The 55,239-nt window shown below is 63.3% G+C and carries 56 protein-coding genes and 1 pseudogene (2 of these 57 cut by a window edge); 21 read left to right on the top strand and 36 right to left on the bottom strand.

From position 1 onward, the window contains the following. Window positions 1-1,053: the 3' portion of a formimidoylglutamate deiminase gene (locus tag AC1DVW_RS04720; RefSeq protein WP_477321477.1), read on the top strand. The gene continues 300 nt to the left of window position 1, outside the view; only the last 1,053 of its 1,353 coding nucleotides appear in the window; its start codon lies beyond the left edge, outside the window; it ends in the stop codon at window positions 1,051-1,053. Continuing rightward, window positions 1,050-1,790: a histidine utilization repressor gene (hutC, locus tag AC1DVW_RS04715; protein WP_477273483.1), complete on the top strand. Its 741-nt coding sequence runs from the start codon at window positions 1,050-1,052 to the stop codon at window positions 1,788-1,790. The genes AC1DVW_RS04720 and hutC overlap by 4 nt, the downstream gene beginning before the upstream one ends. Before the next feature lie 195 nt (window positions 1,791-1,985). Here the strand turns inward: hutC and AC1DVW_RS04710 are convergent, their stop codons facing one another. After that, complete coding sequence (locus tag AC1DVW_RS04710; RefSeq protein WP_354459415.1) at window positions 1,986-2,330, bottom strand: RidA family protein; 345 nt, start codon at window positions 2,328-2,330, stop codon at window positions 1,986-1,988. 222 nt (window positions 2,331-2,552) lie between these two features. Here AC1DVW_RS04710 and aztA point away from each other — a divergent pair, with 222 nt between their 5' ends. The 4 genes from aztA to AC1DVW_RS04690 all read left to right on the top strand — a co-directional run bounded on the left by aztA (window position 2,553) and on the right by AC1DVW_RS04690 (window position 5,688). Beyond that, the gene (gene aztA / locus AC1DVW_RS04705; RefSeq protein WP_477242738.1) at window positions 2,553-3,383 is read left to right on the top strand and encodes a zinc ABC transporter ATP-binding protein AztA; all 831 of its coding nucleotides are present in this window, start codon (window positions 2,553-2,555) and stop codon (window positions 3,381-3,383) included. Beyond that, on the top strand, window positions 3,383-4,258 hold the full coding sequence (gene aztB, locus AC1DVW_RS04700; RefSeq protein ID WP_477242737.1) for a zinc ABC transporter permease AztB: 876 nt from the start codon (window positions 3,383-3,385) through the stop codon (window positions 4,256-4,258). Before aztA ends, aztB begins: the two co-directional genes overlap by 1 nt. Window positions 4,259-4,287: 29 nt before the next feature. Continuing rightward, a complete protein-coding gene (gene aztC, locus AC1DVW_RS04695) occupies window positions 4,288-5,229 on the top strand; it encodes a zinc ABC transporter substrate-binding protein AztC (protein WP_477321475.1) in 942 nt (313 codons plus the stop codon). A 120-nt stretch (window positions 5,230-5,349) separates the two neighbouring features. After that, a complete protein-coding gene (locus AC1DVW_RS04690) occupies window positions 5,350-5,688 on the top strand; it encodes a protein tyrosine phosphatase family protein (RefSeq protein WP_477321473.1) in 339 nt (112 codons plus the stop codon). A gap of 155 nt (window positions 5,689-5,843) precedes the next feature. On the opposite strand, the gene AC1DVW_RS04685 is transcribed toward AC1DVW_RS04690, so the two are convergent. Continuing rightward, the gene (locus AC1DVW_RS04685; RefSeq protein ID WP_477321471.1) at window positions 5,844-6,311 is read right to left on the bottom strand and encodes an Lrp/AsnC family transcriptional regulator; all 468 of its coding nucleotides are present in this window, start codon (window positions 6,309-6,311) and stop codon (window positions 5,844-5,846) included. Between the two features lie 139 nt (window positions 6,312-6,450). Here AC1DVW_RS04685 and hppD point away from each other — a divergent pair, with 139 nt between their 5' ends. After that, entirely contained in the window at window positions 6,451-7,566 is a 1,116-nt protein-coding gene (hppD, locus tag AC1DVW_RS04680; RefSeq protein ID WP_477321469.1) for a 4-hydroxyphenylpyruvate dioxygenase, read from the top strand. A 198-nt stretch (window positions 7,567-7,764) separates the two neighbouring features. Here the strand turns inward: hppD and AC1DVW_RS04675 are convergent, their stop codons facing one another. From AC1DVW_RS04675 to hmgA, 5 genes are all read right to left on the bottom strand, one after another. Next, window positions 7,765-8,316: a DinB family protein gene (locus tag AC1DVW_RS04675; RefSeq protein WP_477321467.1), complete on the bottom strand. Its 552-nt coding sequence runs from the start codon at window positions 8,314-8,316 to the stop codon at window positions 7,765-7,767. A gap of 4 nt (window positions 8,317-8,320) precedes the next feature. Further along, window positions 8,321-8,614 (bottom strand): hypothetical protein, encoded by a 294-nt coding sequence (locus tag AC1DVW_RS04670; RefSeq protein WP_477321466.1) that lies wholly within the window; start codon window positions 8,612-8,614, stop codon window positions 8,321-8,323. A gap of 5 nt (window positions 8,615-8,619) precedes the next feature. Next, complete coding sequence (locus AC1DVW_RS04665; RefSeq protein WP_477321464.1) at window positions 8,620-9,633, bottom strand: fumarylacetoacetate hydrolase family protein; 1,014 nt, start codon at window positions 9,631-9,633, stop codon at window positions 8,620-8,622. 91 nt (window positions 9,634-9,724) lie between these two features. Continuing rightward, window positions 9,725-10,594 carry an MBL fold metallo-hydrolase gene (locus AC1DVW_RS04660; protein WP_477321462.1) on the bottom strand — a complete coding sequence of 290 codons (870 nt, stop codon included), beginning with the start codon at window positions 10,592-10,594 and terminating at the stop codon, window positions 9,725-9,727. Continuing rightward, window positions 10,591-11,904: a homogentisate 1,2-dioxygenase gene (gene hmgA / locus AC1DVW_RS04655; protein WP_477321460.1), complete on the bottom strand. Its 1,314-nt coding sequence runs from the start codon at window positions 11,902-11,904 to the stop codon at window positions 10,591-10,593. Before hmgA ends, AC1DVW_RS04660 begins: the two co-directional genes overlap by 4 nt. A gap of 109 nt (window positions 11,905-12,013) precedes the next feature. Between hmgA and AC1DVW_RS04650 the strand changes: the two genes are divergently transcribed. Further along, entirely contained in the window at window positions 12,014-12,481 is a 468-nt protein-coding gene (locus AC1DVW_RS04650) for a MarR family winged helix-turn-helix transcriptional regulator (RefSeq protein WP_477321458.1), read from the top strand. A gap of 223 nt (window positions 12,482-12,704) precedes the next feature. Here AC1DVW_RS04650 and AC1DVW_RS04645 read toward each other — a convergent pair whose 3' ends face one another. The 3 genes from AC1DVW_RS04645 to AC1DVW_RS04635 form a co-directional block, all read right to left on the bottom strand. After that, complete coding sequence (locus AC1DVW_RS04645) at window positions 12,705-14,018, bottom strand: ABC transporter substrate-binding protein (protein ID WP_477321456.1); 1,314 nt, start codon at window positions 14,016-14,018, stop codon at window positions 12,705-12,707. A 323-nt stretch (window positions 14,019-14,341) separates the two neighbouring features. Continuing rightward, complete coding sequence (gene tdh / locus AC1DVW_RS04640) at window positions 14,342-15,376, bottom strand: L-threonine 3-dehydrogenase (protein WP_477273503.1); 1,035 nt, start codon at window positions 15,374-15,376, stop codon at window positions 14,342-14,344. Between the two features lie 52 nt (window positions 15,377-15,428). Next, on the bottom strand, window positions 15,429-16,616 hold the full coding sequence (locus AC1DVW_RS04635) for a glycine C-acetyltransferase (protein WP_477321454.1): 1,188 nt from the start codon (window positions 16,614-16,616) through the stop codon (window positions 15,429-15,431). Window positions 16,617-16,926: 310 nt separating this feature from the next. On the opposite strand from AC1DVW_RS04635, the gene AC1DVW_RS04630 reads away from it, so the two are divergent. After that, the gene (locus AC1DVW_RS04630; RefSeq protein ID WP_477321452.1) at window positions 16,927-19,002 is read left to right on the top strand and encodes a putative bifunctional diguanylate cyclase/phosphodiesterase; all 2,076 of its coding nucleotides are present in this window, start codon (window positions 16,927-16,929) and stop codon (window positions 19,000-19,002) included. A gap of 34 nt (window positions 19,003-19,036) precedes the next feature. Here the strand turns inward: AC1DVW_RS04630 and AC1DVW_RS04625 are convergent, their stop codons facing one another. Continuing rightward, the gene (locus tag AC1DVW_RS04625; protein WP_477242723.1) at window positions 19,037-19,465 is read right to left on the bottom strand and encodes a MarR family winged helix-turn-helix transcriptional regulator; all 429 of its coding nucleotides are present in this window, start codon (window positions 19,463-19,465) and stop codon (window positions 19,037-19,039) included. A 116-nt stretch (window positions 19,466-19,581) separates the two neighbouring features. On the opposite strand from AC1DVW_RS04625, the gene AC1DVW_RS04620 reads away from it, so the two are divergent. Further along, the gene (locus AC1DVW_RS04620) at window positions 19,582-19,989 is read left to right on the top strand and encodes a hypothetical protein (RefSeq protein WP_477321450.1); all 408 of its coding nucleotides are present in this window, start codon (window positions 19,582-19,584) and stop codon (window positions 19,987-19,989) included. A gap of 179 nt (window positions 19,990-20,168) precedes the next feature. On the opposite strand, the gene AC1DVW_RS04615 is transcribed toward AC1DVW_RS04620, so the two are convergent. Continuing rightward, window positions 20,169-20,906 (bottom strand): hypothetical protein, encoded by a 738-nt coding sequence (locus tag AC1DVW_RS04615; protein WP_477321448.1) that lies wholly within the window; start codon window positions 20,904-20,906, stop codon window positions 20,169-20,171. Window positions 20,907-21,078: 172 nt separating this feature from the next. Further along, window positions 21,079-23,124, bottom strand: coding sequence for an oxidoreductase (locus AC1DVW_RS04610; RefSeq protein ID WP_477321447.1), 2,046 nt, complete (start codon window positions 23,122-23,124; stop codon window positions 21,079-21,081). A 137-nt stretch (window positions 23,125-23,261) separates the two neighbouring features. On the opposite strand from AC1DVW_RS04610, the gene queF reads away from it, so the two are divergent. Beyond that, window positions 23,262-23,723: a preQ(1) synthase gene (gene queF / locus AC1DVW_RS04605; RefSeq protein WP_477321445.1), complete on the top strand. Its 462-nt coding sequence runs from the start codon at window positions 23,262-23,264 to the stop codon at window positions 23,721-23,723. A gap of 175 nt (window positions 23,724-23,898) precedes the next feature. Here the strand turns inward: queF and AC1DVW_RS04600 are convergent, their stop codons facing one another. The 5 genes and pseudogenes from AC1DVW_RS04600 to AC1DVW_RS04580 form a co-directional block, all read right to left on the bottom strand. Further along, window positions 23,899-24,456: a hypothetical protein gene (locus tag AC1DVW_RS04600; protein WP_477242718.1), complete on the bottom strand. Its 558-nt coding sequence runs from the start codon at window positions 24,454-24,456 to the stop codon at window positions 23,899-23,901. 4 nt (window positions 24,457-24,460) lie between these two features. Then, complete coding sequence (locus AC1DVW_RS04595) at window positions 24,461-24,940, bottom strand: DUF3828 domain-containing protein (RefSeq protein ID WP_477242717.1); 480 nt, start codon at window positions 24,938-24,940, stop codon at window positions 24,461-24,463. Between the two features lie 91 nt (window positions 24,941-25,031). Continuing rightward, complete coding sequence (locus AC1DVW_RS04590; RefSeq protein WP_477321443.1) at window positions 25,032-27,014, bottom strand: oxidoreductase; 1,983 nt, start codon at window positions 27,012-27,014, stop codon at window positions 25,032-25,034. Between the two features lie 87 nt (window positions 27,015-27,101). After that, window positions 27,102-28,750 (bottom strand): annotated as a pseudogene (locus AC1DVW_RS04585) (ABC transporter substrate-binding protein). 44 nt (window positions 28,751-28,794) lie between these two features. Beyond that, window positions 28,795-30,345 carry a trimethylamine methyltransferase family protein gene (locus tag AC1DVW_RS04580; protein WP_477321441.1) on the bottom strand — a complete coding sequence of 517 codons (1,551 nt, stop codon included), beginning with the start codon at window positions 30,343-30,345 and terminating at the stop codon, window positions 28,795-28,797. Window positions 30,346-30,437: 92 nt separating this feature from the next. Here AC1DVW_RS04580 and AC1DVW_RS04575 point away from each other — a divergent pair, with 92 nt between their 5' ends. The 3 genes from AC1DVW_RS04575 (at window position 30,438) to AC1DVW_RS04565 (ending at window position 33,621) form a co-directional block, all read left to right on the top strand. After that, window positions 30,438-31,340, top strand: a complete 903-nt coding sequence (locus AC1DVW_RS04575) for a LysR substrate-binding domain-containing protein (RefSeq protein ID WP_477321439.1) — start codon at window positions 30,438-30,440, stop codon at window positions 31,338-31,340. A gap of 87 nt (window positions 31,341-31,427) precedes the next feature. Continuing rightward, entirely contained in the window at window positions 31,428-33,302 is a 1,875-nt protein-coding gene (gene mutL / locus AC1DVW_RS04570) for a DNA mismatch repair endonuclease MutL (RefSeq protein WP_477321437.1), read from the top strand. Next, the gene (locus AC1DVW_RS04565; protein ID WP_477273520.1) at window positions 33,268-33,621 is read left to right on the top strand and encodes a DUF1905 domain-containing protein; all 354 of its coding nucleotides are present in this window, start codon (window positions 33,268-33,270) and stop codon (window positions 33,619-33,621) included. The genes mutL and AC1DVW_RS04565 overlap by 35 nt, the downstream gene beginning before the upstream one ends. An 89-nt stretch (window positions 33,622-33,710) precedes the next feature. Here the strand turns inward: AC1DVW_RS04565 and AC1DVW_RS04560 are convergent, their stop codons facing one another. Continuing rightward, the gene (locus AC1DVW_RS04560; RefSeq protein WP_477321435.1) at window positions 33,711-34,604 is read right to left on the bottom strand and encodes a DMT family transporter; all 894 of its coding nucleotides are present in this window, start codon (window positions 34,602-34,604) and stop codon (window positions 33,711-33,713) included. A gap of 91 nt (window positions 34,605-34,695) precedes the next feature. Between AC1DVW_RS04560 and AC1DVW_RS04555 the strand changes: the two genes are divergently transcribed. Further along, window positions 34,696-35,622, top strand: coding sequence for a LysR substrate-binding domain-containing protein (locus AC1DVW_RS04555; protein WP_477321433.1), 927 nt, complete (start codon window positions 34,696-34,698; stop codon window positions 35,620-35,622). A gap of 292 nt (window positions 35,623-35,914) precedes the next feature. On the opposite strand, the gene AC1DVW_RS04550 is transcribed toward AC1DVW_RS04555, so the two are convergent. Further along, complete coding sequence (locus AC1DVW_RS04550) at window positions 35,915-36,205, bottom strand: hypothetical protein (protein ID WP_477321431.1); 291 nt, start codon at window positions 36,203-36,205, stop codon at window positions 35,915-35,917. Between the two features lie 115 nt (window positions 36,206-36,320). On the opposite strand from AC1DVW_RS04550, the gene AC1DVW_RS04545 reads away from it, so the two are divergent. Further along, a complete protein-coding gene (locus AC1DVW_RS04545; protein ID WP_477242707.1) occupies window positions 36,321-36,554 on the top strand; it encodes a DUF2093 domain-containing protein in 234 nt (77 codons plus the stop codon). Window positions 36,555-36,577: 23 nt separating this feature from the next. Here AC1DVW_RS04545 and AC1DVW_RS04540 read toward each other — a convergent pair whose 3' ends face one another. The 7 genes from AC1DVW_RS04540 to AC1DVW_RS04510 form a co-directional block, all read right to left on the bottom strand. Then, the gene (locus AC1DVW_RS04540; protein WP_477242706.1) at window positions 36,578-37,102 is read right to left on the bottom strand and encodes a hypothetical protein; all 525 of its coding nucleotides are present in this window, start codon (window positions 37,100-37,102) and stop codon (window positions 36,578-36,580) included. Between the two features lie 55 nt (window positions 37,103-37,157). Next, window positions 37,158-38,183: a tetraacyldisaccharide 4'-kinase gene (lpxK, locus tag AC1DVW_RS04535; protein WP_477242705.1), complete on the bottom strand. Its 1,026-nt coding sequence runs from the start codon at window positions 38,181-38,183 to the stop codon at window positions 37,158-37,160. A 1-nt stretch (window position 38,184) separates the two neighbouring features. After that, a complete protein-coding gene (gene waaA, locus AC1DVW_RS04530) occupies window positions 38,185-39,501 on the bottom strand; it encodes a lipid IV(A) 3-deoxy-D-manno-octulosonic acid transferase (protein WP_477242704.1) in 1,317 nt (438 codons plus the stop codon). Further along, entirely contained in the window at window positions 39,498-40,289 is a 792-nt protein-coding gene (locus tag AC1DVW_RS04525) for a lysophospholipid acyltransferase family protein (RefSeq protein WP_477242703.1), read from the bottom strand. The genes waaA and AC1DVW_RS04525 overlap by 4 nt, the downstream gene beginning before the upstream one ends. 5 nt (window positions 40,290-40,294) lie before the next feature. Further along, window positions 40,295-40,540 (bottom strand): DUF4170 domain-containing protein, encoded by a 246-nt coding sequence (locus tag AC1DVW_RS04520; RefSeq protein WP_477242702.1) that lies wholly within the window; start codon window positions 40,538-40,540, stop codon window positions 40,295-40,297. Window positions 40,541-40,608: 68 nt separating this feature from the next. Further along, complete coding sequence (locus AC1DVW_RS04515; RefSeq protein ID WP_477321429.1) at window positions 40,609-41,415, bottom strand: 3'(2'),5'-bisphosphate nucleotidase CysQ; 807 nt, start codon at window positions 41,413-41,415, stop codon at window positions 40,609-40,611. Continuing rightward, window positions 41,402-42,745: a TldD/PmbA family protein gene (locus tag AC1DVW_RS04510; RefSeq protein ID WP_477273531.1), complete on the bottom strand. Its 1,344-nt coding sequence runs from the start codon at window positions 42,743-42,745 to the stop codon at window positions 41,402-41,404. The genes AC1DVW_RS04515 and AC1DVW_RS04510 overlap by 14 nt, the downstream gene beginning before the upstream one ends. A 131-nt stretch (window positions 42,746-42,876) precedes the next feature. On the opposite strand from AC1DVW_RS04510, the gene AC1DVW_RS04505 reads away from it, so the two are divergent. Further along, window positions 42,877-43,293, top strand: a complete 417-nt coding sequence (locus tag AC1DVW_RS04505; RefSeq protein WP_477273533.1) for a VOC family protein — start codon at window positions 42,877-42,879, stop codon at window positions 43,291-43,293. A gap of 1 nt (window position 43,294) precedes the next feature. On the opposite strand, the gene epmA is transcribed toward AC1DVW_RS04505, so the two are convergent. Further along, window positions 43,295-44,341 carry an EF-P lysine aminoacylase EpmA gene (gene epmA / locus AC1DVW_RS04500; protein ID WP_477273535.1) on the bottom strand — a complete coding sequence of 349 codons (1,047 nt, stop codon included), beginning with the start codon at window positions 44,339-44,341 and terminating at the stop codon, window positions 43,295-43,297. Window positions 44,342-44,464: 123 nt separating this feature from the next. Between epmA and efp the strand changes: the two genes are divergently transcribed. After that, window positions 44,465-45,034, top strand: coding sequence for an elongation factor P (gene efp / locus AC1DVW_RS04495; protein WP_027038615.1), 570 nt, complete (start codon window positions 44,465-44,467; stop codon window positions 45,032-45,034). Window positions 45,035-45,070: 36 nt separating this feature from the next. On the opposite strand, the gene AC1DVW_RS04490 is transcribed toward efp, so the two are convergent. Continuing rightward, a complete protein-coding gene (locus AC1DVW_RS04490) occupies window positions 45,071-45,991 on the bottom strand; it encodes a LysR family transcriptional regulator (RefSeq protein ID WP_477242697.1) in 921 nt (306 codons plus the stop codon). 117 nt (window positions 45,992-46,108) lie between these two features. Between AC1DVW_RS04490 and AC1DVW_RS04485 the strand changes: the two genes are divergently transcribed. The 3 genes from AC1DVW_RS04485 to AC1DVW_RS04475 are packed head-to-tail and all read left to right on the top strand — an operon-like array spanning window position 46,109 to window position 48,105. Then, window positions 46,109-46,768: a DsbA family protein gene (locus AC1DVW_RS04485; RefSeq protein ID WP_477273537.1), complete on the top strand. Its 660-nt coding sequence runs from the start codon at window positions 46,109-46,111 to the stop codon at window positions 46,766-46,768. 40 nt (window positions 46,769-46,808) lie between these two features. Further along, a complete protein-coding gene (locus AC1DVW_RS04480) occupies window positions 46,809-47,705 on the top strand; it encodes an MBL fold metallo-hydrolase (RefSeq protein WP_477273539.1) in 897 nt (298 codons plus the stop codon). A 1-nt stretch (window position 47,706) separates the two neighbouring features. Next, window positions 47,707-48,105, top strand: coding sequence for a nuclear transport factor 2 family protein (locus AC1DVW_RS04475; protein ID WP_477321427.1), 399 nt, complete (start codon window positions 47,707-47,709; stop codon window positions 48,103-48,105). A gap of 93 nt (window positions 48,106-48,198) precedes the next feature. Here AC1DVW_RS04475 and AC1DVW_RS04470 read toward each other — a convergent pair whose 3' ends face one another. The 7 genes from AC1DVW_RS04470 to AC1DVW_RS04440 form a co-directional block, all read right to left on the bottom strand. Then, complete coding sequence (locus AC1DVW_RS04470; RefSeq protein WP_477321425.1) at window positions 48,199-48,921, bottom strand: ABC transporter ATP-binding protein; 723 nt, start codon at window positions 48,919-48,921, stop codon at window positions 48,199-48,201. Further along, window positions 48,914-50,692 carry a branched-chain amino acid ABC transporter ATP-binding protein/permease gene (locus AC1DVW_RS04465; RefSeq protein WP_477242692.1) on the bottom strand — a complete coding sequence of 593 codons (1,779 nt, stop codon included), beginning with the start codon at window positions 50,690-50,692 and terminating at the stop codon, window positions 48,914-48,916. Before AC1DVW_RS04465 ends, AC1DVW_RS04470 begins: the two co-directional genes overlap by 8 nt. Beyond that, window positions 50,679-51,512: a branched-chain amino acid ABC transporter permease gene (locus AC1DVW_RS04460; protein WP_477242691.1), complete on the bottom strand. Its 834-nt coding sequence runs from the start codon at window positions 51,510-51,512 to the stop codon at window positions 50,679-50,681. Before AC1DVW_RS04460 ends, AC1DVW_RS04465 begins: the two co-directional genes overlap by 14 nt. Window positions 51,513-51,577: 65 nt before the next feature. After that, window positions 51,578-52,729, bottom strand: a complete 1,152-nt coding sequence (locus AC1DVW_RS04455; RefSeq protein ID WP_477321423.1) for a substrate-binding protein — start codon at window positions 52,727-52,729, stop codon at window positions 51,578-51,580. 53 nt (window positions 52,730-52,782) lie between these two features. After that, window positions 52,783-53,628, bottom strand: a complete 846-nt coding sequence (locus AC1DVW_RS04450; RefSeq protein WP_477321421.1) for a nitrilase family protein — start codon at window positions 53,626-53,628, stop codon at window positions 52,783-52,785. Between the two features lie 235 nt (window positions 53,629-53,863). Next, window positions 53,864-54,508 carry an ANTAR domain-containing response regulator gene (locus AC1DVW_RS04445; RefSeq protein ID WP_477321419.1) on the bottom strand — a complete coding sequence of 215 codons (645 nt, stop codon included), beginning with the start codon at window positions 54,506-54,508 and terminating at the stop codon, window positions 53,864-53,866. Continuing rightward, window positions 54,508-55,239, bottom strand: partial view of a transporter substrate-binding domain-containing protein gene (locus AC1DVW_RS04440; protein ID WP_477321418.1) — the 3' portion only. It continues 402 nt past the right edge of the window; the window shows 732 of its 1,134 coding nt (coding positions 403-1,134); its start codon lies beyond the right edge, outside the window; its stop codon occupies window positions 54,508-54,510. The genes AC1DVW_RS04445 and AC1DVW_RS04440 overlap by 1 nt, the downstream gene beginning before the upstream one ends.

Below are 55,239 nucleotides of genomic sequence, written 5' to 3'. Positions count from 1 at the left end.
GCCCAGCTTTATGTTGAGATGCTGGAGGCCGGGTTCTCGCGCGTCGGCGAGTTTCATTATCTCCACCACGACCGAGATGGAAAACCCTATGCCAATATCGCCGAGATGGCCGAACGCATCGCGGCTGCCGCTTCCGAAACCGGCATCGGCCTGACGCTGCTGCCGGTGTTCTATGCGCATTCGTCCTTCGGCGGTGCCGCCCCCAACGAAGGCCAACGGCGATTCATCAACGATGTGGGCAGGTTCGCGCGGCTTGTTGCGAAAGCCCGCGAATCGGTCCGCGCGTTGAATCACGCCGTGGTTGGCGTTGCTCCGCATAGTCTGCGTGCCGCGACGCCGGAGGAACTCACTGCAGTCGCCGCGATAACGCCCGATGGGCCGATCCATATCCACGTCGCCGAACAGGTCAAAGAAGTCGAGGATTGCCTGGCCTGGTCCGGGTCGCGGCCGGTCGAATGGCTGCTCGCCAATGCCAAGCTCGACCACCGTTGGTGCCTGATCCACGCCACCCACATGACCGAGGCGGAAACGATCGGCATGGCCAAAAGCGGCGCCATCGCCGGCCTCTGCCCGATCACCGAGGCCAATCTTGGCGACGGCACGTTTGCCGCACCTTTGTTCACGCAGCACGGCGGCCGCTTCGGCATCGGCTCCGATTCCAACGTGCTGATCGGCCTGCCCGACGAGTTGCGGCAGCTCGAATACTCGCAGCGCCTGGCGCACCGCGCCCGTAACGTGCTGGCCGTCGCCGGTGGCTCGACTGGGCGTGCTCTGTTTGATGCGGCACTCGATGGCGGTAGTGCAGCGCTTGGCGCCGGTCCGTCACGCATCGCTGCCGGTGCTCCGGCTGATTTCGTGTCGCTGGACGGCAACCACCCCTCGCTGACCGGCAAGAGCGACGATGCCGTGCTGGACGCCTGGATCTTCGCCAATGGCAGCAAGGTCGATTGCGTCTGGGTGCATGGCCAGAAACTGGTCAGCGGTGGCAGGCACGCGAGGCGCGATGCCATTGCCGCGCGCTTTCGCCAGGTAATGACGGTACTTGCGGCATGAGCATGATCGCGGCATTGGATGCGGAGGGTGGCGGCTCGCTCCACCAGCGCATCCTGTCCGACATCAGCGAAAAAATCCTGTCCGGCGCCTGGGCGCCCGGCCACCGCATCCCGTTCGAGCATGAGCTGACGGCGGAATATAATTGCTCGCGCATGACGGTGAACAAGGCGCTGTCGCAGCTAGCCAAGGCCGGGCTGATCGAGCGGCGGCGGCGCTCCGGCAGTTTCGTGCGCCGGCCGCAGTCGCAAGCGGCGGTGCTGGAAATCCACGACATCAGGATCGAGGTTGAGGCGCTCGGCCTGCCCTACCGCTATGAGCGGGTGGCGCGGCTGAAACGGCGCAGCAGCACCGACGATCGCAGCTTGCTGGAACTCAGCGCCGCAGGACCGGTTCTGGCGCTGGAATGCCGGCATTTCGCCGGCAAGCGGCCGTTCGCCCATGAACAGCGGCTGATCAATCTAGCGGCGGTGCCTGAAGCAGCTGACGAGGAGTTTCTCGGCACCGCGCCGGGTCCATGGCTGATCGGCCGCGTGCCGTGGAGTGCCGCCGAGCACCGCATTCGCGCCATCGCCGCCGACAAGCACATTGCTGCGGCGCTCGATATCGAAACCGGCGCGCCATGCCTGGTGGTCGAGCGCAGGACATGGAGCGCCGAGCACCCGGTGACGCATGTGCGCTTTATTTATCCGGCGGAGAGCCACACGTTGGTGGCAAGGTTTACGCCGTCGCAGGGGTGATTGATCTCCCCCCTTGTGGGGGAGATGTCCGGCAGGACAGAGGGGGGCGCCGTAGAGCGCGACTCTTGATTTTGCCTGCCTTGGAATTCTCCGAGACGGCACCGGTTAAGCTGCAAGGCTGGAGGGACAGCGCCCCCCTCTGCCCTGCCGGGCATCTCCCCCACGAGGGGGGAGATTGGCAGCTTCAACTTTGCCTCAAATCGCCGCCGTAATAATAATCTCAACCGTGTATTCCGGGCCGGCAAGCTTGGCTTCGCCTGTGGCGCGGGCGGGCGTGTTGCCTTGCGGCACCCACTTGTCCCATTCCTTGTTCATCTCGGCGAAGGTGCCCATGTCGGCCAGCCAGATGATCGCCTGCAGGATCTTGGTCTTGTCGGTGCCGGCCTTGGCCAGCAATTCGTCGATGGAAGCCAGGATCGACTTGGTCTGCTCGCCAACGCTTGCGCCGGGCGTGCCGACCTGACCGGCGAGATAGACGGTGTTGCCGTGAATGACGATCTGGCTCATGCGCGGGCCAACATCGATGCGACGAATGCTCATGGGATGTTTCCTTCCTTTGTGGTTGCGCCTCTTTAGAGTCGTGACCGGCTTCGGGCAAGGTCGCCGGTGCGAATCCTTTTGAGCCAAGGCGTTCAAAAAGGCACACGGCAAGTTGACCGGGACGCCGCAATTCCGCCGGATTGGCTTGTTGACTAATGTAATAACATCACATATCCAATCGGCCGCTGCCCGCTGCCGCCCGTATCGCCCACGGATCGCTGAATGACAACAAACTGCCTGACCTTCCGCGACCTGACGCTTGGCTATGGCAGCCACCCGGCGATCCATCATCTCGACGGCACCATACGCAAGGGCTCATTGACCGCCGTGGTCGGTGCCAATGGTTCGGGCAAGTCAACTTTGATGAAAGGTATCGTCGGCGTATTGAAGCCGATGGCGGGTGCTGTGACGCGGGCCCCCGGCGTGCGTGCCGCCTATCTGCCGCAGCAGTCGGAACTCGACCGCTCCTTCCCTGCCCGCGTCGTCGATCTGGTCTCGCTTGGCCTGTGGCCAAAGCGAGGCATGCTCGGCCGTTACACCAATGAAGATCGCGAGTCCGTCAGCCAGGCGCTGATGGCTGTCGGCCTCGGCGGTTTTGAGAAGCGGCCGATCGACACGCTGTCGGGCGGCCAGCTGCAACGCACGCTGTTTGCCCGCGTGCTGTTGCAGGACGCCGACCTGATCCTGCTCGACGAACCGTTCAACGCCGTCGACAGCAAGACGGTCGGTGACCTGATCGCGCTGATCAAGCGCTGGCACGGCGAGGAACGCACCATCATGGTCGTCGTCCACGACCTCGATCTGGTGCGGCAGAATTTCCCCGAAACGCTGCTTTTGGCGCGCCAGCCGATCGCCTGGGGCGAGACGAAGGAGACGCTGCGGCCGGAAAACCTGTTGCGCGCCCGCCGCTTCCACGAGGCCTGGGAAGAAAACGCGCCGTGGTGCGAGCCGGACGGCCACGATCACGCGCATGACCACAGCGGCCACGACCATGCTCATGGGCACGACCATGATCATGACCATCATCACGGCCCAGGACCGAGGGCGGCCTGATGGACTTTTTCTACGGCCTCTTCATCGCGCCCTTCGCCGATTTCGGCTTCATGCAACGGGCGCTGTTCGGCTCGCTGATGCTGTCGCTCGGCGCCTGCCCGGTCGGTGTGTTCCTGATGCTGCGGCGCATGAGCCTGTCGGGTGACGCCATGGCCCACGCCATCCTGCCCGGCGCTGCCGCCGGCTTCCTGCTGTACGGCCTGGAAATCCTGCCGATGACCATTGGCGGCCTGATCGCCGGCATCATCGTCGCGCTCGGCGCCGGCGCTGTATCGCGCTTCACCATCCAGCGCGAGGACGCCTCGATGGCGGCCTTTTATCTGATTTCGCTGGCCATCGGCGTGCTGATGGTGTCGATCAGAGGCTCCAGCGTCGATCTCATGCATGTGCTGTTCGGCACCGTTCTGGCGCTCAACAATGAAGCGCTGACGCTGATCGGCGGTATCGTGTTGCTGACGCTGGTCAGCCTCGCCATTTTCTGGCGGGCTCTGGTCGCCGAATGCCTCGACCCGCTGTTCCTGCGCTCAGTCAGCCGGCTCGGCAGCCCAGTGCATTTCATCTTCCTCGGCCTCGTCGTGCTCAACCTCGTCGGCGGTTTTCAGGCGCTCGGCACGCTTCTGTCGGTCGGGTTGATGATGCTGCCGGCCGCCGCCGCCCGCTTCTGGACGACACGTGTCGAGCCGATGTGCGTGCTGGCGGTGCTGATCGGCTTTGCCTCATGCATTGCCGGGCTGCTGCTGTCCTATCACGCCTCGCTGCCGTCCGGCCCGGCCATCATCCTGTCGGCGGGCGTCGTCTACTTCGCTTCGATCCTGTTCGGCACGCGCGGCATTCTGCGCGCCCGCATCGTCCACCACCGTCACAGAACGGCCTGATCCCCCGCCCCTAACAAGGAGACCTCTAAATGCTGAAATCGATCCGCGCCGCTTTGACGATGAGCGTTATAACATTATCCGCCTTTGGCGCTTCGTCGGCCTCCGCCGCGCCCCTGAAAGTGGTCGCCAGCTTCACCGTCATTGCCGATTTCGCCAAGAACGTTGGCGGCGACCGCATCGCTGTCACCACCATCGTCGGGCCGGATGGCGACGCCCATGTTTACGAGCCGAGCCCGGCTGACGCGGTGGCGATGGCGGGAGCGGATCTGGTGCTGGTCAATGGCCTGCATTTCGAGGGCTTTTTGCAGCGCCTGGTCGATGCCAGCGCCACCAAGGCGTCGATCGTCACCTTGACCAAGGGCGTGACGCCGATCGATTTCAAACCCGAATTCGCCGATGCCGATGCGGCCGAAGGAGCCGGCACCGGCGGTGGCAAGACAGTCACCGATCCGCATGCCTTCCAGTCCATCGCCAATGCCAAGATCTACGTGAAGAACATCGCCGACGCCTTCTGCGCCGCCGATTCGGCGGGCTGCGTCAGCTACCAGACCAATGCCGCCGCCTACACGAAGAAGCTCGATGCGGTCGAAGGCGAAGTGAAGGGGGCGATCGCCTCCATCCCTGAGGAAAAGCGCGTCGTCATCACCTCGCATGACGCTTTTGGCTATTTCGAACACGCATACGGCCTCACCTTCCTCGCCCCGCAAGGCGTGTCGACCGACTCCGAGCCTTCGGCCGCCGATGTCGCCAAGCTGGTCAACCAGGTCAAGCAGGACAAGGCCGCGGCGATCTTCGTCGAGAACATCACCAACCCGCGGCTGATCGAGCAGATCGCCAGCGAAACCGGCATCAAGGTGGGCGGCACGCTCTATTCGGATGCGCTGTCGCAGCCCGATGGCCCGGCCGCGACCTATATCGACATGATGCACAACAACATCGCCCAGATCAAAGGCGCGATCCTTGGCAGTTGATTGCCTGGCCATTTCCATTCGGTCGGGCTGAGACAGCCCGGCCGGATTCTACCTGACGGCAGTTGCCGATCCCATCGGGGAGTGGCAAGACTCCCTGCAAATCAGATTGCGAGGACTGCTATGGAATATCGTGAGATCAGCGAGGACTATTCGGTCTCGGGCCAGATCCAGCCCGAAGACGTCGCCGCCATCAAGGAAGCCGGTTTCAAGAGCGTGATCTGCAATCGGCCGGATAACGAGCAGCCAGGCCAGCCTTCGGCCGACACGCTCAAGGCCGCGGTCGAAGCCGCCGGTCTCGCCTTCCGCTACATCCCCGTCATCAGCGGCCAGATCACGGCTGAGAATGTCGAGGATCAGGCCGAAGCGCTCGAGGCACTCGATGGGCCGGTCTTCGCCTACTGCCGCTCCGGCGCGCGCTGCACCAACCTTTATGGGCTGATCCAACAGTCGAAGGGCTGAAAATTATCTGGCGCAAGGTGTGCTGAGATTCAGGTCAGGCCGAGTCGAAAATGGCTGATACCGAGAACCGGAGCGGAGCGTACTCAAGTACGTGAGCACCGGAAGCGCAGGTATCAGGCATTTGCAGACCGGCTTCACCTGAATATCAACACACCTTAGATCGGCAGCGAGCCGGTTTCCTTCAGCGTCTCCAGCACGATCGCCGTCTTCACATGCTGCACGGATTCGTGCGGCAAGAGCACGCCGTTGACGAATTCCGACAGCGACTTCAGGTCGGGTGTCACGACCTTCAGGATGTAGTCCATCTCGCCGGTCAGCGCGTGTGCCTCCTGCACTTCCGGCAGCCGCGCCAGCAATTCGCCGAAGCGGCGCGCATTGTCCCGGTTGTGGGTGGCCAATGTCACCGAGATGACGTTGACCAGCGAAAAGCCGAGTTTGTCGCGGTCGAGCACGGCACGGTAGCCCTTGATATAGCCGTCCTCCTCCAGCCGCTGGCGGCGGCGTGAGCATTGCGACGCCGAGAGGTTCACCCGCTCCGACAGGTCATTGTTGGTCAGCCGCGCGTCGCCCTGCAGAAGCGCCATTATCTTGCGGTCGAACTGGTCTATGCGCGTCTCATCCATGATATTTACCCTATTAGTGCATGATTTGCGCATGATCTGATCATTTCAAGCGTTTGAATGCAAGCATCGTGCGGCCGATCCGCGCTATGATTGCGCAAATGTGGCCCGATGCGGCCGCCGCCAGCTTTGGAGCACTGCCATGGGTCCCTTCCCGCACGACGCACCGCCCGCAAAGATCAGCGCCGCCAACCCGGCCGGCACTGACGGTTTTGAATTCGTCGAGTTCGCGCATCCGGAGCCGGAAAAGCTCGCCGAACTGTTCACCCGCATGGGCTATGTCGCGGTGGCCAAGCACCGCAGCAAGGCCATCACCATCTGGCGTCAGGGCGACATCAACTATGTCGTCAATGCCGAGCCGGGCTCGCATGCGATGAAGTTCGTCGACAAGCATGGGCCTTGCGCGGCCTCGATGGCCTGGCGGGTGGTCAATGCCAAGCATGCCTTCGACCATGCCGTTGCCAAGGGCGCCACGCCGTATGAAGGCGCCGACAAGGCGCTGGATGTACCGGCCATTGTCGGCATTGGCGGCTCGCTACTCTATTTCGTCGAAACCTATGGCAAGAAGGGTTCGGCCTATGATGCCGAGTTCGACTGGCTGGGCGCGCGCGACCCGCGGCCGCAAGGCGTCGGCTTCTATTATCTCGACCACCTCACCCACAATGTCTATCGCGGCCAGATGGACAAATGGTGGGCGTTCTACCGCGAGCTGTTCGGCTTCAAGCAGATCCATTTCTTCGACATTGACGGCAAGATCACCGGCCTGGTCAGCCGGGCGATTACCTCGCCCTGCGGCAAGATCCGCATTCCGCTGAACGAATCCAAGGACGAGACCAGCCAGATCGCCGAGTATCTGAAGAAGTACAATGGCGAAGGCATCCAGCACATCGCCGTCGGCACCGACGAGATTTATGCGGCCACCGACAAGCTGGCCGACAACGGGCTGAAGTTCATGCCCGGTCCGCCGGAGACCTATTACGACATGTCGTATGACCGCGTGAACGGCCATGACGAGCCGATCGAGCGGATGAAGAAGCACGGCATCCTGATCGACGGCGAAGGCGTGGTCGATGGCGGCATGACCAAGATCCTGCTGCAGATCTTCTCCAAAACCGTGATCGGGCCGATTTTCTTCGAATTCATCCAGCGCAAGGGCGACGAAGGCTTTGGCGAAGGCAATTTCCGCGCGCTGTTCGAATCGATCGAACAGGACCAGATCAAGCGTGGTGTGATCAAGGTAGACGGCAAAGCGGCCTAGCGCTCAGATTACCAACGTCGAGCTGCCCCTCACCTGCCTGCCGGCATCCTCTCCCCGTAAACGGGGCGAGGGACGCTGTTGCGACTGCTTTCGCCAAGTGCCACCGTCGGAGAAGATGGCGCCGGCGGCGCTGCCAGCCTCTTTCTCCCCGTTTACGGGGAGAAATGCCCGGCAGGGCAATGAGGGGCGGCGCCGACATTAGGAATTGGTCGATCGCAAACCTAGCCGCTTGATCTCTTCCTTCCTCAACTTCAAATCATAATCGAGCAAAAACTCGTCTAGCTGTGGCGGCGCGACTGACGTGCCCGAGAGCATCGCGTGCACTTGGCCGCGATGATGGATGTCGTGCAGGAAGACGTGAGCGAGGATGTCGCCGATGCGCTCGGGGATCATGCCGTCCTCGCGCCGGTCGGTGAAAACGCGACGGTCGAGATCGTCCGCGGACAGGCGGTCACAGAAAGCGATCAGCCGCCGGTCGGCCACGACCTGAGCGGCAAACAGCGCTTCTAGCTCATCGAACGACACGAAATCGTCATAAGCGGCCGCCCCCACACCACCCTCCTCGAGGAAATCGAGATAGAGATGATCGACCGCGAGGATGTGGTTGAGCGTTGCCTTGAGCGACGGAAAAAAGCTGGTGCGTTCGGCTTCGAATTCCCCGGGCTTGAGCTGCAGCACGGCGCGGTAGAGCCGGTCGTTCGACCAGAGATTGTTGCCGGCCATGCGGCGCAGATGGTCGAGCAGGTTCATGATTTCATCCGGCCGAACGGACCAGATACAAGCCTGCCCACATGATCACGAATCCGGCGAGAACGATCAGCAAAAGCCGGTTCATGCGCTGGCGCAGCGCCTGTGTTTCCTCATCCCGCGCCACATTCGTGTTGGTGACCGTGTGGAACATCATCGCCTTGCGTGGAAAACCGCTGCGATTGGTCAGGTCAGGCGAGCGCGCCTCGATGCGGTAGCTCAGCCGGATCGCCTGGATGAAGACCGCCAGTATGGCAAGTGCCCACACACCGCACAGAAGATAGAACGTCTCGCCCACCATTTCGCTTACCCCTCGTATTTCTCGACCTTCTGCTCGATAGCGCCGAAGATCGAGTTTCCGCTTCTGCTCTTCATCTCGATACGCACTGTGTCGCCAAAGCGCAGGAACGGCGTTTTTGGTTCGCCTGCTTCTATGGTCTCGATCATGCGCAATTCGGCGATGCAGGAATAGCCGGCGCCGCCCGCCGAGGCCGGTCTACCCGGCCCGCCATCGAGCTTGTTGGAGACGGTGCCGGACCCGATGATGGTGCCGGCAACCAGCGGCCGCGTCCGGGCGGCATGGGCTATCAGCGCCGGGAAATCGAAGGTCATGTCGACGCCGGCATTGGCGCGACCGAACGGCTTGCCGTTGAGATCGGCGAGCAGCGGCAGGTTGACCTTGCCGCCATCCCAGGCGTCGCCGAGTTCATCCGGCGTCACCGCGACCGGCGAAAAGGCCGAGGACGGCTTTGACTGGAAGAAGCCGAACCCTTTCGCCAGTTCCGGACCGGTGAGCGCGCGCAGCGTGACGTCGTTGACCAGCATGACCAGCCGGATCGAGGCCCTTGCCTCGTCAAGGCTCGCGCCCATCCGCACGTCGTCGACAATGACGGCGACCTCTCCCTCCATGTCGATGCCGAAGGCCTCGTCGGCCATACGGATCGGGTCGCGTGGCGCGATGAAGCTGTCCGAGCCACCTTGATAGATCAGCGGGTCGGTCCAGAAGCTTGCAGGCATCTCGACGCCGCGCGCTTTTCGCACCAGCTCAACATGGTTCACATAGGCCGAGCCATCGGCCCATTGATAGGCGCGCGGCAGCGGCGAATGGGCGTCATGCTCGTGAAAGCGTGCCGAGGGCACCGCATTGTTCTCCAGCGATTCCGCGATTGTCGCGAGGTGCGGCGAAATCCTGCGCCAGTCATCGAGCGCTGCCTGCATCGTGCGCACCAGGAATGAGGCGTCGGTGAAGCGTGTCAGGTCGCGTGAGACGACGACGAGTTTTCCGTCGCGCGTCCCGTCCTTCAATGTGGCAAGCTTCATGCGGTTTCCTCTCCTCGTGCAGCTTTGGCGCTGCTTTGGCTTTTTGTCTTACGCATGATCTTTTCCGAAAACCGGCTTCCACTTTTCGGGATCATGCTAGCTCCACAACAAGGCCGTCGCGGGCGATCGTCAAGTCGCCGGCCCATGTTTTCCTGACAGCGGTGGTCCAATCGACCTCGCCGATCTCGGCATCGTCCGCCGGAATGAGGTGATTGAGCACCAGACTCTTCACGCCGGCATCGCTGGCGATGCGCCCTGCCTGCTCGGCAAAACTGTGGCTGGCAAGCAGATGCTCTCGCAATCGCGCGCCATTGCCGGTTTTGGCGACCAGCCGCTCGATGCCCTGCTCCAGCATGGCTTCATGGACGAGGATGTCGGCGCCCTTGGCGAAATCGGCGAGTGGCGGGAAGAACGCGGTGTCGGCCGAGAACACAACGCTTTTGCCTGCATGGTCGAAGCGCAGAGCAAAACAGTCGGTGACCGGCGGATGGTCGACGCACAGTGCCGAAACCTTCAGGCCGCCCTGCTCTACAATCAGGCCTTCGCCGAATTCGACGACCGAAACCATGTCCCTGATATCAGGCCGGCCTTCGTCGGCGATGCGGATGTCGATGTCGAACGCCATGGATTGCTTGAAGTGCTGCCAGTAGAGCCGGGTGCCGGGTGGCCCGAACACCGTCACCGGCGTCGCCAGCCCCGCCGTCCAGGCGGTGTGGATCAAGGCCCCAAGTTCCAGCATATGGTCGGAATGCAGATGGGTGATGAAGATCAGGTCGAGCGCCTTCAGGCTGATACCGGCATCGGCCAGCCCGCGCGTCACGCCAAGTCCGCAATCGACCACGATGCTGCGGCCGCCGAATTCCAGCAGCGATGAACTCGGCCACGGCCCACCCGGCCGGATCGCCGGGCCGCCCTTCGAGCCGAGAAGCACCAGCCGATCGCGCCCCAGATCAGCGCTCAAGACCAGTCGCCCTCGGGCGTGCCATTGAAACGCTTCTTCAGATCGGCCCAGCAGTCGATGTAATTGTCCTGCCGGGTTTCCAGTTCGGCGCCATAGCGGGTCAGCATCTGCGGGTAGCGGGTCTCGAACATGAAGGCCATGGTGTTGTCGAGCTTGACCGGTTTCAGGTCGACTTTCGAGGCCTTTTCGAAGCCTGAGGCATCAGGTCCGTGGGCCAGCATCAGATTGTGCAGGCTGATGCCGCCGGGAACGAAGCCTTCCTCCTTGGCATCGTACTGGCCTTGGATCAGGCCCATGAACTCGCTCATGATGTTGCGGTGGTACCAGGGTGGCCGGAACGTGTCCTCGGCCACCAGCCAGCGCGGCGGGAAGATGACGAAGTCGATGTTGGCGGTGCCCTCCTCGCCGCTCGGCGCGGTCAGCACGGTGAAGATCGACGGATCGGGATGGTCGAACAGCAGCGCACCGACCGGCGAAAAGGTCGCCAGATCATATTTGTAAGGGGCATAGTTGCCGTGCCAGGCCACGACGTCGAGCGGCGAATGGCCGATCTCGGTGACATGGAAATTGCCGCACCATTTCACCGTCAGCCGGCACGGCGTTTCCTTCTCCTCGAACCAGGCGCAAGGGGTCTTGAAATCGCGTGGGTTGGCCAGGCAATTGGCGCCGATCGGGCCGCGATCCGGCATGGTAAGCTTGGCGCCATAATTCTCACAGACATAGCCGCGCACTTCGGCATCGACGAGTTCGACCTTGAAGACCAGACCACGCGGCAGCACGGCGATCTCGCCGGGCCTCAGCTCGATGACACCCATTTCGGTGACAAAGCGCAAAGCGCCGACCTGCGGCACGATCAGCAACTCGCCATCGGCGTTGAAGAAATGGTCGTCGACCATCGAGCGGTTGGCGACATAGACATGCGCCGCCATGCCGCTCTGCCCGAGCACGTCGCCGGCGGTGGTGATCGAGCGCAGGCCGGCGATGAAATCGGTCGGCTCCTTCGGCATCGGCACCGGGTTCCAGCGGTACTGGCCGAGCGCCAACTCGTGGTCGCCGACATTTGGGGCGGTTTTCCACAGTGGATAGTTGGCTGCCTTGAAGCGGCCGGTGTGCTTCACGCTTGGCCGGATGCGGTAAAGCCAGGAGCGCTCATTGGTGCCGCGCGGCGCGGTGAAGGGCGAGCCGGAAAGCTGTTCGGCATAGAGGCCATAGGCCGGCCGCTGCGGCGAGTTTCGCCCCTGCGGCAGCGAACCCGGCAGCGTTTCGGTTTCGAAATCGTTGCCGAAGCCCGGCATGTAGGAATAGGCCATCGCTTCCTCCCTTGCGCATCCGCGAAGATGTGAGGCATCGCCGTGGATTGACCAAACTGGTTTCGTTTGTAACCATCGAAAATGTAACCATCAATGGCGACTTTGAAAAATGGCAACCAAGGATGAAGCTTCTGACGAGCCTGAAGTTCTCGATCTGGAGAACTTCCTGCCCTACAGGCTCTATCGGCTTGCTGACGCCGTCAGTCGCGAATTCTCCAGGATTTACAAGGACAGCCATGGCCTGACCCGGCCCGAATGGCGAACCCTTTCCGGGTTGGGACAGCGCGGCACCATGACCGCGACGGCTCTCGGCGAGCAGTCGGCCATGCACAAGACCAAGGTCTCGCGCGCCGTCGCCGAGCTCGAACGGCGGCGCTGGCTGACCAGAACGCCCGACGAAGAGGACAGACGCGTCGAACATCTGACGCTGACCAAAGCCGGCCTTGCCGCTTATCGCGAAATGGTGCCGCTGGCGAAGGCGTACGAGCGGGAGTTGCTGGCAAAGCTGAGCGCCAGTGAGCGAGCCGCGATCACGGGCGGGCTGGCAGCGCTCGAAACAAATCTCAGCAAGACCTAGGAGGAGCTCTGCGGCAACGGTTGCGTCTATTTCAACGCCTCGCGGCTATGTGCGTTCTCCCTGACATGAGGCCGCCGGGGCCAGCCCATTTCTGCTGAGTGTCTGCGCGGGCGACGAGGACTTCACCGGTTCCTCCTTTTTTTGACGAATACGACATGATCGAAATGCCTTGCCGCCCAGCGCCGAATAGCTGTCGCCAATTGGGGCTGTCTGTGGGCGGTTCCTATTTGCAGCCGTGCTGCTTGATTGTGGCCATCCAATCAGCGGCAAGTCCGTCCAGAGCCTGCTTTGCCGATACCTCGCCACCGAGCACATAAGACGCGATGCGCCGATTCATCTGCTCGAGCAGAGTCGTGTAGTAGGGAAGTGCCCAAAAATCCTTCACCGCAAACATGCTCTGGTAGAAGGCTTCATTATAAGGGGAAGCGTTGCGAAACTTCTCGGACCGCATGATTGTGGCATCGGGAGTGAGGCCTCCGAGGTCAGCCCATTTCTGCTGAGTGTCTGCGCGGATGACCCAGCCGAGGAACTTCATCGATTCCTCCTTTTTGGACGAATACGACACGATCGAAATGCCTTGACCGCCCAGAGCCGAATAGCTGTCGCCAGTTGGGCCGGCCGGGTTTCTGAAGAAGCCGATGTGGTCGGCGTGGGAATTGACCGACGGATTGACCAGTGAAGGGAAGAAGGCGAAGTAGTTCATGCTCATCGCTGCCAGCCCCACGGTGATCGCCAGATTGTCCTGCAGGGTGTCAGCTAGCGTCCAGTTTGGCGGAGTCACCCGGTAGAGCCGCCCGTACACTTGCAGTGCCTCGACCGCGAGCGGTGAGTTGATGATCCCTTCGACAGCGCAGGTGGCGCGGTTGCCGATGTCGCCACCGTAGCTATAGAGCACCGTAGTATAGCCCATAGCCAAGGAATCGCCGATCACGCTCGTGTAGATGGCAATGCCATATTGAGGCGGATCGGCGTTGGGGCGATAAAAGAATTCGGCAATGTCTTGCAGCTCCTTCCATGTCTTGGGGGCGGCAAGCTCGTAGTGATATTTCGCGCGAAAGGCCTGTTTCGCTGAAGGTTCGTCAAACCAGTCCTTGCGGTAGGCCCAACCAATCGCGTCGGCCTCCAACGGCACGGCCCAGTAGTGACCGCTGCCCTTCGGATACTCCGAAAGGTTGGTCATCATCGCATTCGCCATTATCTCGTTGAGTTTGTAATCCCGGACAAAATCGCTGAGCTCGAAGTAGTGTCCTTGCGTTGTCGCCAAACCGAGCCACTGCGAGTCGCCCACCACCATGTCGTAGTTATCGCTTTTGTCGATAAAGCTGGCGAAGGCCTTGGTCTGGAAGTTTGACCATGCCACGGTTTTGACTGTGACCTTTACACCCGTTTCCTTCTCGTATTCGTTCGCGAGTTCCTGCAGGCAGTTGGCCGGGTCCCAATCTGCCCACAAGATCGTGAGCTCGGTGGCCGAAGCCGGCATGCCCGCGACCAACAGTCCCGTGCAGACGGTTAACCCGATCAAATTGTGCGCGAACATCGTCTTCCTCCGGCGTCTCGCAGCGCAGCGCTTACGCCGTTTGACGACCGCTTAAGAAAGCCTGGCAGGCCGTTGGTGTCCATCCGTTCGCGTCGTGACCAGAGAGCGCCAAACGCTACCATGCCTGTTCTCTCGCGTCGCTATGTTCGTCGGGCATAGCCGCGAACCTGCCCCAAAAGGACCCAAGATTTCAGGTTGTGACGGCGCGCGCCCCCTTTCGCTTAGCGCGTCGTCCGATCGACATGTTGGCGCGCCATTCGCCGCTCACGGAAACTATGAGCGCAAACCCGACGGACCGGCAGGTGCAGACCCGGAGCCGCCGCCTACCAATCCATCACCACCTTGCCCGAACTGCCGCTACGCATCGCGTCAAAACCCGTCTGGAAATCGTCAATGCCGATGCGGTGGGTGATCAGTCCAGTCACGTCGAGCGGCCCCTGCACCAGGGCGATCATCTTGTACCAGGTCTCGAACATCTCTCGCCCGTAAATGCCCTTCAGATGCAGCATCTTGAAGATGACCTTGTTCCAGTCGATCTCGAAGCCGGTCGGCGCGATGCCCAGAATGGCGATCTTGCCGCCATTGTTCATGGTGTCGATCATATCGCGGAAGGCGGGGGCGGCGCCCGACATCTCCAGGCCGACGTCAAACCCCTCGGTCATGCCGAGCGCCGGCATCACGTCGCGCAACCTTTCTTTGGAGGCGTCGACGACATGCTGGACGCCGAGCTTCCTGGCCAGCGCCAGCCGCACCGGGTTGATGTCGGTGATGACCACCTTTCTAGCGCCGACGCATTGCGCCACCAGCGCACCCATGATGCCGATCGGCCCGGCGCCGGTGACCAGCACGTCCTCGCCGACCAGATCAAAGGACAGAGCGGTGTGGACGGCGTTGCCCAGGGGATCGAAGATCGCGGCGATCTCGTCCGGCACATTGTCGGGGATCGGCACGACATTGTGCTGCGGGATCGCTAGATACTCGCCAAAAGCGCCGGGACGGTTGACGCCGACGCCGAGCGTGTTGCGGCACAGATGCCCCCTGCCTGCCCGACAATTGCGGCAATGGCCGCAGACGATGTGGCCTTCGCCCGAAACGCGCTGGCCGACCTTGTATTCGGTCACCGCGGCGCCGAAATCGGCGACCGTGCCGACAAACTCGTGACCGGTGACCATCGGTACCGGCACTGTCTTTTGCGCCCACTGGTCCCAATTGTAGATGTGGACGTCGGTGCCGCAGATCGCAGTCTTCTTGATCTTGATCAGCACGTCGTTGGGGCCGATCTCCGGCACCGGCACCTCTTCCATCCAGATGCCCGGTTCGGCCTTGGCCTTGACCAGCGCCTTCATCATGTTCGACATGCTTCTGTCCCTTGAATCTCTTGATCCGGAATCGCTTGTCGCTTCCGGCCTTTCAGGAAATGACCCCGAGTTCGCGCCCGACGGCAGCAAACGCCTCGACCGCGCGATCAATGTCGGCGCTGGAGTGCGCCGCCGACATCTGTGTTCGGATGCGCGCCTGGCCCTTTGGCACCACCGGGAAAGAAAAACCGATGACGTAGATGCCGCGCTTCAGCATGCGCGCCGCCATCTCTTGCGCCAGCGTCGCGTCACCCAGCATCACAGGGATGATCGGGTGATCGGCGCCGGCAAGCGTAAAGCCGAGCTTACCCATCTGCGACCGGAACTGCTCCGCATTTGCATAAAGCCGTTTGCGCAGACCGTCACCATCCTTGACCAATTCGAACACCTTGATCGAGGCGCCGGCGATCGCCGGCATCAGCGTATTGGAAAACAGATAGGGCCGGGAGCGCTGGCGCAGCCAGTCGACCACCTGTTTCTTGCCCGATGTGTAGCCGCCGGAAGCGCCGCCCAGCGCCTTGCCGAGCGTGCCGGTGATGATGTCGACCCTGCCCTCGACGCCGCAATGTTCGGCCGAGCCGCGGCCGTTTGCGCCGACGAAGCCGACGGCGTGGCTGTCGTCGACCATCACCATCGCACCGTATTTGTCGGCGAGATCGCACACGCCCTGCAGATTGGCGATGATACCGTCCATGGAAAACACGCCGTCAGTGGCGATCAACCGGAAACGGCAGTCCTTTGCCTCCTTCAGCCGGGCTTCGAGATCCGCCATGTCGTTGTTGGCGTAGCGGAAGCGTTTGGCTTTTGACAGCCGCACGCCATCGATGATCGAAGCGTGGTTCAGCGCATCGGAGATGATCGCGTCCTCTTCGCCGAGCAGCGTTTCGAACAGGCCGCCATTGGCGTCGAAGCAGGAGCCGTAGAGGATGGTGTCGTCCATGCCGAGGAACGAGGAAATCGTCGCTTCGAGCTGCTTGTGCTCTTCCTGCGTGCCGCAGATAAAACGCACCGACGCCATGCCGTAGCCGTAGCGGTCGAGCGCCTGCTTGGCGGCATTGCGCAACTCGGCGCTGTCGGCGAGGCCGAGATAGTTGTTGGCACAGAAGTTCAGCACCTTGTCGCCACCGACCTCGATCTCAGCCGATTGCGTCGAGGTGATCACCCGCTCGGATTTGTAGAGCCCGGCCGATTTCAGCCCGGTGAGCTCGCTGTCGATATGGGAGAGGAATGAAGCGGTCATGATCAAGCCCTATTGAGAGTGCGCAGGACTGTCGCCCCGCAGGTGCGAAAAATCCATCGCAAAAGCGACGGCTTCGGTGGCACGACAAAGCTCAACTACAACGCGAATCGACGGCATGGATTGCATGCTGAAGTAGCACCCAGACAAATACAGCTGGATCATGAAAGCACATGATAACCATTTTGGCAGCTTTCCCCGGCGGCTTTGCTGGCCAATGCACCGGCTTCCGGACCTGTTAACCCTTTCACGCCAATGGTCTTCTCGCCAGGAACCTATGGCAGGAATCCGTTGACCGGAGGGTCACCCAGAAATGTCGCAGCAGCCAGTGCATAGCGTCTCGCGCAAGCTGATCATGGTAATCAAGAGCGGCTACTGGCTGGCGCTGATTATCATCGCGGCCATGGTGATGGCCTCTTTCATCCTGCTGCAGCAGATGATGGCGGCGCAACAGCATAATGATACGCTGCTCGACATCGTCAGCACCGAGAAGGCGCTATCGCAGCGCATCGTCTTCCTTGCCAGCGCAACAGGTGCCGCCTCACGCGACAAGCAGCCGGCGCTGGTTAGCGCGCTCAAGCAGGCGACCGTGGAGTTCGAGACGAATTACGATCTGTTGCTCGACCAGACTGGGGCCGATCCGCTGTCGCCGGCACGGCTCGATCCAAAATCGATCGAGAGCGTGCTTTACACCAAGCCGTTTCACCTCGATTATTTCTCGGTCGGGCTTATCGCCAATAGCCAACGGCTGATCTCGTCGTTTGAATCCCAGCTCACCTTGGCTAGCAATGGCGGCTACAAGGGCGGCGACGAGCGCGTTAATCTCGACGCCTCCGTCGCCAACGCGACGCTGTCCGGCTATGCGGCGCTTGGCCAGCGCATCAGCACCTATGCCGACGAGCGGTCGGAAAAGCTCCTCGATCTCCACCGCACGCTGTTCTACTCCACCATCGGCGTCATCGTGCTGGTGGCGCTGTTCATCTTCCGGCCGATGTCGAAAGCTATTCTGCGCAAGACGCATGAACTGGTCGATGCGCGCAATTCGATGGCCTTCATCGCCGTGCATGACGGGCTGACCGGCCTGCACAACCGCACCTTCCTGACCGATCATTTCGAGACGCTGATCAAGGGCGCGCATCGACGGCGCGAGCGCCTGGCGGTGATCCAGCTCGACCTCGACCGGTTCAAGCAGATCAACGACACGCTCGGCCACGCAGCCGGCGACTATGTGCTGGTCGTCACCGCGCAACGCATGCGAGACGCCTGTCGGGCTTCGGATCTGTGCGCACGCCTCGGCGGCGACGAGTTCGTGATGATCCTCAACGGCGCCGGCGGCACCGAGGACATCAACATGGTCGCCAGGCGCATCCTGGAGCAGATCAACGAACCGATCACCTTTCAGGGCACGACCATCCTTCCGGGCGCCAGCGCCGGCATAGCCGTCTATCCGATCGACGCCGACAATGCGCAGGATCTGCTCGTCCACGCGGACCTCGCGCTTTATTCGGCCAAGAAGCTCGGCGGTGGCAGCTTCTCTTTCTTCTCCGAGGAATTGCGGCGCGAGCTCGACTATCGCAAGCAGCTCGAGCACGATATCAAAGTCGCCATTTCGGAGAGCGCCTTCCAGGTCTACTTCCAGCCGCAGGTTTCGCTGACCGACGGCACGATCAGCGGCATCGAGGCTCTGGTGCGCTGGAAGCATGCCGAACGCGGCATGATCTCACCCGGCGAATTCATCCCGGTCGCCGAAAAATGCGGCTTCATGCCAGAAATCGGCCGCATCGTCATCGCCAAGGCGATCAACGAGGCCGCAGAATGGGACCGCGCCGGCATCGCTTTCGGGCGTCTTGCCGTCAACGTCTCTGGCACCGAACTGCGTGAGCCTGATTTTGACAGGTTCCTGTTCGACACGCTGGAGAAGGCAGGTCTCGCGCCGCAGAAACTGTCGCTGGAAATCGTCGAATCCGTCATTCTCGACGACGAAAAGACGGGAATCGCGGCGAAGCTCAGGCACATCCGTGCGGCCGGCGTTCACCTCGAACTCGACGATTTCGGCACCGGCTACGCCTCGCTCAGCCACGTCAATCCGAACGAGATCGACCGGCTGAAGATCGATCGCCGTTTCGTCCAGAACATCAACGAAAACGGTGACAACACCAAGATCGTGCGCGCCATCACCGAGCTTGCGCGTGGCCTCGGCATCTCGATCGTCGCCGAGGGCGCCGAAACCGAAGCCGAACTCGATTCGCTGATGGCGATCGGCTGCGACCAGGTGCAGGGCTATTCCATCGCCTTCCCGATGCCGCAGGACAAGGCGCGCGAATGGCTGTTGGCCCGCGCCCCAAAAAAGAAGGCCAAGCTCAAGGTGTTGCAGGGCAGCCTGGCTTAAGGATGGCAGAGCCACGCACGACAGTCACCCGGCGCTAGCGTTCCACATTCGCCCGCAGCGCCGCCAGCACCTCGGCAAACTCAGCCAGCCTCTCCTCCGGCAATCCCGTCCGCAGCCGCTTGTCGAAGACAAGTGCTGCCGCGCGTAGTTTGAGGAACATCGCCTCTCCGGCTGTAGTCAGCTCGACCAGATGAACACGGCGGTTCTCCGGATCGCGGCGCCGCGTCAGCAGGCCCTGCGTCTCCATGGCGTTGAGATGGTGGGTCAGCGTCGCGCCCTGGATGCCGATCATGCCGGCCAACTCGCGCTGGTTGGCCAGTTCCCGTGACTTGACCGAAAGCAGAGTGAGCCAGACCGGCAGCGTGCCGCCGGCCTCGACCAAGGCAGCGTCGAAGGCCTGGGCGACAAGTTTGGCGGTGCGGCCGAGATTCATGCCGACTGGCGGGCGGTCAAAGGGTGTCATGAGCAGACACTAGAGCAATGGATATGCGGATGGAACTGGTTCGGTCACAAACATTGACATCGAATCATTCGATATCTAACTTTGTGATCTGCAGCAGGCAAAAGAGGAATGCGGTCATGCAATATGTCTACATCGTCGTTCTCGGTCTTCATGTCATGGCCGGCGTGTTCTGGGCCGGCACGACCATCACACTGGCCCGCGACCCTGACATAAAGGCTGAGCGCTTCATCCAACCACAATTGGGCGCGGCCGGCATGGTTTTCCTGACCGGCGCGCTGCTCTGGTATTTCTTCCATGGCGCCTATTTCGGCTCGATGGAGCGGGTGCTGGCGCTGGGCATCGTCACCGCCTTTGCGGCCGCCGGCGTTCTAAGCGCCCTGGTTCGTCCCGCCACCAGGCAGCTTGCCGGCGCGGATGCGGCGACTGAATCCCACCTGCGCGCGAAGATGGCACGGGGCGAGCGCATTGCCGCCTGGCTGCTGGTCATCACGGTGCTCTGCATGGCCGTCGCCAGAATGTTTTGAGCGTCGCTGCCGCAGTCGCAGCTCACAGGATCGCACGCTGCCGGCGCCACGCTGGCGACGTGCGCGGCGCGCAGACCGGACCGACGTGCCTGATGGCTCTCCGTACGGCGGTTCGGCTGCGCGCCACCAATTCGAACGGCAAAGGATCGTCGCCTCGCACGGGGCATTGGCAACGTGCCCTAAATCACCTCGACCGAGCCTCCGCGCAGATTGACCCGGCGCAATTTCAGGTATGTGCGCAAATTCGGCGCGATACGAAAGCCCTCCAGCTTGGTTTCCTGGAGCGCGGCAGCCCAAGCCATGTTCTCGTATCTGCCGGCATAGGCTTCGGTGGTCGCTGCGAGGCTTTCGCGGTCCAGACGCCTGGCCAGTGCAGCGCAGGCGGCGATTCGCGATCGGAGTGACTGGCCGTATTTAGGAGCAAACGCCAAGCCGCCGTCCGCCAGGTCGTCAAGCTCGTGGGCAAGCACCACAAAAATGAGGTCCTCGTCACCGGCCGGCACGCCGTCAGTGATAAGGCGCTCGGGGTCACCCGTCTCGAAATTCATGTCGACCAGGCGCGCGACAAGACCTTCAACGTCGGGACCAATCTTTTGCTTCAGCCATTTGCGATGGGCATCGCTGCGCTTGCCGGATTTGCCGTCTGGAAACTGGCCGCAATCGTAGGCGGCATGAAACATCGCCGCCAGCACCAGATCGATCCTCTTGTCGAAATGCGCGACTGCCGACGCAGCGCCGACCGCATGACAGATGAAAGGCCGCCCCGTCTTGCGGTATCGGCCGTTGAACATGGCGCAACAGACACGATAAGCCTCCTGGACGCGGAGGATATCGGCGACAGGGTGCCCAGCCTCGTACAGCTGCATATAGAGCGCCGTGTTGGTCTGGCGCGGAACGAAGAGTTCTTCTTTGGTCAAATCGGCCCCCGACTTCGTTTGACGTGCCGTCAACTTTTCGCAGGAAAAGCGATCCGCGTCAGGATTCCCGTACAGACCCTTCGGTAGTGCTCTTCCCGCCTGGATCAGCCGGAGCGCGGAAAGTTACAAATATGACCGGCCAAGTCCAGTCCAAGCGAGGCCTAGCGGACGCTCAGATCCTGATGCCGAACCGGATGCCATCATAGATCGCGGCGTGGATGTTGCGCGAGGCGACCGCGTCGCCGATGCGGAAAAGCACAAAGCCACCTTGCGCATTGCGCGCCGGAAAAATGTCGCCGCCATTGACCAGCCGCTCGTAATCGACCGCGCCGGCGTTCTTCGACAGCGGCTTCAGCGCCAGATAGAGCTCATCGAGGGGCAGCGTGCCGTGCTCGACCACCACCTGGTCGACCCGCCGCTCGCCGCGCCAGCCATCGGCGAAGTCGGAAGCCAGTTCCGCCACCAGTTGATTGCCCTCGCGCCGTACCGACCGCAGCCGCGTGTTGATGGTGACGGTGACGCCCTTTTCCTGGAACGCGCGCATATAGGGCACATGGTTCATGCCGCCCATTTCCGGCGCAAAGAAACGCTCGGGCGAAACCAGTTCCAGCCTGGCGCCGCTGTTGGCGATCAGCTCGGCCGCGCCCATTCCCTGATGGCCGCCATTGTCGTCATAGAGCAGCACGTTCTCGGCCGGCTTGACGCTGCCGGCCATGATGTCCCAGCTCGACGTGACGAGATTGTCGCCCGCCGCAAGCGGCGGGTTCTGCGGCAAGCCGCCGGTGGCAATCACCACCACGTCGGGCGAAAGCGCCAGCACATCGTCCTTCTCGGCCCAGGTGTCATAGCGGATCTCGACCCCGAGCCGCTCGAGCTCGGCCAGCCGCCAGTCGATGATGCCGATCAGCTCCTTGCGGCGCGGGTTCTGCGTCGCCAGTCGAACCTGGCCACCAGCCTGGCTCGACGCTTCCAGCACCGTCACCTGGTGCCCGCGCTCGGCCGCGACACGCGCCGCCTCCAGCCCGCCGGCACCGGCGCCGACGACGATCACCTTGCGCTTTGGTCCTTCGGTCTTGACGATGATGTGCGGAATCTCGGCCTCGCGCCCGGTCGCGGCATTGTGGATGCAGAGCGCCTCGCCGCCCTCATAGATACGGTCGAGGCAATAGGTGGCGCCGACACAGGGGCGGATCTCGTGCTCGCGGCCTTCCATCACCTTTTTGATGATATGCGGATCGGCGATGTGGGCGCGGGTCATGCCGACCATGTCGAGCTTGCCGGTGGCGATGGCATGGCGTGCGGTGGCGACGTCGGAGATGCGCGCCGCATGGAAGGTCGGGAACTTCGTCGCCGCCCTCACCTCGCCGGCAAAATCGAGATGCGGCGACGAGCGCATGCCGGTCACCGGGATCACCCTGGTCAGTGCTGCATCGGTCTCGATCGAGCCGCGAATGATGTTGAGGAAATCGACCTTGCCGGAGCCGGCCAGCCGCTTGGCGATGCCGACACCCTCCTCTTTCGACAGACCCTTCTCAAAATCCTCGTCGGCGACCATGCGGATGCCGACGACGAATTTGTCGCCGACCGCCGCCCGCACCGCGTCGAGCACCATGTTGGTGAAGCGCAGCCGGTTGTCGAGCGAGCCACCGAAATCATCGTCGCGCTGGTTGGTGGCCGGCGACCAGAAGCCGTCCATCAGATGGCCGTAGGCCTCGAACTCGATACCGTCGAGGCCGGCCGCCTGGCAGCGCTGGGCGGCCGAAGCGTAGTCGGCGACGATACGCTCGATATCCCAATCCTCAATGGTCTTCGGGAAAGCGCGATGCGCCGGCTCGCGCACCGGCGACGCCGACAGAACCGGCAGCCAGTCGGCCTTGTTCCAGCCGGTGCGGCGGCCAAGATGGGTGATCTGGATCATCACCTTGCAGTCATGCTCATGGCAGGCGTCGGTGAGCTCGGCGAGCCATGGCACGATCCTGTCGTCATAGACATGCAGATTGCCGAAGGCAGCCGGGCTGTCGCGCGAGACGATCGCCGAACCGGCGGTCATGGTCAGCGCCATGCCGCCTTTGGCTTTTTCGGCGTGGTAGAGCCGGTAGCGCTCTTTCGGCATGCCGTCCTCGGAATAGGCCGGCTCGTGGCTGGTCGACATCACCCGGTTCTTCAGCGTCAGATGTTTGAGCTGATAGGGCTGGAGAAGCGGATCGTTGCTGGCCATCGTCTTCCTGTCGTTTCAAATTGTGCGGAAGCAGCGTGCTGCTCCCGCTTCTATTTCACGCATCGGATTTTTCCGAAAACCGCTGCGCACTTTTCGGTCCGATGCTATTGAGCGGCAAAATCGAAAGGCCACCGCCCATGACTGTCACCAAAGACCTTACCCAGCTCGGCGCACACGTCGAGCCGCCAAAGAGCCCCGAAACGGCGGTCCTCGAAACCGTGCCATTTGCGCGCGGCGACGGCCCGCCGGCGATCGTGCGCTTCGTCTGTCCGGAGTTCACCTCGCTGTGCCCGGTCACCGGCCAGCCGGATTTCGCCCATATCGTCATCGACTATGCACCCGATACGGCTCTGGTGGAATCGAAGTCGCTCAAGCTGTTCATGACCTCGTTTCGCAACCATGGCGCCTTCCATGAAGAATGCACCGTCATGATTGGTCGCCGCATTGTGGCAGTGACCAAGCCCTTGTGGTTGCGCATAGGCGGCTATTGGTATCCGCGCGGCGGCATTCCGATCGACGTGTTCTGGCAGACCGGCGCGCCGCCGGAAGACGCCTGGCTGCCCGACACCGGTGTTGCGCCCTATCGCGGGCGCGGCTGATTGAGCATCAGCCATTGTCGACACCGATCCGGCACAGCGTTGTTGCGAGGAAGGGAAGGACCGCATCGCGATAGCGCGGCTGGTCGTAGCGCCACCGGCAGCGACGAGCCCGACCAGCGCGATCGCGAGCAGAACGCGAAGCTTCATTGCCGATCACCAGGGCGCGGCCAGCAGCTCATTCGCACTGATACTGGCTGAGCGCCCATTCGCCGGTCACCGACAAAAGGTCCGATATCTTCCAGTCGCCGTCGACCTTCTTGAACTTCCATTCCAGCCGATGCGGATTGCCTGACACGACGAAGGCGACGATGACCTTGGCTTGGTCGCCATTGACCGCTTCAAGCGTCCTCAGGCTCTTGTCGACCTCGGCCTTGTCGTAGTCCGCATTGTCGAGCGCCATGTTGGGGTCGAGGCATTCGCCCTGCCCCGATTTGCGCAGGGCGTCGCTCTTGTCGAGCACGGTCTTCGCCGGGTCGACGAAGTGGCTGCGCTGTGCCGGATCGATCTCCAGCCCGACCTGATCGTAAAATGGCCGGACCACCGCCGTTGGCGATCCCGGCTGGATCGGCACTGGCGCGCTGTCGGCCGGCGGGGCCGCGAGCGGTGGCGTTGCCGGCTCCGAAGCACCGCCTGGCGCATTGGCAGGGGGTGCACCGAGCAGGCCTTGAGCAGTGGCTATGCTCACTATTGGCAGGCACACAGTCGCCAGGACCAGAAGACGGCAACGGGCCATAGCATCACTCCGGTGCCTTGTCGGGCATGCATTCCAGCGCGCTCAGCGTCCAATTGCTGGTCTTCGAGCTGATATCGGCGACCTTCCATTTGCCGTCGACCTTCTTCAGCGACCACAGCATTTCGCGCTTGGAATCGTCGCCTTCCGGGAAAAGGCTGAAGGTTGCGGTGACTTCGGCGGTGTCGCCGTTGACGACTTCGGCGAGCTTCAGCGTCTTGGCCACGGTCTTCTGGTCGAAGTCCTGCGCGTCGAGGCCTGGATCGAAATCGATGCAGGCGACCTCGTCAGGCTTGTTCTTCTGCGCTTGGTCGTTGAGATCGAAGAGTTTCGTCACCGGTTCGGTGAAGCGGTCGCGGTACTTTGTGTCCGCCTCGAATTTCACTTCAGGCACATAGAAAAACTTCACGGCCTTGGAAGCCGGCCCGGCAAGTGCAGCGGCGGGCAAGGCAATTGAAAAGACAGCGGCAAGCACCATCGGTTTCATGCAGGATCTCCGGAGTCGGCGGCAAGGCGGCAATACCACACATCCTGCATATCGGCTTTTTTGCGACTCATGAAGTCTTCCCGGCAACGCGTCAAAGACCAAGCGCCACCTTGCGGCCATCGTGAATGGCGAACGCCGCCTGTCTGGAAGCGGTACAGTCACCGATGGCGGTATGCACGATTCCGCGTTTTTCGAGCTCCACCGACAGACTGTCCTGCGCCATGCTGGTGGCAGCGAACACCAATGCGTCGGCTTCGCATTCCTGTTCGGTCCCGTCGAGCAACGACGTTATCCGGGCCACCTTGCCATCCCAATGCACGACGGCGCTTTCTGTCACAAATCTGACCTTCAGCGCCGCAAGCGCGCGGCGCAGCGGCGCATCCACGGCCATTCGCTGAAGTTCTTTGCCAACCATGGCGTCGGGCGTCACGATCGTCACATCATGACCGTCCTCCGCGAGTTTCCAGGCGGTGCCGCATCCTTTCCAGTTGCCACCATCGTCGAGGACCAGCACGCGCTTGCCCGGCCTCGCCTCCCTGGACATCACGGCTTCGGCCGAGAAGACCGCGCCTCCGCCCGGAACGTTTTCCCATTGCGGCAGCGCCCTTTGGAAAGCGCCGTCCTGGGGCATGGCGCCGGTCGCGACGATGACGTGATCGGCGCCCTCGCGCTCTATGTCCTCTGCTTCGACATATTGGCCATAGCGCACATCGACCTGAAGCTGGCCAAGCTGGCGCTGGTACCAGTCGATGAGGTCGAGAATCTGCGCCCGGCGCGGCTGCAGGCCGGCGAGCCGGAATTGTCCGCCGAGACGGTCCGACGCCTCGGCGAGCGTCACGCGGTGGCCGCGCTCGGCCGCCACGCGCGCGGCTTCGAGACCCGCTGGCCCACCCCCAACGACAAACACATGTTTCGGCTGGGTGGCCGGGGTGAAGCGATCGCCTCCCCATTCCCATTCCCGCCCCGCCGATGGATTGATCACGCAGCTGATCCAGTAGTCGCGGCCGCGCCGGCCCCAGCACATCTGATTGCAGGACAGACAGCCGCGAATGTCCTCATGCCGGCCACCCGCAGCCTTTGCAGCCAGATGCGGATCGGCGATCTGCCCGCGCACGATCGAGACAAGATCGGCGCGACCTTCGCTCAACACGCTCTCGGCGTTTTCCGGAGTGCGGATGTGGCTTTCCGCCGTGATCAACGCGTGCCTCACCGTCGATTTCAACACGGCGGCAAGGTCCGTCCCAAGCTTTTCCGGATAAAGGAAGGTCGGCATGATCTTGTAGAAATCGAAATACGAACCCGTTCCGCAAGTGACGTAGTCCATCAGATTGTCACGGTCGTGCAGGTTGACTATCTCGGCCAATGCTTCTCGCTTTAACGCCACCTCGACTTCCGGTTCGTCATTGATTGCGAGACCGACGATGAAGTCGTCGCCGCACACCTTGCGGATGCGGCTCATCACCTCACGGCTCATGCGGGTGCGGTTTTGCAGGCTGCCGCCCCATTGGTCGTCGCGGCGGTTCGACCAGGGCGTCCAGAACTGATCGAGCATCGAATGATAGGCGGCCCAGACCTCGACGCCGTCGAAACCCGCCTCCCGGCAGCGGCGCGCGGCCTGGACGAAGCCGTCGATCGTCTCTTCGATCTGGCGCTCGGACATGCGGTGCGATCCGTCTGAATCGTGATAGCTCGGCAGGCCGGATGGTGACCAACCGGCATGGAACGAGTTGTCTGCATCGGCATGCTGGCCAACGTGGTAGAGTTGCTGGATGGCGACAGCACCGTTGCCGCAGATGGCATCCGTCACCTTGCGGAAATGGGGGATGACGCTGTCGTCCGAGGGGCGGAAATTGCCGCGTGTAAGCACCGCGGCCTGATGTACCGGCATCGGCTCGATCACGATCATGCCCGCTCCGCCAATAGCGCGTTCGGCGTAGTAGCCGACATGGCGGGCAGTCGGCAGGCCATCCTCGGCCATATTTGCGGTATGGGCTCCAAAAACGATGCGGTTACGCAATGTCTTGCCGCGCAATGTTGCGGGCTCGAACAGTCGCTTGAAGACCCGCCCAGACATTCGCGTACTCCCCTTCAATCTTGGCGGGTATGTCGACCCGCCGGCACCGCAAATGGCGCCGGCGCAGCTTGCGGCCAGCGTCGTAAGCTAGCTGTCCAGCCAGACGTTCTGGAAGTCCATTTCGTAGGTCTGGTGCATTCCGTARTTCTTCACCTTCTTGCTCATGTGGCAGTAGAGCTTCTGCCAGAAMGGCTGGATGATGACGCCGGAATCCTGCAGGATCTGCTCGACGTCCTTCATCACCTCCTTGCGCTTGTCGGGATCGGCCAGCGAGAGCGCCTGCTTCAGCTTGGCGTCGAAATCCGGGTTGGCATAGGCCGTTTCGTTCCAGGCTTCGCCCGAGCGATAGCCGAGCGCCAGCACCTGGACGCCCAGCGGCCGCATGTACCAGATGGTCATCGAGTACGGATACTTCGTCCAGTCATTCCAGAAGGTCGAGCCCGGCAACACTGTACGCTTCACCTTGATGCCGGCATCGCGCAACTGGCCGGCGATCGCATCGCCGGTGTTCTTCTGCCATTCGTCCTCGACGGTGATCAGCTCGTGCTCGAAGTCGGCCTGCCCGGCATCCGCCATCAGCTTCTTGGCGGCGGCCGCATCGCGTGTCTTCTTGGGCAGCGGATAGTATTCGGGATGGATCGGGGCGACGTGGTGGTTCTCGCCGACCGTGCCGAGCCCGGCGTAGCCGAGCTGCATGACAGCATTGTTGTCGACGGCCATCTGCAGCGCATTGCGCACCCGCTGGTCGTCATAGGGCTTGTGGGTGATGTTGGTGCGGGCAACCAGCGTGGTCGCCGTCGCGACCTCCGATTTCACCAGATCCATCTTGTCGAGGGCGTCGATGAAGTCGGCCGGCGTTTCGAAATCGAGGTCGATCTCGCCGGACTCGAAGGCATTCAGCGTGGCGTTGAAGTCGGTGCCGTAGTCGATGAACTCGACACCGTCGAGCGGCGCTTCGCCACCCCACCACTTGCCGTTCTCGCGACGCTTGACGACCGCCTTCGTACCCACCGCATAGGACACCAGTTCGAAAGGTCCGGTGCCGATCGGCTTCTTGATCGGGTCGGCGCCATCCTTGTCGAAGTCGCGATGCACGACCAGCGCCGGATAGTCGGTGAAGCCCGGTATGATGGCGATGTCGGGTTCGGCCAGCTTTAGCTTGACCGTGAGGTCATCGACCTTGGTGATGGCGCCATCCTTGGCCTTGCCGGTCGTTGTATCGATCAGCGCGCCGACGCGTGCTGCCATGGAATTGCCGGACGCACCTTGTCGCACCAGCGGTTCAGATTGGCGACCACGTCATCGGCGTTGAAGGCATCGCCATTGTTCCAGGTGACGCCTTTGCGCAGATGCAGTGTGTATTCGGTGGCGTCGTCATTGACGTCCCAGCTTTCGAGCAGGACGGGCTCGAACGTGAACTCGTGCGTGTAGCGGACGAGCGGCTCCAGCCAGCAACGGGTGACGTTTGCCATCTCGGTCCAGTCATAGGTGCGCGGATCCTTCTGCGCCTTGACCGACATTGCGACACGCAGCGTTCCGCCCTTTTTCGGTTCATCGGCCAGGGCTTTGGTCGGCGCGGCAAGGCCGATCATGCCGTAGGCGAAGGCCGTCGAGGCGCCGAATGCGCTGGCAAGCGCGAGGAATTCGCGGCGGTCCATATGGCCTGCACGCGCCTCTTTCGCCATTGCCTCGATGGTATCAGGCACGCGGTCGCCATTGCTTCTGAAGAACCTCATTTTTTTCTCCCTTTTTTGTTCCCGTCAGTTGGTCGTGCGTCGCGTCAACTGACGCTATTTGGCAGCGCCTCCTCGCGCCGCGCGATGAAATCCGCCAGCCCCTCAGCGACACCCTCGTCGAGCTTCGGCTCCTGGTAGTCCGCGAGCATGTTGCGAGCTTTCTCGCGGCCGCGCGTGTCGTGATCCTTGGCCCCTTCGGCCTTCCACTGTTCGTATGAATTGAAGTCCATGATGCTCGGGATGAAGAAGGCCGACTCGAAATGTTCGAGCGTATGCTGTGTGCCGAGGAAATGGCCCTGAGGCCCGACCTCGCGGATCGCCGCCATCGCTTCCTTGAAATCGTCGAACGGCAGCCCGCCCGCATATTTGTACCAGCCAACGAGTTGTTCGCAGTCCGTCGCGAATTTCGAATAGCCGCAGCTCAAGCCGGCCTCGAGCCATCCGGCGGAATGCCAGATGTAGTTGGCACCGGAGAGGATTGCGGCATGCATCAGCATGTTCGCCTCGTAGCCCGCCTGGGCATCGTTCAGCTTCGACCCGACATGGAAGCCCGACGTGCGCCATGGCAGGCGGTATTTGCGCGCCAGTGCCCCCATCAGATACATCATCTGGGCCGCCTCCGGCGTGCCGCCCATTGGAGCGCCGGTCTTCATGTCCACCGTAACCATGAACTGTCCGTAGAGCTGCGGCGAACCCGGACGCAGGAGTTGCGTGAACGCGACGCCCGCCAGCGCTTCGGCATTGACCTGCGCAACTGCTCCCACTGCAGAGGCTGAAGTCGAGGCGCCGCACAGCGCGAATGGCGCCAGGATCAGCGGCTGGTTGCTGCGCGCATAGACCTTCATGGCGTCAAGCATGGTGGCATCCCACACCAGCGGCGARTTGCARTTGGTGATCGACACCAGCACCGGGTTGTCGCGGACATAGTCCTCGCCGAACACGATGCCTGCCATCGCCATCSTGTCYTCGGCTCGTTCCTTGGACGTCACGATGCCCATGAACGGCTTGTCGGAGTGCTTCAGCGCCGAATGGATGATGTGGAGATGGCGCTTGGGCACCGCGATTTCCATCGGCTCGCAGATGACCGAGCTCGACGAGTGGAGCGCCGGCGCCATGTAGGCGAGCTTGTGGAAATTCTGCAGGTCGGCGAGCGTGCCATAGCGCCTGTTGTTGTCGAGGTCGCGCACGTAAGGCGCGCCATACATCGGTACGAAGATGGAGTTGTCGCCGCCAACGCGCACCGTGCGCTGCGGATTTCTCGCATTGAGTGTAAACTCCGACGGGACCTTCGATATGAGCTCCATCAGGAGCGCACGGTCGATCCGGACACGCGTTTCCGACACGTCGGCTCCCGCCGCCTTCCACAGTGCAATGGCCTCGTCGTCGCGGAACTCGCATCCCACCTCTTCGAGGATCGAGAGCGACTCCTGGTGGATCAGTTCCACCGCCTCATCCGGGACCATCTGATACACGGGGATCTTGCGGACCAGGGTCGGAAACGACGCCATGGGAATCCCCCGCAGCACCTTGCGCCCCAGGCGGCCACCCGCTCGACGGTTGGCAGGTTCGGTCACTTCGACGGCCGGTGCGTTCATGGAAACTCCATCCTCCCAGAGCCAGTCAATTTAGCGAGACAAAATACAGCTGTGACGCTGGAAAATCCTGATCTCTTGTATAAGCTCTGCTTATGCGAAGCTTGCGCCATCTGCTGCCATCCGCCGGCAGCCTCATTGTCTTCGAGGCCGCCGGGCGGCTGTCGAGCTTTACTGCGGCCGGGCGGGAGCTCGGCATGACCCAGGCCGCGGTGTCCTATGCGATCCGCGGACTGGAAGAGCAGCTTGGCGCCAAACTCTTCCAGCGTCGCCATCGACAAGTCAGCCTTACCGAAGCCGGTGACCGCTTCCATGCCGACGTCTCGCTCGGCCTGTCGCACATCCGCAAGTCGGCCGAGGATCTGCGCCAGATCGCCGTCGGCGCGCATGTGACGCTGGCGGCGTCGACCGCTTTCGCCTCGTTCTGGATGATGCCGCGCCTGCAGCAGTTTCGCGACGAGCTGCCGGGCGTCGACCTGCGCATCCAGACCGCCGACCGCGACCTCGACATCATCGCCGAGGACATTCCGCTCGGCATTCGCGGCGGTGAGCCCAGGGAATGGCCGGACTATCATGCGCTGCCGCTGGCCGATGAGGAGATATTCCCGGTTGCCGGCGCAAGCTATGTGGCGCGCTTCGGGCTGCCGCAGACCGTCGAGGATCTTCCGGCACACCGGCTCATCCATCTCGAAGAGCCGTTTCGCGAGGCTGCGAGCTGGGACGAGTGGTTTCAGTCCGCCGGGGTCGATATCACCGATGCCGGGCGTGGCCTGCGCATCAACGACTATGCTCTGGTGATCCAGGCGGTGATGGAGGGCCAAGGCATTGCGCTCGGCTGGGGACACCTTGCCGAGCGCCTTTTGGCCTCGGGGCTGCTGGTGCGCGTCACCGGCCACACGATGCGAACCGGCAAGGGCTTTCACATCATCTGGTCGAGGAACCGGGAACTCAGTGACAACGCCCGCAAGGTAAGGGATTGGCTGGCTGCGCAGGCGTGAGGCGGTGAATGGAGCCCCTGTCATCTCCGCTGGCACGCCGGCATCGAAAGCTTCCGCAGTGGCCTCGAATCCGCCTATAGTGGCCCCATGCCCATTCGCCAACTTTCCGAAACGATGATCAACCAGATCGCCGCCGGCGAAGTCATCGAGCGTCCGGCCAGCGTGGTCAAGGAACTGGTCGAGAACGCGCTGGATGCCGGGGCTTCCCGTGTCGAGATCGTCACCTCCGGCGGCGGGCTGAACCTGATCCGCGTCACCGACGACGGCTCCGGCATTCCCGAGCCGGAACTGGCGCTGGCGATCGCCCGCCACTGTACCTCGAAGCTCACCGAGAACATCCACGACATCCGCTCGCTCGGTTTTCGCGGCGAGGCGCTGCCGTCGATCGGTTCGGTGTCACGGCTGTCGATCCGCTCGCGCACGGCCTCGGGTGACAGCGCCGCCGAGATCGGCATCGAGGGCGGCCGCGTCTCTGCCGTCAAGCCGGCGGCAGCCAATCGCGGCACCACGGTCGAGGTGCGCGACCTGTTCTTCGCCACACCGGCGCGGCTCAAATTCATGAAGGGCGAGCGCGCCGAAAGCTCGGCGACCAGCGACGTGATCAAGCGCATCTCGATTGCCTTTCCCGCGGTGCGCTTCACACTGGCGGGCTCCGACCGCTCGACGCTGGAGCTGCCGGCGACCGACGACAGCCCGGAAGGCCGATTGCGCCGCGTCGCGCAGGTGATGGGCACCGACTTTCCCGACAATGCCATTGCCATCGACGCTGTGCGTGACGACGTGCATCTGACCGGCCATGTCTCGATCCCGTCCTTCAGCCGCGCCAACGCTCTGCAGCAATATGCCTATGTCAACGGCCGGCCGGTGCGCGACAAGCTGATCGCCGGCGCCATTCGCGGCGCCTTCGCCGATGTACTGCCGCGCGACCGCCATGCGGTGACCGTGCTGTTCCTGACGCTCGATCCCGGTGTCGTCGACGTCAATGTCCACCCGGCCAAGGCCGATGTGCGTTTCCGCGACCCCGGACTGGTGCGCGGGCTGATCGTCGGCGCCATCCGGCAAGCGCTGGCCGAATCCGGCATCCGTGCCGCCACATCAGGGGCAGCCGGCATGATGGCGGCGTTCCGGCCGGGTGCGGCGTCCTATGCGCATGGCGGCCCGGCCAACGGCCATCGCAGCTATGACGCTGCCTACCGTGCGTCTGGCTCCACCGGTTTCGATGCCTCGCGCTCGCCGCAGCGACCGCTCGACATGGGCTTCGAGCATACAGGGCCGAGAAATGGGGGCTTCAGCGAAAGCGACCAGCCGGCATTCGACGCTGGCCCACTTGCCAGCGCCGATGCGCGCGCCGGGTCGGATGAAGCGGCGCAGACGCTGCTCGGCACGGCGCTGGGCGCCGCCCGCGCGCAGGTGCATGAAAACTACATCGTCGCCCAAACCCGGGATTCGCTTGTCATCGTCGACCAGCATGCGGCGCATGAGCGGCTGGTCTACGAAGCCTTGAAGAATGCGTTGCATTCGCGCGCGGTGCCGTCGCAGATGCTGCTGTTGCCGGAGATCGTCGATCTGCCGGAAGAAGACGCCGAGCGGCTTGCCATGCATTCGGAAACGCTGGCCCGCTTCGGCCTCGGCATCGAGCGCTTCGGCCCTGGCGCGGTGGCGGTGCGCGAAACGCCGTCGATGCTGGGCGATACCAATGTCCAGCAATTGGTGCGCGACCTTGCCGACGAGATCGCCGACAATGACACGGTCGAGACGCTGAAAGGCCGGCTGGACAAGATTGCCGCCACGATGGCCTGCCACGGCTCGGTGCGCTCAGGTCGCCTGCTGAAAGCGGAGGAGATGAACGCGCTGCTGCGCCAGATGGAAGCGACGCCGGGTTCCGGCACCTGCAACCATGGCCGCCCCACCTATATCGAGCTGAAGCTTGCCGACATCGAACGGCTGTTCGGGCGGCGGTGAGCCTGTGGGCGACGAGTCGACGCTCCAGCTCCGGTTCGAAGCCGAAGTGATCCACTGGCGGGGCCCTTCGCCATACTTCTTCGCGCCAATCCCCGAGCATCATGGCGACGAGATCAAAAAGGTGGCGAAGTTGGCGACCTATGGCTGGGGGGTGATCCCTGTCGAGGCGGCCATTGACGGCGTCATGTTCGGCACGTCGCTACTTCCCAAGGATGGAAGCTATCTTTTGCCCCTGAAGGACGACGTTCGGCGTCAGTGCGATCTAACGGCAGGCGATTCGATTTCCGCTGTCATCACGATACGCCTTCGCGGACGATAGCGACCCGCCCGTGGCGGCAGAGAGGTGGAGCAGAGTAAATTCCGGTGCGGCTCTCATTTTGATTCGGGATAGGCGCCCAACCCTTTGATCTAGCGCTTCAAATTCACCACGATAACACCGCCCAGCGCCAGCGCGCCGCCGAGGATGCCGAGCAGGGTCGGGATCTCGCCCAGCCAGAAGAAGCCGATCAGGGCCGACATGGGCGAAACCAGATAGAGGAAGTTCGAGGCACGTGCGGCCGGCAGGCGCGAGAGCGCGGTTGCCCAGGCGGCATAGGCGATCAGGCTGGGCACGATGCCGAGAAAGACCACGGCGCCGAGGCCAGCCGTGTTGGCCACCGCTGCCTGCGCAAAGCCGCTTGGCAGGAAGGGCGATAGGCAGAGTGCGCCGAGCAGCATGTTCGAAGCCGAAATGGTGAGCGGATGGTGGCGAGCAAACAGCGGCTTCTGGACGATGGTGTTGACGGCCGAGCAAAGCGCCGAACCAAGGACCAGCAGCGCGCCGGCATTGAAATGCAGGCCCTGCCCGTCTGCCACGGCTATGACGCCAATGCCGGCGAAGGATATCACTGTGCCAGCCCAGGCCCAGCTTGAGAAACGCTCACCGAGCAGTGCCATCGCCATGATGGCGGTGAAGATCGGGCTGACATTGATGATGAAGCCGGCAGCGCCGGCTGACACGGTCAGTTCACCGTAATTGAGCATCACCGTGTACAGCGCGACGAAGATGGCGCCGCCAAAGGCCAGGCGCCAGAGTTCGTCGAGCCTTGGCAGCGCCGGACGCTTGACGGCAAGGAAGATCGCCGCCGGCACGGCGGCGATGGCAAAGCGCAGCGCGCCGAGTTCCAGCGGCCCGAAGGCGGCAAGGCCGGCGCGGATCGCCGGAAAGGCCGAGGCCCAGCCGACCACGGTCAGCGCCACCGCGATGGCTGCGGTGGTATCCATCCGCTGTGTCGGATTCAACGTGCTGGTCATCGCGCTCATCTCACTGTCCTCGTGTTCCTGCGTCTCTAAATGCAGAAAACGCCTTTTCCGGCTGGTTGACAAACGACCAAATCGAGGATCACCTGTGACTATGGATCACAGCTCAGACACAATGGTGCCGCTCGAAACGCTCCGCGCCTTCGACGCTGCGGCGCGAACAGGCAGCTTTTCGGCCGCCGCCGAAAAGCTCAACATCACCCACGGCGCCGTCAGCCGGCAGATCGCCAAGCTCGAGGACTGGCTGGGCTTGAAAGTGTTCGATCGCGGCGCGCGCGGTGTTTCGCTGACAATCGAGGGCAACCGCCTGCATCTGCGTACGGCGGAGGCCTTTGCGCTGATATCAAGCCATTCGGACCGCTGGGTCGAGCCGCGCGGCACCGCCGTGGTGCGGCTGACCTCGATCCCCTCGGTAAGCGGGCTTTGGCTGATGCCACGCATGGCGGCACTGGAAAACCACCCGTCAAAGCTGCGCATCGTGCTCGACGTCGACATCCGCCAGGCCGACCTTGCCGACGAAGGCATCGACCTGTCGATCCGCTGCGGGCGCGGCGGCATTCCTGGCCGGGTCTCGGTACAGCTTTTCGAGGAGCATGTTTTCCCCGTCGCCTCGCCCGAGCTTGCCCGCGAGATCGGCCGCGGCGACCCTGCGCGGCTGCTCAAATTTCCGCTGGTCAACGATTCCGATGCCTCGGCCTGGCGCGCCTGGTTCGCGGCGCAAGGCATGGACTACCGCCCGCGCCCGCAGGACCGCCGCTTCGAGGACTACAATCTGGTGCTCGACGCCGCCGCCCACGGCCTGGGCATCGCGCTGGCGCGCCCGCCGCTGACCGAGCACCAACTGAAGTCGGGCCGCATCGTCACCGTTGACGACCGCACCGCGCTCAACCCGGTGTCCTACTGGCTCGACCGGCCAATTGGGCGACCGCGCAGCGCTGCCGCGGACCTGGCGCGGCGCATTGCTGCCCAGGCCGGTCTGGCCATGGAAAAGATGGACGCGTTCATCGAGGCCGAGCGCTAGCGGAGTATTAGCAGGACGAACCCGACTATCGCCGCGGCCAACAGCCCAGCCGCCAGCGACATCAGCCCGACGCTCATCTGCCTGTGTTCAGGCCTTGCCGCATCGCTCGACCGGGAGATTGCCTGCCCTCGCTCCGGTGCTGCAGCGGTGATGGCCGCACGGCGTGGGGGCGAAAGCTCAGGTGCCAGAAGTGCTAGCCATGGCAAGCCAGTAGGCCGAACGGCTCCGCCATCATCGGGTCTTGCCAGAGGCGCCGCGAGGCCGCGCTGCGCCTCGTCGCCGTCCGGCCGCCTCACTGCGGCCGTCGCGGGTGCGGCATCGCTGACAGCATCCGGCTCGGCCAAGGCAGATAGGCCTGCATGATCTCAGCCGAGGCTGCCCGCTGCACCTTTGCGGCGGTTGCAGGCAACAAGATCGGCGGAGCCGGCGCTGCCGATTGCGGGGACGCGCCTGCCGGCACTGGCGGTAGCACCAGTACCTTGATCAGCGCCGTCCTGACCGGGTCGGCCCTGGCCGACGGCACGGCCTGCGATGTCACGGCCTCCTTCAGCAACGCGGTCAGGCGGGCAGATGAAATGTCCATGCCGTTCCCACAATAGGTGGTTTCCAGCCTGACAATAGAGCTTCTGCATTGCGTCAAGCTTGACCTTGCCGGCAATTTGTGGCGATGAAATCATCATGAACCTTGGCGTCCCCTCATGATGAACCGCTTCGAAGGCCCCGGCGGCAAGGAAGCCCGTATCCGTTATCTCGACGGTGACTTCCAGGTCACCAGCCCGGGCGCATTCGTGCGCTGCGCGGTAACCGGCGAGAACATCCCCCTGGACGAGCTCAAATACTGGAGCGTCGCCAGGCAGGAGCCCTATGTGAGTGCTGCCGCCTCACTGCGCCGTGAGATCGAAACGCATCCGGAACTGCGCAGCCGGCGCTAGATCGGCATTTTTATCCCGCAGGGCTATGGGACTGAGGATGCCGGCGCGTTTTCGACCCTGAACTGAAATTCGTGAATCAGTCGGTCGCCAACGAGCACCTTGATGGAATACGGCCCAGTTGGATCGCCGTCGGCCACGCACCAGCCATGCGAGATCCATCCGTCCTTCGGCTTATAGAACAGGGTTGTCTCGGAGACTTTTCGATCGCCCGATATCTTGCTGGAGCTATACTCGTCGCCGTCTATGCCACCCCACTGCTTCGGCTCTGCGGGAAGCGTGAACACCTCCGTGGCCGATACCAACTTGTCGCCCGGCCCCAGCTGTATGCGCCATGCATAGCAGGCGCGATCAGGAATAAGCGGAACGACATTGGAGGGCTTGACGTGGGCGACACCGTCCGCATCGGTGACCGAGACCAGAAATTCGCTGTCGGTCATGGCGGGCGTTTGCGCCGAAGATGGGTTTGCGATCCCCGCAAGAACACAGCCGACAAAGAGCGCCCGCAACCTGACCATTCCATCCCCCGCGCGAAAGCCGATCTGGATCATAGTCCTGAAAGGCGGCCAGAATATTCCTGCCGCAGAATCGATTGCTGGAACGCGATCAGCCCCTCAGTTTGCGCTGGCGCCAGGCATCCAGCGTCTCGTCGATAATGCGTTCCGGCACGTTTTCGAGCTCGAACACGGTGTCGATCTCGAGCACGTCAAGCTGGTCGAGAAACTCCGGCGATGCGCCGTGGCGCAGCCGGGCGGCGTCCTTGGCGGTGGTGATGATCCCAAGGCCGTCCTTGCGCGCCGTCGCCGCCAGTTCGGCAAGCTCGTCCTCGCCATAGAAATGATGGTCCGGGAACGGCCGGGCCAGCGCCACGTCGCCCCCGGCGTCGCGGATCGTATCGAAGAATTTGTCGGGGTGGCCGATGCCGGCAAAGGCGAGAAACCGCCGGCCGACAAGCCTTTCCCTGCGGCTTGGCTCGGTATGCGCCTCGAAGATCGCCCGGCCGGCGCGAGCCGCCTGGCGCACGACCGTGTCGGCAGCGGTGCCCTCGCCCATCTTCAGCAGCCCGCTGGTGAAGACCAGCTGGTCGACGATGTTTGCCCTGAGCGGCCCGCCTGGAATGACGCGGCCATTGCCGATGCCGTAACGCGCATCGACCACGACCAGCGCATAATCGATATGGATGCGTGCGCTCTGGAAGCCGTCGTCCATGATCAGGAAATCGCAGCCGTGCTTTTCCATGAGCAGCCTGGCGCCGGCGGCGCGGTTCGGCGTCACCGCCACCGGCGCCTGTTCGGCCAGAAGCAGCGGCTCGTCGCCAACATGTTTGGCGGTGTCGTGATGCGGATCGACGACATGCGGCTGCGCAAAGGAGCCGCCATGACCGCGCGACAGGAAACCTGGATTGAGCTGCATGCGTTTGGCCTGCCTGGCCAGCGCGATCGCCACCGGCGTCTTGCCGCTGCCGCCGACGGTGAAATTGCCGACGCAAAGCACTGGCGCGTCGATCTTTTCGCGCACTGCTTGCCGCATGCGGCGGCCGGCAACGAGGGCATAGGCCGCGGACAGCGGCGACAGGGCGAACACACGCCAGTCCGGCTCCTCCCACCAGAAGGGCGGTGCTTCGCTGGACACGCTAGCGCCCGTCGGCGCCCTTCAGGCGCGACTTGACGATCAGCGGCTGGATGTAGGGTTCGAGCGACTTCAGCGTGCGCGCCAGCGCGCCGCGCATCTCATCGACGGTCGCCGCGCCTGCCGCCATCATCTCGTGGCGGGCGACCTCGTTGCTCAACAGGAAATTGACGGCGCCGGCCAACATGTCGCGGTCGCGCACCAGCTTGGCGCCGCCGCTGTCGAGCAGGCGCTGATAGGCTTCGCGAAAATTCTGGACATTGCGGCCGGCGAGCACCGCGGTGTCGAGCATGGCCGGTTCCAGCGGGTTCTGGCCACCCTCCGAGGTCAGCGATCGGCCGACGAAGGCGATTTCCGTCAGCCTGAGATACAGCCCCATCTCGCCGATCGTATCGCCGAGCAGAATATCGGTATCGGCGGTGATCCTGTCGCCCTTGCTGCGCCGCGCGACCTTGAGGCCCAGCCCGGTAATCTGCGCGGCAAGCGCTTCGGCGCGGTCGGGATGGCGCGGGACGACGATCGTCAAAAGACCGTGGTGGCGCTTGTAGAGCGTGGCGTGAACTTCGGCCGCCACCACCTCTTCGCCGTCATGGGTCGAGATCGCCGCCCAGGTTGGGCGGGTGCCGATCTGACGCCGCAGCGTCGACAGCACCCTTTCATCGACCGGCGGCGGATTGGTATCGACCTTGAGATTGCCGGACACGGTGACCGGCCGCGCGCCGAGCGAGCGGAAGCGTTCGCCGTCGACATCGGACTGGGCGACGACATGGGCGAGATTCTCGAACAAGGCCTCGGCGATGTTGGCGCGCTTCTTCCAGGAGGTGAAGGAGCGGTCGGACAGCCTGCCATTGACCAGCACCTGTGGCACGCGCCGCGCCCCGAGTTCCAAGATGGTCATCGGCCAGATCTCCGATTCGGCGATGATCGCCAGGTCTGGCCGCCAGTGGTCGAGAAAACGGCTGACCGCCGGCTTGAGGTCGAGCGGCACATATTGGTGGATGATACGGTCGCCCAGCCGCTCGTCGGCAACCTGCGCCGAGGTGACCGTCCCGGTCGTCAGGACGATGTTGACGCCGTAGTCGAGAATGCTCTCGACCAGCGGCACGACGGCGATGGTCTCGCCGACGCTGGCCGCATGGATCCAGATCACCGGACCGTCGGGACGCGCGCGCCCGGCGACGCCGTAGCGCTCGCGGCTGCGGCTGCGGTCTTCCTTGCCTTGCGAGGTGCGCCAGGCAACATAAGGTCCGATCACCGGATAGATGGCCGCACCGGCGAAACGGTACGCCGTCAGGAAGGCACGTGCCCAGCGCACGCTCATTGCTTGATATCCACGAGGCGATAGGCCTCGGCGGTCGCGGCGTTGAGCGCGACTGTAAGTTCGAGGCGCTTGCGTTCCATCTCGGCATCGTCGGCGTCAGCGGGCACAAAGATCGGTGTGCCGATGACGATGGACGAGCGGCCGAACGGCAGGTTGATGGTGGTCTTGTCCCAGCTCTTCTCCAGTACCTTGCGGCGGCTGGTGGTGATGGCGACAGGCAGCAGCGGCCGGCCAGAGAGGCGCGCCAGAAGAACGATGCCAAGCCCCGCGTCGCGCGGCGTGCCGTGGGGAATGTCAGCAATCATGGCGACGTTCTTGCCGATGGCGAGCGACTTTTTCAGGGCAATCAGCGCCTTGGCGCCGCCCTTGTCGAGATGTTTGGTGCTTTCGCGCCCGCCGGAACCGCGCACGGCCTCGATGCCGAATTTCTCCAGCATCAGCGCGTTGAGTTCGGCATCGGCACTGCGCGATACCATGGCGACCAGCGGCTTGCGCTTGGGATAATAGGCCGGCGTCAACAAATGCTGGCCGTGCCAGAGCGCGATGATGCCAGGTTCGAACTCGGCATAGGCGCCGCCCGAGAACTGCGCCGATCCTTCGACCACGCGGTTGGTCAGGCCCACCAGTCGCACGAACTGGGTGAGCAGGCTGACAATGACATTCTTGACGAATCGCGACTCTGCCAGCGGCTGGCGAATCCGGCGCCAGAAAGCCTTGGTGGCACGGCTGCCGCCACGGTTCGCGGGGGCGGCCTCATTGGCCGGCCCTTTGACCGCTTCATGATCCATCGAAGTCAACCGGCAGCCTTGCTGTCTGGGTCGAGCAGCCGGTGCAGGTGAACGACGAAATAACGCATGTGGGCATTGTCCACGCTGGCCTGCGCCTTGGCTTTCCACGCGGTGTGCGCGGATTGATAGTCCGGAAAGACACCGACGATGTCGAGCCCATCGAGATCGCGGAACTCGGTTCCACCCAGCTTCTTGAGTTCGCCGCCGAACACCAGGTGTAAAAGCTGCTTCTTTCCGTCTTCCGCGGCCATGTCGGTCCTTCACATATTGTGAGTTTGTGACAGGTCTAGACCAAAGCCGCCGACTTTGGAACCTTCGATCACGCTTCCGTACCGGCAATTACACCGGCAAGCACAGCCAGCAGTTCGCCGCTGCCGGCGGCCAAGGCGCCGTGACGGATGATTTCGCCGGCATAGAGCGGCGCGCGGCCGTGCCGGTCGAGCAAGGCGCCACCGGCCTCGCGCAGGATAAGGTCCGCGGCGGCGATGTCCCAGTCATGTGCATTGGGCTTGACGAAGCTCGCATCGAGCGCGCCGGCGGCGATCATCGCCAGCCGGTAGGCCAGCGAGGGAATATGGGACACGCGCTGCATACGGCTTTGCCATTCCGCCGGCATCTGGTCGAGCAATGACTTCGGTCCGCCAATTTCGACCGTCGCTGCCGGGCGGCGGACGGCAATGCGCTGGCCGTTCAGGAACGCGCCCTGCCCGGGCAGCGCCCAATAGGTCTCGTCCCTGGCCGGACATTCGAGCACGCCGGCGAGCGTGCGGCCGTTCTCGACCACCGCGACGCTGACGCACCAGGAGCGAAGGCCTTCGAGGAAGCCGCGCGTGCCGTCGATGGGATCGACGACGAAGGTGCGGCGTGCCGAAAGCCTCACCGGATCGTCGGCCGTTTCCTCCGACAGCCAGCCATAGTCGGGCCGTGCGGCAAGCAAGGTCTCGCGCAGATACGCATCGGCGGCGTGGTCGGCCTCGCTGACCGGCGACGTGCCCTCCTTCATCCACACTTGCGGGTTGTTGCCGAAATAGCGCATGGCGATGAGGCCAGCCTCGCGGGCGGCTTCGCGCAGCACGGCCAAGTCTTCAGAGGCCCCGGCTGATATGACCGGGTCACGCACCGGCAAGGGTCATGCCTTCGATGAGCAGTGTGGGTGCCGCGGTGCCGAAATTGCGGTCGAGATCGCTGGCCGGAACCATGTTGAGGAACATGGTCTTCAAATTGGAGGCGATGGTCACTTCGGCAACGGGATAGGCCAGTTCGCCGTTCTCGATCCAGAAGCCGGACGCGCCACGGCTGTATTCGCCGGTCACCATGTCGACGCCCTGGCCGAACACTTCAGTGACGTAGAAGCCCGTAGTCAGCGACTTGATCAGGTCCTCCGGCGACCTTTCACCAGGTTCGATGGCAAGATTGGTCGATGACGGCGAGACGGAGGAGCCGCTGCGCGATCCCCGACCATTGGTGGTCAGCCCCAATTCGCGTGCCGCCGAGGTCGACAGGAACCAGTGGTTCAGCACGCCCTTTTCGACCATGAGCAGCTTTTCGCCCTCGATGCCTTCGCCGTCGAACGGCCGCGAGGCCTGGCCACGGCGCCGCAGCGGTTCGTCGGTGACGGTGATCGCCGCCGAGGCTACCTGCTTGCCCATCATGTCGCGCAGAAAACTGGTCTTGCGCGCCACCGAGGCGCCGTTGATGGCGCCGGCGAGATGGCCGGCAATGCCGCGCGCGACGCGTGGGTCGAACACCACATTGACCGGTCCCGTCGCCGCCTTGCGCGCGCCGAGGCGCCGCACGGCGCGTTCGCCGGCCTTGCGGCCGATCGTTTCCGGCGCATCGAGATCGGAAAAATGCTGGCGCGAGGAATATTCATAGTCGCGCTCCATGCCGGTGCCCTCGCCGGCGATGACGCTGGCCGAGCGCGAAAAGCGCGACGCGACATAGTGGCCGACAAAGCCGTTCGAGGTGGCCAGCACCAGCCCGCCGAGCCCGGCGCTGGCGCCGCTGCCGGCGGAATTGGTGACACCCTTGACGGCAAGAGCCGCGGCCTCCGCGGCCAATGCCGCTTCCTTCAACTGGTCGGTCGACACCTCGGTGGCGTCGAACAGATCGAGGTCGCGCGGCGTGCCAACCAGGAGGGCCGGATCGGCGAGGCCCTGATAAGGATCCTCGGGCGAGACCTTGGCCATGGCCACCGCACGCTCGGCCAGCGCCTTCGGATCCGATGCCGCCGTCGCCGAGACGCTCGCCACCCGCTTGCCGACGAAGACGCGCAGCGAGACATCGTCGCCTTCGGAGGCTTCGGTGCTCTCGACCTTGCCGAGCCGCACCGACACGCCGGCCGAGCGGCCGCGCACCGCAACCGCGTCGGCGGCGTCGGCGCCGGCGCGTTTGGCAGCCTCGACCAGGGCCGCGACGCGGTCGGTCAGTTTGGCTGCGTCGAGCGTATCGGTCATGCGTATGATCCTGTTTTATTCAGCAGGCTTTGGGAGCAGCCGCTGGTGCACCATCTATTGTTCCACTGCTGCTTGTGCAATGGGAGAAGCGGCAATCAAGATGCATTAGCAGCCTGTTTGGAGCATTCGCCATGACGCCTTTCCATCTCGCTTTCCCGGTCCGTGATCTCGATGAAACCCGCGCTTTCTATGGCGAGGTGCTGGGCTGCGCCATCGGCCGCTCGTCGGCGACCTGGGTGGATTTCGATCTTTTCGGCCACCAGATGTCGGCGCATTTGCGGCCGCAGGCTGCTCAGGCTCCCAGCGACGGCAAGGTCGACGGCATCGTCGTACCGATCCCGCATTTCGGCGCTGTGCTGCTGATGGACGAATGGCAGCGGCTGGCCGCACGGCTGGAAGCGCGCGCCGACATCGACTGGCTCGAACGGCCGATGGTGCGCTTCAAGGGCGAACCCGGCGAACAGGCAACGCTGTTCATCCGCGACCCCTCCGGCAATGCGCTGGAATTCAAGGGCTTTCGCTCGCTGGAGCAGATTTTCGCGCATTGAGCTATGCGTTGGCCACCGGCGTCCAGATCACATCCTCGATCTTCTGCGCGCCGGTCGCCAGCATCACCAGCCGGTCGAAACCAAGCGCTGCGCCGCTGGCCTGCGGCATGATGGTCAGCGCATCAAGAAAATCCTCGTCGAGGGGATAGCGCTCGCCATAGACGCGCTCTTTCTCGTCCATCTCGGCGGCAAAGCGCCGGCGCTGCTCGACGGCATCAGTCAGTTCACCGAAGGCGTTGGCGAGTTCGACGCCGCAGCAGTAGAGCTCGAAGCGCTCGGCAACCCTGGGATCATCGGCGCTCGGCCGGGCAAGGGCGGCTTCCGAGATCGGATAGCCGTAGAGGATGGTGGCACGCCCCTGCCCCAGCGACGGTTCGACCTTTTCCACCATCACCCGGCTGAACAGATCGGCCCAGTTGTCATCCGGCGCCGTGCGCAGACCGGCCTTGGTCAAAGCACTATGGAGCGCCGCGCGGTCAGTGCTGCCGTCCGCGGCCACAGTGGCCAGAAGGTCGATGCCGGCGTGGCGCATGAACGCGTCGGCGACGCTCAGCCGCTCCGGTTCGGCGAACGGATCGGCCTCGCGGCCGCGAAAACTGAACCGTTTGGCGCCTGCCCGCTGGGCAGCCAGCGCCAGCAGTTCGGCGCAGTCGCGCATCAGGCTCTCATAGGTTTCACCGACCCGGTACCATTCGAGCATGGTGAATTCGGGATGGTGCAAGGGCCCGCGCTCGCGGTTGCGCCAGACCGCGCCTAGGCTGAAGATGCGCTGCTCGCCGGCGGCAAGCAGCTTCTTGCAGGCGAATTCCGGCGAGGTGTGGAGGTAGAGCGGCTGGCGCGACCCATCCGCCCCGATCGCCTCGGTGGCAAAAGCCGACAAATGCGCCTCGTTGCCGGGCGAGACCTGCAGGGTAGCGGTTTCGACCTCGATGAAATCGCGGTGGGCGAACCAGTCGCGCACGGTGGCCGAAATGGCGTTGCGCAGCAGCAACCGCGGCCGGCGGTCGGCATGAACATGCGGCATCCACCATGGCGAAGCGGTGGTCATGAGCAGCGGATTTGCACGGAGGACTGGCGGATGCGGCCAAGATGCGCTAGGGCGACGGCTTCCGCAGCCGAATTGCGCCGAACAAACGTTCCAGGCCAACAAACTTTAGCAGGATTGAAAACCGTGGTGAAAGTCATCGCCAGTTCGCTCCGCAAGGGCAATGTCGTCGACAAGGACGGCAAGCTTTATGTGATCCTCTTTGCCGAAAACATCCACCCAGGCAAGGGCACGCCGGTGACCCAGCTCGACATGCGCCGCATCGGCGATGGGGTGAAGGTTTCGGAGCGCTACCGCACCACCGAGCAGGTCGAGCGTGCCTATGTCGAGGAACGCGAGCACACCTTCCTCTATCGCGACGGCGAAGGTTTTCATTTCATGAACCCGGAAAGCTACGACCAGGTGGCGGTGTCGGAAGCCGTGGTTGGCGACATGGCGCCTTACCTGCTGGAAGGCATGGCCGTGCAGGTGTCCCAGTTCAATGGCATTGCCATTTCACTGGTGCTGCCGCAGCGCGCCACCTTCGAAGTGGTCGAAACCGAACCGACGACCAAGGGCCAGACGGCCTCGTCGTCCTACAAGCCGGCCGTGCTGTCCAACGGCGTGCGCACCCTGGTGCCGCCGCACATCGCCCCTGGTACCCGCGTGGTGGTGATGACGGCCGACGGCGCCTATGTCGAGCGCGCCAAGGACTGAGAACTGACATCAGGCTACGGACGTGCGTAAAGCTGTCTACGGCGTCCGTCCCTGACCTAGCGCGATCGAAGCTTTCTGCTGCTCGGATGCGATGAGCATTTCGACGAAGGCGGTCACCTTGCGCGGCCGGAAGCGCGCCGCCGGATAGACCGTATGGATGCCTCCGGAGGGCAGCGACCATTCCTTGAGGATTTGGATCAGCCGCCCCGACGCCAGTTCGTCAGCCACCGAGAAATCCGGCAGGATCGCAAGACCGCCCCCGGCTCGAACGGCCTCGAGCACCCCTGGCGTGGTGTCGATGGCTATTCTCGCCTGCATGCGAACAGCGCGTCGCTCGAGGTCTCCGCGCGAAAATTGCCACAGCAGCGGTTCGCGCAGCGCCATGTTGGCGACGAATGGCAGCTTCGCAACATCGTCCGGATCGAGGACCGCCGCAACCCGGTCCGTAAACTCCGGTGCTGCGACCAACAATTGCCGGAAGGAACCGATCCTGCGCGCCTGGAGTGTGGAATCCGTGAGCCAGCCGACGCGAACCGCCATGTCGATCTTGCCGGATGTGAGATCGATCGTGTGGTCGCTCAGCGTCTGCTCCACGCGGCAGGCGGGATAGCGCGCCGCAAACGCGGCGACGACCGGAGCGACCACCGCAGTGCCATAGTCGTTGGGCGCGGTTATCCGCAACGTTCCGGTCGGCTCGATGGCGGCCTGGGCAAGTTCGTCGAAGGCATCCTCCGCCTCGCGCAAGATCATCACACAACGGGCGTGAAACATGATGCCCGCCTCGGTCGGATGGACGCGTCGGGTCGTGCGGACGAGAAGGCTTGCCCCGACATCCTGCTCAAGCTGTGCCACCTGGTGGCTCACCACGGCCTTGGTGATGCCGAGCCGCTCCGCCGCACGGGTGAACGATCCGGTGTCAACGACCGCGGCGAAATAGGTCAATCGATTGAGGTTCATGGGTTTCGATCAAAGCTAGTGGGTTGATTGTCAAATAATAGCATACATTATGTCTTATCCGTCGATCTTCTTCAACCAATCTCCATCTGCCATATCTGGTGCCAGAGGACCCCGGATATGACCGCAACCATCCACATCACCTATCTCTTCGACCCGCTTTGCGGTTGGTGCTATGGCGCCTCCGCGGCCGTCGAAAAACTTGCCGCCAGGCCGGACTTCGTCATCGAGCTCGCGCCGACAGGTCTTTTCGCCGGTGCCGGCGCCCGGCCGATGGACGACGGATTCGCGACCTATGCCTGGACCAATGACCAGCGCATTTCCCGCTTGAGCGGCCAGCCCTTCAGCGAAGCCTATCGGCACGACGTGCTTGGCGACCGCACGCGCCTTTTCGACTCCGGCCCGGCGACGCTGGCGCTCATCGCTGTCGCCGGCACCGCGCCGAACCGGGAGTTCGAAGCGCTGAAAGCCATCCAGCGGGCTCGCTATGTCGACGGCCGCGACATCACCGATATTGCCGTCCTCTCCGATGTGCTGCGCGCGCTCGGCCTGCGGAAGGCCGCCGAACGCCTGGCAACGTCCGATGACAATCTGATTGCCGCCTATCGCCAGCGCATCGAAGCCGCGCGCGTCGAGATGCGCCGCTTTGGCGCCGATGGCGTGCCGGCCCTGATCGAAGGCGTCGCAGAGAGCCGCCGCCTTGTGCCTGGAAATGCGCTCTACGGCAGCCATGACGTTCTCGTCGCCAGGCTGCAAGGCCTGAGCCTGGCCGCCAGCTAGACAGCCCCTCACATCCTCAACCACCACCAAGGAGACAGTCATGTTCACACGGAGAACCATCATGAAAACGACCCTCGCCGCCGGTGCCGCCGCCGTCTTTGCTCCCGCAGGGCTTGGCCATGCTGCCGCAGGACTTGCCTGGAAGCATTTTCCCGCAGGCGAAAACGGCTTCTTCCGCGCTCCGGTTCTGATCTCCGGAGCGACTGAAGCCGTGCTGATCGATAGCGGTTTCACATTCCCCGATGGCAAGGCCGTGGCCGAGGCGATCAAGGCGACGGGCAAGAAGCTCACCACCATCTATGTCAGCCAGTCCGACCCGGACTATTATTTCGGCCTCAAGCCGATCAAGGAGGCTTTCCCCGGCGCGCGCGTGATCGCGGCGTCCGAGACGGTGGCCGCCATCAAGGGCAGCGTCGACAAGAAGCTCGCCGTCTGGGGTCCGCAGCTCAAGGAAAACGGTCCGCAGACGCTCGCCGATGTCGTCATCCCGGAGGTCTTCGACGACAAGACGCTGACCGTCGACGGCGAGACCATTGAGATTGTCAGTGCCGACGGCCTCGCCAACCGGCGCTATCTGTTCGTTCCGTCGCTGAATGCAGTGTTCGGCGGCGTGATGATCTTTGCGGGCGTGCATGTCTGGACCGCCGACACGCCGACCAAGGAACAGCGCGCGGCATGGATTGCCAATCTTGAGAAAATCGCGGCCCGCAAGCCGGCGATCGTGGTTGCCGGCCACATGACACCGCAGTCCCCTACCGACCTCTCGGGCGTCGAGCACACCAAGACCTACCTCATTGCCTTCGAGGAAGAGCTGGCCAGGGCCAAGGATGCGGCCGCGCTCAAGAGCGCCATGGAAGCCCGCTTCCCCGGCCTCGGCATGGGGGTCGCGCTCGACATCGGCTCCAAGGTTGCCACCGGCGAGATGAAGTGGGGCTGAGATGGGCGCCCATCTCGATCTGATCCGCGCCACCTATGATGGAGCGTCGGAGGACAACGGCCGCAACCTGCTGGCCGCTCTCGCCCCCGATGCACGGTGGACCGAGGCCGAGGGTTTCCCCTATGCCGGGACCTATGTCGGCGCGGAAGCGATCATCGCCGGTGTCTTCCGCCGGCTTGCCACGGAATGGATCGGCTATCGCGCCGACGTTCACACCTATCTCGAAGACGGCGACCGTGTCGCCGCCTTCGGAGTTTACTCCGGCACCTACAAGGCGACCGGCAAGTCGATGCACGCCGCCTTTGCCCATCTCTACGAAGTGAGAGGCGGAAAGATCGCCAGCATGATGCAGTATGTCGACACATTCCTGGTCCAACGGGCGCTGACGCCGGACGCTTGACCGAGGCGCTTTTACCTTGATCAGCCGAGGCAGATATCCGCCGCGATGCGGAGAGCCTCGCCTGAAGCTGGTTTCTACCTCGGGTCCGATGCCCTAAATCTTCAGATGTTGCATCACCCGCGCCGCCGTTCCGTCCGTTACCTCGCCGGCATCGTCGATGCGGCCGAGCTTCAGCACCGCCCAGCTGTCGGCTATGCCAAGCGCGAAGGGCAGGTTCTGCTCGACGATCAGGATCGTCGTGCCGTTGGCCCGACGTTCTTCCCTGAGTGCGGTGGCAATGCGTTCGACCACGGAGGGCTGCAGGCCCTCGGAAATCTCGTCGATCAAGAGCAGCTTCGGCTGGAGCATCAGCGCGCGGCCGAGGATCAGCATCTTCTGCTCGCCGCCAGACAGCGTTCCGGCGCGTTGCGACAGGCGCTCCCGCAGGAACGGAAAATGCCCGTAGACCCGCTCCACGGCTTGCGAGAAACCGCGGTCCGAGCGCAGTGCGAGCCGCAGATTGTCGCGCACGCTGAGATCCTGGAACAGGGCCTGCTCCTGCGGCGCATAGCCGACGCCCGATGCGATCAACGAGGCCTGGGAAACGCCTGACATCGACATACCGTCGAGGCGGACGTCGCCCGAACGCAGCGCCACGAAGCCGAGAATGGTTTTGAGCACGGTGGTCTTGCCCATGCCGTTCTTGCCCATCAGCGCAAAGATCTGTCCGGGCGCGATGGCGAGCGACAGCGCCTCGATGATGGCAACTGGCCCATAGCCGCTCGAAACGTTCGACAGCGACAGTTTCGGCACGGTGGTTTTGGCCTCCTCAAGCATGGGCGGCTCCCGAATAGATCGTCCTGACCACTTCGGAATTGACCACCTCGGCGACGCTGCCGTCGAGGACAAGCTTGCCCTGGTGGAGAACGACGATCCTAGTCGAGATGTCGCGGACGAAATCGAGATCGTGCTCGACGAGGATGGCGGCGAAGCCGAGCTCGCCGGTCAGTTTTTGCAGCGTGGCGCCGATGGTGGTGCGCTCGACCTTGGTCAGTCCGGCCGTCGGCTCGTCGAGCAGGATGAGTTTTGGCTCGAGCGCAACGACCATGGCGAGTTCGAGGCTCTGCTTTTGCCCATGCGACAACAGCGACACCGGCTGGCCAAGCATGCGATCGAGCCCGGTAGAACGCAAGATATCGGCGGCGGCTGCCGGCAATCCAAGCGTGGTGGAGCGGCGCAGCAGGCTCGGCGCCTGGCGCGAGGCGCGTGCCATGCGCAGGCAGTCGGCAACGGTCAGGCTGTCGAAGACGCTCGCCACCTGGAACTTGCGGCCCACGCCGAGCGCCACGATTTCGTCCGGTGTCATGCCGTTTATGTCCTGGCCAGCGATGCTGACGCTTCCGGTGGTGGCTTCGGTGCCGTCGCTGAGACAGCGCATCAGCGTCGTCTTGCCGGCGCCATTAGGACCGACGAGGCTGACCAGTTCGCCGGGACGTACGTCGAGGTCGATGCCTTGCAGCACCTGCAGGCTGCCGAAGGATTTGCCGAGACCACGGACGGAGAGCACACGGTTGCCGTCCTCTCTATCATTGCCGGCCCGCGCAACGGCGATGGCTGGGCTGCCGGCTTGGTTGGCTTGCGCGGCATTGCGGCGCGGCAGAACCATTCTGGCCAATTGCGCCAGCCCGTTCGGTAACAGGATGATCATGGCGACGAACAGGGCGCCAACGATGAGATTCCACAGGAAGGGTAGATCGCCCGAAAGCTGGGCGCTGAGGTAGTCAATGCCGATCGCACCCATCACCGGCCCGAAGATGGTGCCGCGGCCGCCAAGGGCCGTCCAGATGACGATCTCTGTGCCGAAGACGAAGCCGGTATTTTCGGGCGCCACCACGCCTGAAGCATTGGCGTAGAGGAAGCCGGCAATGCCCGCGACCCCGGCGAGGATCGTTGTCAGCACGATCTTGAGGCGTTGCGGATTGAGGCCGAGATAGGCGCAGCGCGCCTCATTGTCGCGAATGGCGATGAGCAGCTTGCCGGCATCGGAGCGGGTGAAGACCAGGGCGACGACAGTGGTGACAATCAGGCAGATGCCGGTCAGCCGGAAATAGCCAGGCAGGCCGAGCGGCAGGCCGGAATAGCCGACCAGCCCGCTGCTCGATCCCGTCCATACGCCGCCGGAAAACACCAGCTGCGTCACCACGATCGGCACGACCAGCGAGATCACCGTCGCATAGAGCGGCGTCGAGCCGTGGCCGAACGACAGCCAGCCGACGAAACCGCCAAGCAGCACCGGCACGAGGATCGCCAAGGCAAGCGCCAGTGCCAGAAAGGCGGGCGTCGAGCCGAGATGGCTGAGCACCATGGCGCTGGCGTAGGCGCCGGTGCCGAAGAACGCCGCCTGGCCAAAGGTCAAGATGCCGGTGTAGCCCCACAATATGTCGACGGTCACCGCCAGCATGGCGTAGATCATCGAGCGGGTCAGCACGTTGAGCGTAAAGCGGTCGAACAGCGCTGGCCCGACGATGACGACGACCGCCGTCGCAAGCGCAAGGGCTGCAAACAGCCAGGCCCTCGGCGGGATGGAACGGCTTTCAGGCACGGGCAAATCCCTTCGGGCTGATGCGCAGCACCAGGGCGCACAGGACCGCCACCGTGATGCCGCCGAGAATGGGGCTGACGAAGGTACTGACCAGAACCTGCGCGCCACCGAAGACGAGGCAGGCAATGGCCAGCGTCGAGAAGGACGAGCCGGCGACCATGACCAGCATGAACGAGCCGATCAGCCAGGCGACGCCCATGTTCGGATCGACGCTGGTCAGCGGCGTCAACAGCACGCCGGCCAGCGCCGCCAGTCCGGTGCCGACCATGAAGGTGGCGAGCCGCACGCGCGCCGTGTCGATGCCGAGCGCCCGCGCCAGCATCTCGTTCATGATCACCGCTTGCGCCGACAGGCCGAGCCGCGTGCCTTCGAGCAGGAAGGTGAAGGCGAGCCCTATGATCAGTGCGGCCGCGACGGCGAACAGGCGGTAGAGCGAATAGCCGACGCCAAAGACATCAACCGTGCCCGACAGGAGATTGGGAGTGAACTGCACGTCGCGCCCGAACCACAGCGTGATTAGCTGGCCGATGACGATGCCGAGCCCCCAGGTCGCCAGGATGGCGTCGAGCGGCCGGCGATAGAGCGGCCGCACGATCAGCAGTTCGGTGATGCCGCCAAGGATGGCGCCGACGGCGAAGGCAATCGGCAACGCTGCCCAGGGATTGAGCCCGAGGCCGGCGGTTGCCACCGCGCAGTAGGCGCCGATCGTCAGCCAGGCGCCATGGGCGAAATTAATGATCTTCAGCACGCCGAAGATGGCAAGCAGGCCGGCGGCGACGATGAACAGGATCGCCGCCGTCGTCACCATGTCCAGGAGTAGCGTCATGGCAGGTCCCCGATGGTGTGGAACGGAGCGGCGTTAGCGCCGCCCCGTTGCGAATAGAGGCGCAATTACAGGTTCGGGCACTGGTGCCCGGGGTCGACGCCTTCGAATTTGTCGACGACGGTCACCGAGCCGTCCGCCTTTACCTGGCCGAGATACATGGTCAGCGGAGCGTGGTGCTGCTTGCTCATCGAGACCGTTCCGCGCGGGCCGGTGAAGGATACCTCGGCAAGTGCTGCTAGCACAGCGGCGGTGTCGGTCGATCCGGCTTTCTCGACCGCGGCCTTGTAGAGGTAGATACCCTCATATTCAGGCACGGAGAGGTCGTTGGGGGTGCGCAGCTCCGCGCCGAACTTCTTCTCGATCGCAGCAAGGAAGCCCTTGTTGGCATCGCTGTCGATGCTGGTGACATAGGAAGCGGAAATGAAGATGCCGGCAGCCTCCGCGCCCATGCTCTTGGCGGTTCCCTCATCCACAGCAAGATTGCCATAGGGGATGGTGACACCGGCACCGCGCAGCTGCTTGGTCAAGGTGACGTTCGGCGCGCCGCCGGCCGTCGAGGTGATCACCGCATCGGCGCCGGAGCTCTTCAGATTGGAGATGATCGCCGTCCAGTCGCTGCCTTCCATCGGCAGATATTCCTCGCCCACGACGCTGGCGCCGGACTTCTCGATATAGGCCTTGGCGAATTCCAGCATGCCGCGGCCGAATGAATAATCCGAGCCGATCAGGAAGAACTTCTTGGCGCCTTGCGTCTTGATGAAATTGTCGACGATCGGCGGCACCTGCTGCTCGGGCACCCAGGCATTGACGAACAGATTGGCATTGCAGGATTTGCCCTCGTAGAACGAGGTGTAGATGTAGGGGATATCACCCTTCGAGATGATCGGCAGGCCGGCATTGCGCGCAGCACTCGTCTCCATGGTGATGACCGCGTTGACCTCCTTCTGGAAGACCAGCGAATCGAAGGCTTTTTGCGCACCAGCGGCGCCTGAGGCGTCGTCGGCGATCTCGAGGGAAAGCTGCCGTCCCAGCACGCCGCCGGCGGCGTTGATTTCGGCGACCGCCAGTTCCGCCGATTGCACGACCGACGGCGCCACGACGCTGTTGGCGCCGGACAGACCGACCGGGATGCCGATCTTGATCGGACCATCCGCGGCGAAAGCGGCGCTGGTCAGGGCGGCGCTGGCGAAGGCAAGGATCACTGCTCTGTTCTTCATGGTATTCCCCTTTCTCTGGTTGATCTTACCGGGTGGTGCCGGCTTCTTCTTGGTTATCCGTAGACGTCACTGCGGCGGTCGCCGATGGCGTCGTTGCGCTCGCTCAGCGCGCGCGCCCTGGCGACCTCGCCGAGGTTGATCGTGGCGATGAGGATCTCCTCGTCGGCTTCGCTGGCCGGCCCGGCGATCGGCCAGCCGGTTGGGCCGACGATCAGGCTCCTGCCGACAAAGGGCTGGCCGCGCTCGATGCCGACACGGTCGGCGCAGGCGATGTAGATGCCGTTGCTGTGGGCGGCCGCCTTGTGCAGGATGTTGGCCATCGGCTCCGGGTGGTCGCCCTGAGCGGGCATCGGCACCCAGTTGGTCGGCACGCAAACCAGCTCAGCGCCCTTCAGCGCCAGTTGCCGATAAGTCTCCGGGAACCAGCCGTCATAGCAGATCGCCACGCCGATCCGGCCGATCGTGGTATCGAACACCGGCAGGCCAAGATTGCCCGGCTGGAAGTAGAGTTTTTCGCGGTTCCACAAATGCAGCTTGCGATAAGTGCCGATGGGACCCGATGGCCCGCACAGCGTTGCGGCGTTGAAGAACCGGTCGCCGTCGCGCTCGGCAAGGCCACTGACGATGTGGAGGCCGAGTTCGCTGGCCAGCGAGCACAGCAGTGCTGCACTGCGCCCCTCCGGAATGGGTGCTGCGAGTTCGGCGAGCTCTTCGCGGCTGTCGAAGACATAGCCGCTGTCAGCGAGTTCCGGCAGCACCACCACCGAGGCGCCGAGACCGGCGGCCTGGCGGATCAGCCGCTCCATCGATCTGAGATTTTTGTCCAGCCGGCCGATCGTCGGTTGGAACTGGATGCAGGCCAGACGGAGGTCCGTGGATGCTGTCGCCAATAGTGCCAAAGCCTGTCTCCAAACGCAAAAAACCCCTGGGCGCGGAAGTCATCCGCGAGCCAAGGGCTACATAGCCATCAATGTGAAACGGCATTCCTGCCGAAGAGCAAACCTGCTCGTGCTTTAAGAAGTTGCACGGACCGAAGACTGCGTCAAGGGCCTAAGATTCCGGCGGCAAGCGACGATACATAGTTCAATATATAGACGTAAAATCAGCTGGTTATAACAGCTTTCTGCTGCGACCTTATCGATCGTTCGGCTGCTTCTGATTGCCTTGCGCGGAAATCCCGAAGCCGAAAGCCCGCATCGCTTCCTGCGCGGCGAGGATGCTGTCGGCCACGGAAACCAGCGCGATGCGCTTCGAGGTCGCCTGGTCGCGGATCAATTTGTAGGCGGTCTCCTCGTCGACGCCATTCATCTCGACCAGCACCTTGACCGCCTTCTCGATCGTCCGACGACCTTTCAGAGTATCCTCCAGCTTGCGCACCTTGTTGGCGAGCCGCCCTTCATAGCCGTAGCGATAGCGGGCCAGCGCAAATTGCGTCAGCACGCCCAGCTGCCTGAGCGGCTTGGTGATGACGCCATGGGCGTTGAGATCGATGATCGCCTTGATCGAAGTCGGGCTTTCATAGGTGACGATGGCGACGACGGCGGCATTGACGCCTTCGATGAGCGACACCATTGCGTCGGTCGGCGCCTCGCCCACCTGGACGAACACCGTGTCGATATCGCCCGGGATCGACGACGGCGGCGGCCACGCCGCCCGGACCTCGCAGCCCAGCCGCCGAAGGTGATCGACAAGTGCAGCACCATCCTCATCCTTCGGGTGGATGACGAGGATCTTCGCCTGCCTGAGATCGTTGAGGATGCGTTTGAGTGTCGCCGTCATTACAGCCACGGCTCCTCGAAATGGGTCGAGGCGAGGTAGGGGTCAGGCCGGATCGGCGCCTGCGACTGCCAGGCGATGTCGAACTGGCCGGCAGCGTTGGCGATGCCGATGCGTGGTGTCGACCAGACGTGGCGGTTTTCCTGGTCGAACATCATCCGTCCCTCTGGCGACGCATAATCGACTTCAAGCGCTGCCTGGCTAAGGCGGAAAGTGTCGAGGGTTCCCGCCTTCTCCAGCGCGCGGGCGAACAGATGCACCTGCGTATAGGCGGTTTGCGACCACATGGTCGCCGTGGTCCGGTCGCCGAACCGGCGGGCAAGCTCGCCGACGAAGCGCTGGTTCTCGCCGCTGTCGACACTCGCCAGATAAGGAGCAGCCAGCACGTGGCCGGTGCAGTGCTCGGCACCTATGACGCGGATTTCGCCTTCGGCCAAGGTCAGGCTGGCGATCGGCCGCTTCGTCCGGTCGATGCCGGCTTCGGCGTAGAGCCGATAAAGGATTTGCGCGCTGCGCCCGATCACCGTGGAGAAGACGGCGTCCGGAGCGGCCTTTTCGATATCGTCCATCAGCCGGCGCATGCGGCGTTCGTCGGCGTCGAGCGGCACATATTGTTCCTCGACGATGGTGCCGCCCTTGCATTCCAGCAGGTCGCGCATCACCCGGTTGGATTCATGCGGGTAGATGTAGTCGGACCCGGCCATAAAGACGCGCGGTCCGTAGCGTTGCAGGAT

It is taken from the genome of Mesorhizobium sp. P3_B5, from assembly GCF_056402815.1.
Note: the sequence above shows the minus strand (reverse complement) of the source record. Positions and strands in the feature narration are given on the sequence as shown.

What these genes read in the sequence shown, in the direction of transcription:
- hutC (WP_477273483.1), top strand. Translation starts at nt 1,050, where the DNA reads ATGAGCATGATCGCGGCATTGGATGCGGAGGGTGGCGGCTCGCTCCAC.
- AC1DVW_RS04710 (WP_354459415.1), bottom strand. Translation starts at nt 2,330, where the DNA reads ATGAGCATTCGTCGCATCGATGTTGGCCCGCGCATGAGCCAGATCGTC.
- aztA (WP_477242738.1), top strand. Translation starts at nt 2,553, where the DNA reads ATGACAACAAACTGCCTGACCTTCCGCGACCTGACGCTTGGCTATGGC.
- aztB (WP_477242737.1), top strand. Translation starts at nt 3,383, where the DNA reads ATGGACTTTTTCTACGGCCTCTTCATCGCGCCCTTCGCCGATTTCGGC.
- aztC (WP_477321475.1), top strand. Translation starts at nt 4,288, where the DNA reads ATGCTGAAATCGATCCGCGCCGCTTTGACGATGAGCGTTATAACATTA.
- AC1DVW_RS04690 (WP_477321473.1), top strand. Translation starts at nt 5,350, where the DNA reads ATGGAATATCGTGAGATCAGCGAGGACTATTCGGTCTCGGGCCAGATC.
- AC1DVW_RS04685 (WP_477321471.1), bottom strand. Translation starts at nt 6,311, where the DNA reads ATGGATGAGACGCGCATAGACCAGTTCGACCGCAAGATAATGGCGCTT.
- hppD (WP_477321469.1), top strand. Translation starts at nt 6,451, where the DNA reads ATGGGTCCCTTCCCGCACGACGCACCGCCCGCAAAGATCAGCGCCGCC.
- AC1DVW_RS04675 (WP_477321467.1), bottom strand. Translation starts at nt 8,316, where the DNA reads ATGAACCTGCTCGACCATCTGCGCCGCATGGCCGGCAACAATCTCTGG.
- AC1DVW_RS04670 (WP_477321466.1), bottom strand. Translation starts at nt 8,614, where the DNA reads ATGGTGGGCGAGACGTTCTATCTTCTGTGCGGTGTGTGGGCACTTGCC.
- AC1DVW_RS04665 (WP_477321464.1), bottom strand. Translation starts at nt 9,633, where the DNA reads ATGAAGCTTGCCACATTGAAGGACGGGACGCGCGACGGAAAACTCGTC.
- hmgA (WP_477321460.1), bottom strand. Translation starts at nt 11,904, where the DNA reads ATGGCCTATTCCTACATGCCGGGCTTCGGCAACGATTTCGAAACCGAA.
- AC1DVW_RS04650 (WP_477321458.1), top strand. Translation starts at nt 12,014, where the DNA reads ATGGCAACCAAGGATGAAGCTTCTGACGAGCCTGAAGTTCTCGATCTG.
- AC1DVW_RS04645 (WP_477321456.1), bottom strand. Translation starts at nt 14,018, where the DNA reads ATGTTCGCGCACAATTTGATCGGGTTAACCGTCTGCACGGGACTGTTG.
- tdh (WP_477273503.1), bottom strand. Translation starts at nt 15,376, where the DNA reads ATGTCGAACATGATGAAGGCGCTGGTCAAGGCCAAGGCCGAACCGGGC.
- AC1DVW_RS04635 (WP_477321454.1), bottom strand. Translation starts at nt 16,616, where the DNA reads ATGACCGCTTCATTCCTCTCCCATATCGACAGCGAGCTCACCGGGCTG.
- AC1DVW_RS04630 (WP_477321452.1), top strand. Translation starts at nt 16,927, where the DNA reads ATGTCGCAGCAGCCAGTGCATAGCGTCTCGCGCAAGCTGATCATGGTA.
- AC1DVW_RS04625 (WP_477242723.1), bottom strand. Translation starts at nt 19,465, where the DNA reads ATGACACCCTTTGACCGCCCGCCAGTCGGCATGAATCTCGGCCGCACC.
- AC1DVW_RS04620 (WP_477321450.1), top strand. Translation starts at nt 19,582, where the DNA reads ATGCAATATGTCTACATCGTCGTTCTCGGTCTTCATGTCATGGCCGGC.
- AC1DVW_RS04610 (WP_477321447.1), bottom strand. Translation starts at nt 23,124, where the DNA reads ATGGCCAGCAACGATCCGCTTCTCCAGCCCTATCAGCTCAAACATCTG.
- queF (WP_477321445.1), top strand. Translation starts at nt 23,262, where the DNA reads ATGACTGTCACCAAAGACCTTACCCAGCTCGGCGCACACGTCGAGCCG.
- AC1DVW_RS04600 (WP_477242718.1), bottom strand. Translation starts at nt 24,456, where the DNA reads ATGGCCCGTTGCCGTCTTCTGGTCCTGGCGACTGTGTGCCTGCCAATA.
- AC1DVW_RS04595 (WP_477242717.1), bottom strand. Translation starts at nt 24,940, where the DNA reads ATGAAACCGATGGTGCTTGCCGCTGTCTTTTCAATTGCCTTGCCCGCC.
- AC1DVW_RS04590 (WP_477321443.1), bottom strand. Translation starts at nt 27,014, where the DNA reads ATGTCTGGGCGGGTCTTCAAGCGACTGTTCGAGCCCGCAACATTGCGC.
- AC1DVW_RS04575 (WP_477321439.1), top strand. Translation starts at nt 30,438, where the DNA reads ATGCGAAGCTTGCGCCATCTGCTGCCATCCGCCGGCAGCCTCATTGTC.
- mutL (WP_477321437.1), top strand. Translation starts at nt 31,428, where the DNA reads ATGCCCATTCGCCAACTTTCCGAAACGATGATCAACCAGATCGCCGCC.
- AC1DVW_RS04560 (WP_477321435.1), bottom strand. Translation starts at nt 34,604, where the DNA reads ATGAGCGCGATGACCAGCACGTTGAATCCGACACAGCGGATGGATACC.
- AC1DVW_RS04555 (WP_477321433.1), top strand. Translation starts at nt 34,696, where the DNA reads ATGGATCACAGCTCAGACACAATGGTGCCGCTCGAAACGCTCCGCGCC.
- AC1DVW_RS04550 (WP_477321431.1), bottom strand. Translation starts at nt 36,205, where the DNA reads ATGGACATTTCATCTGCCCGCCTGACCGCGTTGCTGAAGGAGGCCGTG.
- AC1DVW_RS04545 (WP_477242707.1), top strand. Translation starts at nt 36,321, where the DNA reads ATGATGAACCGCTTCGAAGGCCCCGGCGGCAAGGAAGCCCGTATCCGT.
- AC1DVW_RS04540 (WP_477242706.1), bottom strand. Translation starts at nt 37,102, where the DNA reads ATGATCCAGATCGGCTTTCGCGCGGGGGATGGAATGGTCAGGTTGCGG.
- waaA (WP_477242704.1), bottom strand. Translation starts at nt 39,501, where the DNA reads ATGAGCGTGCGCTGGGCACGTGCCTTCCTGACGGCGTACCGTTTCGCC.
- AC1DVW_RS04525 (WP_477242703.1), bottom strand. Translation starts at nt 40,289, where the DNA reads ATGGATCATGAAGCGGTCAAAGGGCCGGCCAATGAGGCCGCCCCCGCG.
- AC1DVW_RS04520 (WP_477242702.1), bottom strand. Translation starts at nt 40,540, where the DNA reads ATGGCCGCGGAAGACGGAAAGAAGCAGCTTTTACACCTGGTGTTCGGC.
- AC1DVW_RS04510 (WP_477273531.1), bottom strand. Translation starts at nt 42,745, where the DNA reads ATGACCGATACGCTCGACGCAGCCAAACTGACCGACCGCGTCGCGGCC.
- AC1DVW_RS04505 (WP_477273533.1), top strand. Translation starts at nt 42,877, where the DNA reads ATGACGCCTTTCCATCTCGCTTTCCCGGTCCGTGATCTCGATGAAACC.
- epmA (WP_477273535.1), bottom strand. Translation starts at nt 44,341, where the DNA reads ATGACCACCGCTTCGCCATGGTGGATGCCGCATGTTCATGCCGACCGC.
- AC1DVW_RS04490 (WP_477242697.1), bottom strand. Translation starts at nt 45,991, where the DNA reads ATGAACCTCAATCGATTGACCTATTTCGCCGCGGTCGTTGACACCGGA.
- AC1DVW_RS04485 (WP_477273537.1), top strand. Translation starts at nt 46,109, where the DNA reads ATGACCGCAACCATCCACATCACCTATCTCTTCGACCCGCTTTGCGGT.
- AC1DVW_RS04480 (WP_477273539.1), top strand. Translation starts at nt 46,809, where the DNA reads ATGTTCACACGGAGAACCATCATGAAAACGACCCTCGCCGCCGGTGCC.
- AC1DVW_RS04475 (WP_477321427.1), top strand. Translation starts at nt 47,707, where the DNA reads ATGGGCGCCCATCTCGATCTGATCCGCGCCACCTATGATGGAGCGTCG.
- AC1DVW_RS04470 (WP_477321425.1), bottom strand. Translation starts at nt 48,921, where the DNA reads ATGCTTGAGGAGGCCAAAACCACCGTGCCGAAACTGTCGCTGTCGAAC.
- AC1DVW_RS04460 (WP_477242691.1), bottom strand. Translation starts at nt 51,512, where the DNA reads ATGACGCTACTCCTGGACATGGTGACGACGGCGGCGATCCTGTTCATC.
- AC1DVW_RS04455 (WP_477321423.1), bottom strand. Translation starts at nt 52,729, where the DNA reads ATGAAGAACAGAGCAGTGATCCTTGCCTTCGCCAGCGCCGCCCTGACC.
- AC1DVW_RS04445 (WP_477321419.1), bottom strand. Translation starts at nt 54,508, where the DNA reads ATGACGGCGACACTCAAACGCATCCTCAACGATCTCAGGCAGGCGAAG.